The following is a 56,388-nucleotide window of genomic DNA, read 5'->3' as shown; positions in this document are numbered from 1 at the left end:
AACACCGCTCGTGGTGGCATTGTCGACGAACAGCAGTTGGCTATCTTCATGAGGCGCTTTCCCGAGCATATCAAGGCGGTCGCCATCGATACTTTTGCTCTGGAAAAGGACCGTTTCAGTTCGCCGTTGACGGGCATAGCCAATGCTCAACTGACGCCGCATATCGCCGGCAATACTACGAAGGCAATCAGGATGGCCTCACGGCAAATCGTAGATAAAATTTCCGCATTCAGACTTGATCGAGAAATTCACGGTTTTGAGCAGTAGCCACCAATCGGCTGTAGCCGTTTAGAAATCACTTTGATGCCCTTCCATCCACGAAGGGCTCATTGCCGTCCAGTCCGGCCGGCGGCTGTAGTCTTGCGAAAGAGAGCAAATCATAACGCAATCAGTTGTACGACATCGCAAGAGACACATGATAGTATTTCTAATGCAGCGGACGTTCGATTCGCTGCACCGGTGGCAAGGACGTCCGCTCGAGAAACGCGCAAACCCTGTGCGCGTTTAAAACTCAAGTTAATCAAGGATCTGATTACTCATGACAAAACCCTCAACTTTCACCGCCTGCAAACTGGCCAGTGCCGTATTCGGCGCCCTGCTGTTTTCCAGCGTTCCCGCACATGCGGCGGATATTTGGCTGGACGTCGCCACGACCGGCTGGGCCACGCAGAATGGCGGGACCAAGGGCGGCTCCCGGGCTGCCGCGAACGACATCTACACCGTTAAAAACGCAGCCGAACTGAAAAAAGCCCTCAGTGCTTCGGCAGGCAGCAACGGTCGCATCATCAAGATCACCGGCATTATCGACGTCAGCGAAGGCAAGGTTTACACCAAAACGGCTGACATGAAAGTTCGCGGCCGCCTGGACATTCCCGGCAAGACCACAATCGTGGGCATCGGCAGCAATGCGGAGATCCGCGAAGGTTTCTTTTACGCGAAAGAAAATGACGTAATCATCCGCAACATCACCGTCGAAAATCCCTGGGACCCCGAGCCAATCTTTGATAAGGACGATGGTGCCGACGGCAACTGGAACTCCGAGTACGACGGCCTGACCGTCGAAGGCGCCAACAACGTGTGGGTCGATCACGTGACCTTCACCGACGGCCGCCGTACCGATGACCAGAACGGCACCGAACACGAGCGTCCCAAGCAACATCACGACGGCGCGCTGGACGTCAAGAACGGCGCCAACTTCGTAACCATCTCTTACTCGGTGTTCAAGTCCCACGAAAAAAACAACCTGATCGGTTCCAGCGACTCGCGCACCACCGACGATGGCAAGCTCAAGGTCACCATCCACAACACCCTGTTCGAGAACATCTCCGCCCGTGCGCCCCGCGTGCGCTACGGCCAAGTGCATCTGTACAACAACTACCACGTGGGCAGCACCAGCCATAAGGTGTACCCGTTCTCATATGCCCATGGCGTGGGCAAGAACTCGAAGATCTTCTCCGAACGTAACGTTTTCGAGATCGCCGGTATCAGCGGTTGCGACAAGATCGCCGGCGATTACGGCGGCAGCGTCTACCGTGACACCGGCTCGACACTCAATGGCAGCGCACTGAGCTGCTCGTGGAGTTCGAGCATCGGCTGGACCCCACCCTACAGCTACACGCCGCTGGCTGCCGACAAGGTCGCTGCGGACGTCAAAGCCAAGGCCGGAGCCGGTAAGCTCTAAGCGATAGTGCAACGTCAGTGATATAAAAAAGCCCTCGGTGACGAGGGCTTTTTCGTGCCTGTGCCTACTGCACCAACTGGTTGATCTCGATGATCGGCAACAGTACTGCCAGCACGATCAGCAGCACCACCGCGCCCATCACCACGATCATCAAGGGCTCAAGCAGTGCCGTCATGCCCATCGCCCGGCGTTCGATATCGCGGGACAGCGTTTGCGCCGCACGATCGAGCATGGGCGGCAACGAGCCAGTCTTTTCACCGCTGGCGATCAGGTGAATCAGCAGCGGCGGGAATACTTTCTCCACCGCCAAGGCCGCGGCCAGGCTGACCCCTTCACGTACCTTCGCAGTGGTGTCACTCACGCTTTGGCTCAAGCAATCGTTGGACAAGGTCTGGCGCGCCGCTTCCAGTGCGCGCAGCAGCGGCACCCCGGCAGCGCCGAGGATCGCCAGGGTCGACGCGAACCGCGCAGTGTTGAGCCCGAGCACAAACCGCCCGATCAGCGGCAAGCGCAACACGCGCCGATGCCAGCTCAAGCGGGCCACAGGGTTGCGCAGGTAAACACGCCAGCCCCAGAAACACGCCACCAGGGCACTCAAACACAGCCACCCCCAACCGCGAATAAAATCACTGGCGTTGAGCATGGCCAGGGTCAGCCCCGGCAAATCCTGGCGTGCCTGGGAAAACGCGCTCACCACTTGCGGCACCACGTAGCTGAGCAAGAAGATCACGATAGCAATCGACACCAGCCCTACGACCCCAGGATAAATAAACGCGGTGAGGATTTTGCTGCGCAGGTTATTGCGTTCTTCGATGTAATCGGCGAGCCGCTCCATCACCTGGGCCAGATCGCCGGACTCCTCTCCTGCCGCAATCAGTGCACGGTAAATCTGCGGAAAGTCCCGTGGTCGCGCGGCCAGAGCGTCCGCCAGGCGCATGCCACTGCGCACATCGGCACGCACCGCACTGAGAGCCTGGACGATGTGTTTGCGCTCGGCCTGCTCCACCGTGGCGCTCAACGCCGCCTCCAGCGGCAGGCTCGCGCTGAGCAGGCTGGCCAGTTGTCGCGTAGTCCAGGCCAGGTCGTTGTCTGACAGTTTTGCGGCGAAGATCCCTGCGCTCGCGGCCCCCGTACCGCGCTCAAGTTGTACCGACAATGCGGTCAAGCCGCGCCGGTGCAAGAGGCTGTAGGCTTCACGCTGGCTGTCAGCATCCAGATGCCCGGTCTCGATCTTGCCCGTGACGTTGGCGGCTTCAAAACGATAGCGATTCATCAGGCGTCCCGTGTCACGCGAAGCACTTCTTCGGGCGCGGTCACGCCACTGTTAACCCAGCGTTCGCCGTCCTCACGCATGCTGAACATACCCGCACGGCGTGCTGCGGCTTTGAGCGCCTGTTCACCGGCCCCCTGATGGATCAGCGTGCGAATGTCATCGTCAATGCAGAACAGCTCATGAATGCCGGTGCGGCCGCTGTAGCCCGTGTGGTTGCATGCCGGGCATCCAGGCGCACGCCAAGTCCCCGGACTGGCCTGATCTTCTTCCTTGCAGTGCAGGCAAAGCCGGCGTACCAGGCGCTGAGCCAGAACGCCGAGCATCGACGACGCCAGCAAGAACGGCTCGACCCCCATGTCCAGCAAGCGGTTGACGGCTGAAACTGCGTCGTTGGTGTGCAACGTCGCCAACACCAAGTGCCCGGTGAGTGAGGCCTGCACCGCAATCTGCGCGGTCTCCAGGTCGCGGATTTCACCGATCATGATGACATCCGGGTCCTGACGCAGAATCGCGCGCAGGGCCAGTGCGAAGGTCATGTCGATCTTGGCGTTGACCTGGATCTGGCTGATACCCGGCAGGTCATATTCCACCGGGTCTTCTACGGTGAGAATATTGCTGGTGCTTGCATCCAGCCGTGCGAGGGCGGCGTACAAACTGGTGGTCTTACCACTGCCGGTGGGCCCGGTGACCAGCACAATGCCGTGGGGCTGGCGAATCAGGCTGTCGAGCCTGGTCAGCACCGAGGGCGCCATGCCGAGGGTTTCCAGTTGCAGGCGACCCGCTTGCTTGTCCAACAGACGCATCACCACCCGCTCGCCATGCCCGGTAGGCACCGTCGACACCCGGATATCAATAGGCCGCCCGGCCACACGCAACGTGATGCGACCGTCCTGGGGCAAGCGTTTTTCAGCGATATCCAATTGCGCCATGATCTTGATCCGCGAGATCAGTGCACCGTGCAAGGCCTTGCGTGGCGACACCACATCGCGCAGCGTGCCGTCGACCCGATAACGCACCACCGAATGACTTTCGTAGGGCTCGATGTGGATGTCGCTCGCCTCGTCCCGCGCCGCCTGGGTGAGTAAGGCGTTGATCATGCGGATCACCGGTGCGCCGTCCTGGGTGTCGAGCAGGTCGGTGATCTCGGGGATGTCCTGCATCAGTCGATCCAGGTCTACTTCATTTTCCGCGGCGCCGACCACGGCGGCGGCACTGCCTGTGTCGGCATAAGCGCGGGCAAGCAGGCCGTCGATCTCGGCATCACCTACCCGCTCCAGGCGCAGGGGGCCGAACTGACGGCGGGCTTCAGCGATCGCCCAGCTCGCGGTGGACGGGCACACCGTCAGCATCGCGCCCTCCTCGCTCTCACGCAGCAGAATACGGTGTGCCTTGGCCCAGGCGTAAGGCAGCGCACTCATACTCAATACACCTCTCGCCCCGCTGGCGCGGCAGCCTGCGGCACCGCACGGTGCGTCGTGCGTGGTTGGGCCGCCCCTATCGGCACGGCCTGGGCCGCCTCGGGTAATTGAGGCGCCTGCATGTCGGGTAATGCCCAGTTATGTTCCGGCTGCGAACGCCCCTGAGCGCGGCGCATGTAGTCGTACCGGTTCAGGGTGATTGCGCGCCCGGCGCCACTGTCGCGGATGATATACGGGCGCAAAAACACCATCAGGTTGGTCTTGGCGATGGCCCGCCGCTCGTTGCGAAACAGCGCCCCCAGTCCCGGAATGCTCGACAGCCACGGTACGGCTTCATTGCTCTGGCTATAGCCATCCTGGAGCAGGCCGCCCAGGACCATGATCTGTCCGTCATCGAGCAAAATACTGGTGTCGATCGCGCGCTTGTTGGTGACGATGCCGGCCGACGTCGCGCTGCTGGAGGCGCGCTCGTCGATGCTGCTGACCTCCTGGTAGATATCGAGCTTGACCGTGCCACCTTCGGAGATCTGCGGGCGCACATTCAGTTTCAAGCCGACCTCTTCGCGGGTGACGGTCTGGAACGGGTTGTTGCTGGTACCGCCGCCGCCCGTGACGTAACTGCCGCTGACAAACGGAATGGTCTGCCCCACGAAAATGCTCGCGGCTTCGTTATCCAGGGTCAGCAGGTTCGGCGTCGACAGGACGTTGCTGCCGCCTTTGCTTTTCAGTGCGCGGGCCAACACTTTGAGGTCCATGACCTTGCCAATGCCGGGCACATCCACGGTGCCGTTGATAAAGCCCAGGCTGAGGCCGCCGGGCAGCACGTCAACGCTGGTCTTGCCATTGAGGTTAAAGCCCGTACCGCCCAGGTTGGCTCCGCCGATCACGCCTTTACCGGCCAGGTTGCCGCTTTGCCACTGCACACCGAACTCGTTGGCATCGTCCTCGTTGACTTCAACGATCAAGCTTTCAATGACGACCTGGGCGCGGCGTTGGTCAAGCATGTCGATGACTTCCCGCAGGTTGCGGTACAGCGGTTCAGGGGCGGAAATCAGTAAGGTGTTGGTGGTCGAGTCCGCTTGAAGGGTCACCCCGCCGGCACTGAAGGCAACGTTCTGCTCGCTCTGCTGCTCGCCGGGTTGGCCGGTCGAGCTGCTTGCCATCAATGCCGACTCATCATTGCCGTTGTTGACAGTGCCTTGGGCACTGCTCTGCCCGGCCAGGCTGCCCGTGGTAGTGGCGCCCATCGTACTGAGCACCGAGCGCGCATTGTCGCCCCCTCCCTTGTCGCTTTCACCCGTGAGCAAACCACGCAGCGACTGTGCCAGTTTCGTCGCCTGGGCATTGCGCAGGTACACCACGTGCAAGTTACTAGGGTTGGCTTGGGCGTTATCGAGCTTGTAAATCAAATTACGCGCCAATTCGGTTCGCTCCGGGCTGCCGGCACGAATCACGATGGCATTGGAGCGTGGATCGCCCACCACGGTGATTTTCTGCGTCACATCACTGCCCGGCTGTTCCAGCAGTTGCGCAACCATCTCGGCGATATCCACGGCGATACCGTTCTGAACCTGCACCACGTCGGTGTCAATGGCGCTAGGGGTATCGATGCCTGCAATCAACTGCGCCACCCGTGTGAGGTTCTCGGCGTAGTCGGTGACAACAATGGTGTTGTTGCCCGGATAGGCGTTGATCGGGTTGTTGGGCGAAACGATCGGGCGCAATACCGGGATAAGGTTCACTGCGTTTTCGTATTGCAGGCGAAACGTACGGGTGAGCATGCCGTTACTGCCGACGCTGTCTGCACTGTCGACCGGCCCGCCCAGCAGCTTGGCATCAGCCTCGGGCACCACCTGTGCGATGCCGCCCACATCCACGACGCTGAACCCTTGCATACGTAACGTCGCCAGCAGCATGTCATAGGCCTGATGCGCCGGCACCTGCCCTTCGGAGACCAGAGTGAGCGTGCCCTTGACGCGGGGGTCGACCAAAAATTGCTGACCGGTGGCGCGGGATAACGCTCGCACTACCGCTTGAATATCGGCCTCGACGAAATTCAACGTAATGGGTTGATCACCCAGAGGCTTTCTCGGTGCTGTTTGCGTCCGACCGACAGAGCCGTTGCGCCCGCTGCTGGTGACTTTGTGCAACGGCCGCGGCGGTCGTTCGATCTGCACTTGCGCGCGCTGCCTGTCGACCAACGCATCGCCGCTGCGCTGGGTGGTGGCCAGGGGCAGTCCGAGCTCACTGTCCGGCGGCGACTGCGCTGAAGGGAGTGAGCTGCATGCGCCCAGCGCCAGCAACAGAAACGGCGCGGCCGTGCGTACATAATTGGAACCTGACCACTTCATGATGCTTCCTTAGCGCCTTGCATCTGATCCATACGGACGGTTCCTGAGAGAGTGCCAGCCGTGTTATCGGCCGTGACTTCACCCGCACGTCGCAGGCGAGCCTCGACCACTTCCAGTGAAAATTGATTGGGGTAATTCAATAGCCAGGCGATCACCACATCGGCGGGCGCCTGTGCGAATGTCAGTTGCCAGGATGCGTCCCTGGCCTGCAATCGGTAGCGTCCGGCCAACCCAGCAGTGTCCAGTGATTGCTGCAATGATTGTTCAATGCTCGGCCCAGCGAGTGTCGTGACCTCGCCAAGCAATAGCTCCAGCGCCTGGTTCTGGGCGCGCAATTTCGGGGTTTCGGTTTGCCAATACTCGATGTCCTTGAGCGGCGGCCGGATCAGTAACGACCACACCAACAAGCTCGCGAGGAACACCGCCACGCCAATCAGCATGCGCTGTTCGCGCGGGGCCAACGCCTTCCAACGTCCTCGAAACATGACCCGCATCTGATTATTCATCGTCGCTTTCCAAGGAGGCATCACGTTCACGCGACACGGTTTCCTCCAGCCTCTTCAACGTCCAGGTGCGCTCATCGCGGTTGGCGGAGAGCCCGGCCTGGTGCAATGTCAGTTGCGCAGCCGCGTCGGCAACGGGAGGCGCCTCGTCCGTCATCCGCACTTGCAACTGACGCTGGCCGAATGTCATTTGCTCGACGCTGCCCGCCATGAACGGCAGCGCAAGCGCGGCTTGCCGCACCAGAAACGCAAAATCATGATTAGCCTGCATTGCCCCGCCCCCTTGCCGAATCGCCAGTTGCTGACGGGCCTGTTGCAAGGGATTGAGAATCACCGGCAGCTCCGGAAATGCTTGCTTTACGCGTTGACTCATTCGTTGTTTGAGCTGCTGCCCTTGCGCCACTTCGCGGGCTGCGTAAAGGTTCAGCCCGATCACCCAAATGCCAACAGCCAGTGCGCAACAGCCCAATGCCCGCCCCCAGCCAGCAGCTTGGGCGATGCGCTTACCTACCCCGCCGTGCAGCCCCCAGCCAGGGGCTGCGCCGCTCCAGCGCTGGTGATCGACTGACCACAACAGCGTTTCGCCAGTGGCTGCAAGCGCCTGCAGAGTGTCCTCAACCAACGGTTCCACCGTCCCATGCTCAAGGGCGAAACGCAGCAACAACTGGCCGTCCACCACACACGCATTGATCTGCCCCGCCGGTGGTACGGCTAAGCGGTAAGGTGCCGGGTAAAGGCCGCGCAGCTTGAGTCGATGCCGGTCCAACAGTTGACCAAGACGATCCAGGCCAAACGTTGGCAGCCAGCTCAAATGCACCTGCCCGTCCGCGTGCCGGGCACTGTGCGCTATATGCATCTGTTCGCTGCGCCCCAGGATCAGCGCCTGCGCGGCGCAGGTGACAGCCGCACCGATACGGGCCGATGATAGAGGCGGCAGCGCTATGCGTGTGAGTACCGTATCCAACGGGTGAAGGAAACACTCTACGGCCTGAAACTTGTCGGGTCGGCCCAGCTTCTCAAGGGTGCTGATGCCGGCCTGGCTGACCTGCCCCTTGCGGTCCAGTTGTGCGAACTCAAGCTCGGTCTGCGCCGTCAAGGTATCCAGCGCAGGCAGGGCAATGCGCAGGCCGGTCATACGCCCATCCTCGACCAGATGACCTTCGGCATTGCATCTTCGGGGCGATGCAACAGCGCATCCATGTGTACACGGCGTTGATTGCGATGGGCCTGGCCATGAAGCATGAACCACTCACTGGTAACCCCCACGCGCAGTTCATCCACGCTCAGGTTGGGCAATTGCACGCGATTGACGAAGTCACCTCGATTGACAAACCACTGGCCGCGGTCACGTTCAGCGACCAACGCGCCGGCTTGCGACAGTGACAAGCCGGGCACTACCGCCGCCAGGACCTCGGCGCTGGCGGTGTTGCTGTTGACCCATGTGTTGACCGGAATAATGCTCACGTAACGCGCCAACCGTGCCAACAGTCGCTCACTGAGACCATCGATACCGCGTAGTTGGTCAAGTGTGCGCAGCATCGGCTGGGTGGCGGGTAACAGCGGCCCAGGCTGTCCCGAGGCTGATGCAACCGGCATGCGCGGGTAAGCCGCAATGACCCGCTGGCTGATGCGCTGTGCCAGGTGGGCCTCGATACCAATCATGTCGCACAGCCGTTCAAAGCTGCGCACCTGGCCAAGATCAACGTGCTCGCGGGCGACTAAATTACGGAGATTGAACTTGCCTTGCTGATCTTCAAGATGACCTTCAAATTGGCCGCCCTGCGCCGTACTGATCGGCCGCGCCCAAGGCTGGTCGAGCCGGGTCAGCGCATCATGCTCGCGGACGTCCCTGAGCAATTGCCTGCTGACTTCCAACCCGCCCAGCAACAATGCGCTGCCCTGCACACGCGCCTGCTCAGCCTCAAGTGAACGGGTAAAAATGCTTTGGCGAGTGAGCATGCCGGCGGCGATCACTGCGACCACCGTGACGATCAGCAAGGCGCTGATAATCGCCGTACCGCGCTGTTTCGCCACTGTCGGCGACTGCGATTTCATGACGGCGCTTAAAGCTGCCAGGATCCGATATCGGCATTCACGCCGTCACCATCCGGCTGGCCGTCGGCACCGAGAGAGAAGATGTCGACCTCGCCGTTCGCGCCGGGATTCAGGTAATGGTAAGGACGGCCCCAGGGGTCGTTGGGCAGGCGTTCCAGATAAGAACGCCACTGGGTATTTTTTGCATCCGCCGGGCGCTCGACCAACACCTTGAGGCCCTGGTTCATGCTGGGGTAGGTGCCGTGGTCGAGGCGATAAAGCTTGAGCGCCTGCATCAGGCCGGCGACGTCTTGCTTCGCCGCAATCGCCCTGGCCTGATCCGGGCGATCAAGCACTTTGGGTACGACAATCGCGGCCAGGATGCCAAGGATGACCACCACCACCATGATCTCGATCAGGGTGAAACCGTGCTGAGCGTGACGGCCGCCAGGCCCATATTTGATGCGCGCGAAATCCATATCCACCATCCTTGGTTTGATCCTAATTCGGCGCGCAGTGTAACAAAACTAACTAGCCGGATAGCAAAATTAATTGGCCGCTGCCTGCGGCTCTGCGAGTGCTATCCTGCGACGTGTTTTTTACACCAAGAGTGGCCCATGGAGCTGTCGCGCAAGGAGCAAGGTTTTACGCTGATCGAGGTGCTCGTGGCCTTGGCGATCATTGCCGTCGCGATGTCGGCCGCCGTCCGCGTTGCAGGCCTGATGACCCAGAGCAACGGCTTACTGCGCGATCGCTCAATTGCGTTGCTGTCGGCTCAAAGCCGGCTCGCCGAACTGCGCCTGGACGGGCGGCTACCGCCGGGGCACAAAGGGTTTGATTGTGATCAGGGGCAATTACAGTTGCGCTGCGAACAAACCATTGCACCCGCTGCCGATGGACGTTTATTGCGTGTCACGGTTGAGGTGTCGGAGCGCAAGCGCGAGGCGCCGCCCTTGGCGCGGCTGGAAACCCTGCTGAATCCGCCAACGGAAACGCGCCAATGAGCGTACTCAGGGCTGGGTCAATCGGGGCAGCACCACGGCGTCCGGCAGCGTGCTGACGGTGATGCGGGTGTTCTGCGAACCGCGCTCAATGACCACGCCATCCGCCTCGATCGCCGCCAGGCGAACGCCCTGGGCCAACGATTCGCCCACCAGAAAGCTGCGCGGCGGGCCCTCGTTCAAGCTCAGGATCGCCACCGCTCCCCGCGCACCGGCCATCACGCCAGAGACCTTGATATCCACCGCGGCCGGCTGGTTGGAAAACCACTGCAGCGCCGTTGTATCGGGGCGAGCGGCCAAAACGCGGGGCTCAACCTGCGGCGCCTGGGACTCGGCCGACGTCAGCAGGACAGAAGACCAGACCAGCACACCCACGAGCGCCGTGGCCAACGCGACGGTCTGCAACAGCCGCGGTACCGTTAAACGAAAATTAGAGACCAAGACAAAACCTCCCTGTTGTCCTGCCGGGCAGTCTACAGGAGAGATCCACGACGAAGGAGCGTTGTGTCATGAACAAAGACAACCAGCGGGGCTTCACCCTGATCGAGTTGATGGTGGTGTTGGTGATCATCGGTATCGCCAGTGCAGCCATCAGCCTGAGTATCAAACCCGACCCGTTGCAGTTACTGCGCAAGGACGCCAACCAAGTGGCCCAGAGGCTGCAAGTCGCCCAGGCCGAAGCCCGTGCCGACGGCCGCCCAATCACCTGGCAGGCAGACAATAAAGGGTTCCGCTTCAGTCGTCGCAACGAATCAGGCCACGGCTGGGATCACTTTGTGAACGACCCGCAACTGCGTCCTCGGGCCTGGGAAACTCCGTCAATGAGCGTGCGCGTAACCCCCAGGCAACGAGTGGTAGTGAATGCCGAATGGTTCGCCTCCCCTCTCCAGTTGCGGCTCTCGGATGGCCAGCACCACCTCACAGTTCAACTCACCGCGACCGGGCAAGTTCGCGTGGCGAACGAACCATGAAAACAGACCAGCACGGTTTTACGCTTATAGAGGTCATGGTGGCGATCATGCTGATGGCCATTGTCAGCCTTATCGCCTGGCGCGGCCTCGACAGCGTGAGCCGGGCCGACAGCCATCTGCAGAGCAGCACGGAACAGACCCAGGCGTTATTGCGCACATTGAACCAGTTGGAACGCGACCTGGCCCTGCGCGCCAGTATCGAACTGCGCACCCCAGGCCTGACCGAGGATGAGCAGCCCGACGACCTCCCGGCAGTCAGCGTTCGCAGCTCCGACAATCATGATTTTCAACTGGACATCATCCGTAGCGCAGCACCTCCAGAGATCGGTTTGCAACGCGTGCGCTGGTGGCTGGACGGTGACACCTTGTATCGCGCCACATCAGCGGCCAGTGACCGATACCCCTTACCTGCTCCCAAAAAAACAGTGGCGGTATTGTCCAGCGTCAGTGATCTGCAGGTACGCTTCTGGGAGGCCGGCAAAGGCTGGCGTCAGCTCGCCGGCAACCGCAAGAACGACCCTCTCGGCCTGGAGATCAAGCTGACCCGCCAGACGCCGCAAGGGGAAGAGCGTTATCGGCAAGTGGTGGGGCCCCTTCAATAAATCGAAGTGATCGCAGAGATACGCTTAATCAATGCCAGCATAGGAAACAGTGGACGATTTCAGAATAAGTTCGAACCCCGATTGATCAACGACAGTCTCTTTGAGCGCCCATGCGATGTAGCAACTACCTTCAAGTACACTCAAAATGGCTCTGGCGATTTCTTTAGGGTTGATTTCCGCTTTGACAGTATTGACCCGCTGGCCAGTCGACAGGTTGTCTTCCAACCAGGCGAGATGAATCTCAAAAAACGTTTTGGTCAACGCCTTAAGGCGATCTGGCAGCACCGCTAATTCAGCAGCCAACGCACCACAAAGAGGCAGCATTCCCGTTTTTGCACTCTCGGCAAAAAAGGCCGAAAAAGCCTTTAAGCGTGCAGTGACATCAGCATGATCCTCGTTGATCTGCGCCAAGCTTTTATCGAATCTGAATAGGTAACTTTCGACCAGTGCAACACTCAATCCTTCCTTGGTAGGAAAGTGATGATGAATGCTGGCCTTTTTTACACCCACTTCGTGTGCTAGGTCCGCATAACTGAATGCGGCGTAACCTTTGGTACGTAGCAATAACTCGGCAGTAACTAAAAGTTTGGATCGCGTACTCATGAAGCGTACCTGTTTCTTAAAGCTATCGTTAAGCAAGTCGCCTATTTCCAATAAAGAGAGGACGAGGTAATCGACCTCTCTTGGTCACCGCACTAAACGCCTATACGACTCGCAAGAGGCTCAAGTTTGCCTGCATCTTGCGTTTTTGAACGAACGGCCTTCCACCACCCCATGGCCAACGCAGCCGCCACCAGTGGAATTGAAAGCACCGTGTAAGTGCCGTTTGGATAGTCTAACCCGACTAATACCAATACCACGGCAAGAAATAAGAGGGTGAGCCACGCGGTAATGGGAGCACCTGGCATCTTAAATGAAACCATTACCGCCTCACCCCGTTTCACCGCACGCCGATAACTGATCTGGGACAAGACGATAAAAGCCCATGTCGAAAGAATCCCAAGGGTAACCAGATTCAGCAACAACTCGAAGAGTTGAGCCGGAATCAGAAAATTCAACACAACCCCAATGATATTAATGCCCATGGTCACCAATATTCCCATATAGGGAACGCCCTGCTTACTCATTCGTTTAAATAAAGCTGGCGCAGAGCCACCCATGGCAAGCGACCGCAGAACGCGCCCCGTGGCGTACAAACCGGAATTAAGACTTGAGAGCGCGGCGGTCATGACGACAATGTTCATCACCGAACCAATTCCTGGAATCCCGAGCGCCTCGAAAAAAGTTACGAATGGGCTGACATTCGCGCTATAGGCCGTCCAAGGTAAAACCGTCACCAGCAAAAACACGGAGCCCACGTAAAATAGCCCTATCCTCCAGATCACGCCATTGATGGCCTTGGGAATCACGCTTTTGGCATCGGCCGTCTCACCAGCGGCCGTGCCCACCAACTCTATGCTTGCGTAAGCAAAGATCACTCCCTGCACGATGATAATGGCCGGCAGCAGCCCGTGTGGGAATAGCCCGCCGTTATCTGAAATCAGATGCAGACCCGGAACACTGCCGGCCACCGCATGCCCGGTAGCGAAAAAGAACGATCCGACCACTAAAAACACAGTGATGGCGCACACTTTTATGACCGCGAACCAGAACTCCATTTCGCCGAACCATTTAACGCTGACCATGTTCATCACGGTGACTACACCCAGCGCACTCAGGGCAAATACCCACTGCGGGATATCCGAGAAGACGCTCCAGTACTTCATGTAGATCGCGATCGCTGTTATGTCCACGACGCCGGTTAACGCCCACACCAAAAAATACATCCAACCGGCAACAAATGAAGCTCCCTCCCCCATAAACTCCCGGGTGTAAGACACAAAACTGCCGCTGCTCGGACGGTGCATCACCAGCTCACCCAACGCCCGCAAGATAAAGAAAGCAAACACCCCACAGACCAAATACACAATGGCCAATGACGGCCCCGCAATTTGCAACCTCGCGCCGGCCCCTAGAAACAATCCCGTTCCTATTGCTCCGCCCAATGCCATCATCTGCACGTGGCGTTTTTTTAGATGCTTCGCATAGCCGGTCTCATGGGAATCGAGCCAGTTCGATCGCGTTACTGATTCGTCATGTCCTGCCAGGGCATTATTCTTTTTCATATTCCACCCACGCTATTGATGTGCAGTTTGTGTTTTTTTCGTGTTATCTAAGATGCCCGTCCACTTCTAGTGCGCAATCCCACACAGTGCTTTATAACTTATCGCTGATACGTCGCGATGCACCTTTTTGAAGCGCCTCCGGCGCATTGTTATTTTTTTACCGGACACCTCAAACACTAAAAAACCTACCATCCACATGAATGCCGTTCAACGAGTATTTTATAAAAGCCAACACCTTATTGATTTTTCTAGACTTTTAAAAAACACCATCCTGATGGTAGACAATTAATTATTTTGATAGCTTAATCCAAGACAGCGTCAGAGACGCGCAGTCAGCCCCTCAGGACATTCTTGGAAGGTCGCATGAAAAAATATAAAAGCGTAAAAACCCTGCTCGCTCATGCGTCGATCGAGCCCGAGCAGCATCATGGCTTTGTCAATACCCCGGTCTATCGCGGTTCGACAGTGGTATTCCCCACCTGTGAATCCATGCGCGAAGGTCGCCAGAAATACATATATGGCCGCTGGAATAACCCTTCGACTGAAGCACTCACCCAGGCTCTGCAGCAACTGGAGGGCGCCCAAGGCACGGTACTTTGCCCATCGGGGCTTTCAGCGTGTACGACCGCCATCCTCAGTGTGGTAGGTGCTGGCGACCACCTGCTGATTGCCGACAACGTCTATTCACCCATCAGAGCATTTGTTGAACACGTCGGTAACCGACTGGGTATTGAAGTTACGTTTTACGACCCGGCCATCGGTGCTGACATCGCAGGTTTTATCCAGCCGAATACAAAAGCCATTTACGCCGAGTCTCCTGGCTCGTTGACCCTGGAAATACCAGACATTCGCGCAATCACTAAGGTTGCCCACGAGCATGACATTCTGGTTATTGCGGACAATACATGGGGGACCCCGCTTTACTTTCCATCGCTGGAGCTTGGCGTGGACCTTTCGATCATGGCCGCAACCAAGTACATCGTCGGTCATTCCGACGCCATCCTGGGAACTGTCTCGGCCTCGGAGCGAGCCTGGGACAGCCTCAAAAAATATCACTTCAACACGGGATTGTTTGCTAGCCCGGATGACGTCTCACTGGCCCTGCGAGGCATGCGCACGCTGGAAGTGAGACTAGAGCGTCATTTCAAAAACGCGACCCTGGTGGCTAAGTGGCTGGAAACCCGGGACGAAGTTGAGGCCGTTTATTATCCAGCGCTGGCCTCTCATCCGCAGCATCACTTGTGGAAAAGAGACTTCAAGGGGGCCTCAGGCCTGCTTTCGTTCCTGACTAAACCTTCCCCGCAGGCGGCGGCGGATGCACTCCTGGATAATTTATCGCTGTTCTCGATTGGTTACTCATGGGGAGGTTTTGAAAGCCTGGCGATGATTGCAGACCCAACACCCGTCAGGAGTGCTACGACCTGGGCAGCCGACGGGCACCTAGTCCGCCTTCATATTGGTCTTGAAGATCCGGATGACCTGATTGCGGATCTGGAGCGCGGGTTCGAGAGGTTCAACCGTTTGCTCGGGTGATACGGTTTTCAGAGGGGGCAGTTCGTTAATATGACACGCCGAATCGAATGCCTACCAACCGGATGGGAGTGTGTTTTAAGATTAACGGCCTCCCTCCACCTACGTTAACCGCTATCGAACAGCAGATAATTCGCGCTGCTGGCCTGCCAAGGAAATTGAAATGACCTACGATTTTGACCTTTACGTAATCGGTGCCGGTTCCGGTGGCGTCCGAGCGGCGCGTTTTGCCGCTGGATTTGGTGCAAGAGTAGCCGTGGCCGAGAGTCGCTATTTGGGCGGTACCTGCGTAAACGTGGGCTGCGTCCCGAAGAAACTGCTGGTGTACGGCGCGCATTTCGCAGACGAATTTGAGCTGTCAGCCGGTTTCGGCTGGAGCTTGGGTGAAGCGAGGTTTGATTGGGCAACTCTGATCGCCAACAAGGATCGCGAAATCACCCGCCTGAACGATATTTATCGCAATCTATTGTCCAACAGCGGCGCCACGTTACACGAAGGGCATGCAAAAATCGTCGGCCCCCATACCGTCGAGATAAACGGTGAACGCTTTACCAGCAAACACATCCTGATCGCCACAGGTGGCTGGCCGCAAGCTCCGGATATTCCAGGCCATGAGCATGCAATCAACTCCAATCAGGCGTTCTTTCTCAAGACATTGCCCAAGCGTGTGCTGGTGGTGGGTGGCGGTTATATCGCGGTCGAATTCGCCGGTATTTTCCATGGCCTGGGCGCCAAGACTTCGCTGCTGTATCGCGGTGACCTGTTCTTGCGTGGCTTTGACGGTGCGGTGCGCAAGCACCTGCGGGAAGAGCTGACCAAACGCGGCCTGGACCTGCAATTCAATGCCGACATCGAGCGCATCGACAAGCAGGCCGACGGTAGCCTCAAGGCCACCCTCAAAGACGGTCGCGTACTGGAAGCCGATTGTGTGTTCTACGCCACCGGTCGCCGCCCGATGCTGGACAACCTGGGGCTGAACAATACCCGCGTTGAGTTGGATGACCGAGGTTTTATCAAGGTCGATGAGTACTATCAGACCCGCGAACCATCCGTTCTTGCGCTCGGCGACGTGATTGGCCGTGTGCAACTGACACCGGTGGCACTGGCCGAAGGCATGGCCGTGGCGAGACGTTTGTTCAAGCCTGAGCAGTATCACCCGGTGGATTACAACTTGATCCCGACGGCGGTGTTCAGCGCACCCAACATTGGCACCGTGGGCCTCACCGAGGAAGCCGCACGCAAAACCGGCCACGATGTGGTGATCTTCGAAAGCCGTTTCCGGCCCATGAAGCTATCGCTCACAGAATGCCAGGAACGCACCTTGATGAAGCTGGTAGTGGACGCCAAGACCGACAAGGTATTGGGCTGTCATATGGTCGGGCCGGATGCGGGTGAAATAATTCAAGGCTTGGCGATCGCATTAAAAGCAGGCGCGACCAAACGCCTCTTCGATGAGACTATCGCCGTGCATCCGACCTCTGCGGAAGAGTTCGTCACCCTGCGCACACCAGTGGCGGGTTAACTGTGATGCCTTCCTCCGAAGTGTCGACTAATCCAACAACCCACCAAGTAGTACTGCTCACCGGGCTGGCGATGCTGGCGTTTGCTGCCAATTCGGTTCTTTGCCGACTTGCACTTCGCTACACCGAAATTGATCCAGCAACGTTCACGCTGATTCGCTTATTCAGCGGAGCGATGATGCTCTGGCTGATCATGGTGATCAAAAACCGTACTGAACGCCCTGCCGGCACATGGCTGGGAGGCTTTACGCTGTTTATCTACGCCTTTGCCTTTTCATACGCTTACCTGCACCTGGAGACAGGCTCCGGCGCACTACTGCTGTTTGGCGCAGTCCAACTCACCATGCTGGGCTTCGGGTACTGGCGTGGAGAGCGGATGCAGGGCGTTGCGATTGCAGGACTTGCCCTCGCAATTGGCGGGCTCATTGCATTGTTATTGCCTGGTGCAAGCGCACCCGCACCGGGCAGTGCGGCGATCATGCTGCTGTCTGGTGTCGCATGGGCGGCATACTCGCTCATTGGCAAGCGCGCCCATGACCCATTAGCCTCTACAACCGGCAATTTTCTGAGGGCCGTGCCCATGATGCTGGGCGCGGCGATTGTGTTCATCGCCGACGCATCGATCGATATCCAAGGCGTGCTATGCGCGATTGCCTCTGGGACCCTTGCCTCGGGTGTCGGTTATGCCATTTGGTATACAGCCTTGCGCTCATTGTCATCGTTTCGAGCGGCAACCCTGCAGTTGAGCGTCCCCATACTAGCGTCGTTGGCCGGCGTATTTATTTTGAATGAACCGCTCACCGCTCGCTTGATCCTGACATCGTTGGCCGTACTGAGCGGGATTGGACTGGTGCTCAGCGCCGGCCCCTCAGCGCGTGCCTAGAGGTTCACGGTAAGCCTGCCGCGCTGATAAAGAGCAATCGCTGCCCCCATCAAAGCCAAACCGTCGCCAATCTGCGCGAAAAATTTCAGTGATAGTAGGTATTAACAAAACAACATTGTATGCCTACCAACTGGATGGTAGCCTTGTTTTCAGTTTAAATCCCACGCACACAGTGAGAATCGCCATGCAAGACTGGAAGCAAACCCGCAAAGACATCAACACTCGCTTGATGGAACTCAACGCACTCACCCCAGAAACCATGAAGGGCATGGCAGCGCTCGGTAGTGCCGGTACCAAGACCAACCATCTGGATGCCAAGACCCGTGAGTTGATTTCCCTTGCCGTTGCAGTGACCACCCGCTGCGATGGCTGCATAGCCTTCCATGCTGCCGAGGCCAAGAAAGTCGGCGTGACCAGCGAAGAAGTCGCTGAAGCACTAGGCGTGGCGATCAACATGAACGCCGGTGCCGCACTGGTCTACAGCACGCACGTGCTGGACGCGTTCGACAAGTCATAAGCCTGCACTCCCCTCTTACGACATCGAGATAACTCATGAATAAGCTGTTTGCTCCTTACGATCTAGCCGGCCTGGCATTGGCCAACCGCGTGGTGATGGCGCCGATGACCCGCACGCGCACTCCGGAAAACATTCCCGGCGATTTGACCGTGCTCTATTACGCACAGCGTGCTTCGGCCGGCTTGATCATCACCGAAGGTTTGCCGGTGTCGGAAGAAGCCCGTGGCTATCTGTATACCCCGGGCCTCTACACCGATGAGCAAACCGCAGGCTGGCGCAAAGTCACGGATGCGGTGCACGCTGAAGGTGGCAAGATTTTCGCCCAACTGTGGCACGTCGGCCGCCTGTCACATGTGTCGCTCCAACCGGGCAACGCGGCGCCCGTTTCGTCGGGCACCGTTCCCGCCACCACGACCATGGTTTACGCCTGGGTCGAACCTGGCAAAGAAGGCCCGGTGCTGCCAAGTGCACCGCGCGCCCTGACAACCGATGAAGTCCAGCGCGTTATCCAGGATTTTGTCGCATCTGCACGCAGGGCGATGGATGCAGGCTTCGATGGCGTCGAGGTGATGGCGGCCAATGCGTTCCTGTTCGATCAGTTCCTGAGTAGCAAACTGAACACGCGCACTGACCAATACGGTGGCTCCATCGCCAATCGCCAGCGCCTACTGTTGGAGACCGTCGATGCACTGGCCGCCGAAATCGGCGCAGAGAAAGTCGGTGTACGGGTTTCACCCTTCGGTCGGATCTACGACATGGAGGCCTTTGACGGCGAGGCCGAGGCCTGGATGAGCGTGGGGTCGGCGTTGAACGAACGCGATCTGGCGTACGTGCACCTTAACTACCAGACGACCATTTCCGCTGCCGGTACACCTGAAGGCTTCGGCGCAGCATTCCGCGAGACTTATCGCGGCACCCTCATCGGCGCCGGCGGCTTTACCCAGGACCTCGCCGACCAGGAGTTGGAAAAGGGCGAACTCGACCTGATCGCCTTCGGCACTGCCTTCATTTCCAACCCGGACCTGGTGGCACGTATGAAGAACGGCTGGCCGCTGGCCAAACCGGATCCCTCCACATTCTACGGCGTCATCGGCGCCAAAGGTTACACGGATTATCCGGAATACGCGCAAACCCAGGCTTGATCTCACTTCCAACCCCAAGGAGCACACCATGCCACTCGTTACCATCAAAGGCATTGAAGGCGTTTTTACCGATGAACAGAAAGCTGAGGTCATTCGCAAAGTGACCGACGCCATGGTCTCGGTGGAGGGTGAAAACATGCGCGCCCTCACCTGGGTCATCTTCGAAGAGGTCAAGAGCGGAGATTGGGGTATTGCCGGCAACCCCATCACGGCTCAGGAAGTCTTGAAGCTGCAAGCCGGTCAATAAGCGGTTTTAGTTTTAAACTCCACAACTCCCGGCCGCTGAGCACTCCCTATGCTCAGCGGCCGGGAGTTTTTCCGTTCTGAAGGAACAGCACATTTGTCGGAGTGTACCTCCATGATTCTGATTATTTTCGCCCACCCCTACCCCGATAAATCCAAGGTTAACCAACTGATGCTCAAGTTGGCCGCCAATAATTCGGATGTCACCATTCGCTCGCTGTACGACCTGTACCCCGATTTCAATATTGACGTCGAGGCTGAACAAAAGGCCGTAGAACAGGCACAACTGCTGGTGCTGCAACACCCTCTTTACTGGTACAGCTACCCTCCACTGTTGAAGCTGTGGATCGACAAGGTCCTCACCCAAGGCTGGGCCTATGGCAAAGGCGCTACCGGGCTAAAAGACAAAAGCATGCTCTGGGCCGTAACCACCGGCGGCGATCATGATCATTTCGACCTCGGTGATCACCCAGGCTTTGCCGTGCTGGCTCAGCCGCTGCATGCCACCGCGAGCTACTGCCAGATGCGTTGGTTGGCGCCGGTGGTAATACACGGCGCATACGGTGCCGACCAAAACGGCCTGCTCTCTCAAATACGCCGATACGGCGCCCGCCTGGCTTCTTGGAAGGAAGATTGATATGGAGACTCACAGCCTGATTGAAATGCTTATCTACCTGGGCTCCGCTGCGTTGATTGTGCCTATCGCCGTGCGATTGGGACTGGGCCCGGTGCTGGGTTATCTGCTGGCCGGCTGCCTGATCGGCCCTTGGGGCCTGAAGCTGGTCACGGATGTGCAATCCATCCTGCACTTCGCTGAAATCGGCGTGGTGCTGATGCTATTTATCATTGGTCTGGAGCTCGACCCCAAGCGCCTCTGGGCGATGCGTCGGATGGTCTTTGGGGGTGGCGCCTTGCAGATGCTGGTCTGTGGCGCGGCGATTGCCTTGTTTTGCGCAGCCCTGGGCTTGAACTGGAGCGCCGCTTTGTTGGTGGGGCTGACGCTGAGTCTGTCGTCCACTGCGATCGCCATGCAGGCCATGAACGAACGTAACATGACGCCCACCGCAGTGGGCCGCAGCAGCTTTGCCGTACTACTGTTTCAAGACATCGCGGCGATTCCGCTGGTGGCCATGATCCCGCTGCTGGCCGCCAATGGCGGCACACCTTCCGGTGCCGAGCTGCTGCTGTCCATCGCAAAGATCGTCGGGGCGATTGTGGCAGTGGTACTCCTGGGGCAATACGTCTCCCGCCCAGTGCTGCGTTTCGTCGCACGCTCGGGGTTGCGTGAAATCTTCAGTGCGGTGGCTTTGTTTCTGGTATTCGGATTCGGCTTGCTATTGGAAGAGGCCGGTCTGTCCATGGCCATGGGTGCCTTTCTGGCCGGCGTGCTGCTGGCCAGTTCAGAATACCGGCATGCCCTGGAAAGTGATATCGAACCCTTCAAGGGGCTATTGCTCGGGCTGTTCTTTATCGGCGTCGGCATGTCGATCGACTTCGGCACGCTGATCCATTCACCGCTGACCGTGATTACGCTGACCCTTGGTTTTATCGTCATCAAACTGCTGATGATTAAATTCCTGGGACGCTTTCTGAATGTCCCTGCAGAGCAACGATCCTGGCAGGCCGTGTTTCTCGGCCAGGGCAGTGAGTTCGCCTTCGTGGTTTTCGGCGCGGCTACCGTGGCGGGCGTCTTGGTCGACCCGTGGGGCAAAAGCCTGACCCTGGCGGTGGCGTTGTCCATGTGCGTCACACCGCTGCTGATCATTGTGCTCAACCGCCTGGAATCGGCGAACAAAGGCAACGATCAGCCGGCGGACACCATCGACCAGCACAATCCTCGCGTGATCATTGCGGGTTTTGGTCGCTTCGGCCAGGTCGCGGGGCGTCTCTTGATGTCGTGCGGGTTTGAAGTCGTCGTGCTCGATCACGATCCCGACCACATTGAAACGTTACGCAAATTTGGGGTCAAGGTGTTTTACGGGGACGCAACACGCCTCGATTTATTGCATGCCGCTGGAGCCGACCAGGCCTTGGTGCTGATCAACGCGATTGACGACACGGACGACAACCTGACGCTGACCCGGTTGGCCCAGGAGCATTTCCCGTCCTTGAAACTGGTGGTGCGCGCCCGCGACATGGGACACATAATTATGTTGCGCCGGATGGGTATCGGAGCGGTCGAGCGGGAAACCTTCGAGAGCGCGCTGGCGCTGGGACGCAGAGCGCTGGAACAACTGGGTGTGGGGCGTTACGAAGCCCGTGAGCGCGCGGATCGGTTTCGCCGCCTGAATCTGGCGATGCTTGAGGAAATGGCCGCGCAACCGCAAGAAGACACCGAGTACCAATATGATGCTTATAAACGCGCCAATGCGATGCTGACGGACATCTTCAATGAGGACCGCGCCCATCCTATCGATAACGGGCCTGGCAAGCCCCAATCGGCAACGCGAGCACACCAGGCGGACTAGACTCGATCAGCGAGCCTCTTCCAGCTCCGCCAGTACGGCTTTCTTCAGGGCGGCGACTGAACGTGAGCCAGGCATGACGCGCAGCAACCGTCCCTGGTGAAACACCGCCAGGGACGGTACGGCGCGAATGCCATACATCTGCGCGATGGTGGGCGAGACGGCGACGTCGACTTTCCCAAAGGCAGCCAGGGCGTGGAGCTTGTCTTCCAGCGCATGGAATACAGACTTCATCTCCTGGCACGGCTTGCACCAAGACGCCGAAAACAACACAACACTGCTGCCTTTGGCAACAAAGCGAGCGAACTGTGGGGCACTCAATTCAACGATACGGTTCATCAGCACCTCATTGAGCGCTACCTCTTGTGAGGCCGCGCCACGTTGCCAGTCAAATTTTGCAGCCGTCGATGCCGCAGACCTGGCCAATAAACGCGCCCTCATCGACCCGTGCCTTCTCCTGCATCTTGTTCAGCGCCTCAAGGAACGCCGCCTCAGGCTGAGCGCCGGCGACAGAGAACGCGCTATTAAAGACAAACAACGGCACGCCAGAGCCCAATTGCGCGGCGAAATGTTCGTCCTCTTCCATCTCTACGCGCAGTTCAGGCGACGACCACGCTTGTTCGATTGACTCATCCGATACACCCGCCGCTTTGGCAATGGCCGCCAGGCTGGTGCGATCGAACAATGACTTGCCGTACGTAGTGCTCTGTTCATACAGCTTCTCTACGAGCCGCTTTTTCACCACGGGGTCCTGTACCGACTTGACCAGAATGTGGGCGTCAGCGGTATCGCCGAACAACATGGTGCCAAAACGATATTCCAACCCGTCGGACCGTCCGTATTTGGTGACGGTATCCATCATCGCATCGGCGGAATGAGGATTGCCGAGCTTGCGCTTGAGCGCCGCGACCATGGGCTCCGGGGCCTGATTGGCGGCTAGACGATAAGCTCTGACATTGACTTGAACACTGTCCTTGTCGGAGAACTGCTCCAGCGCTTTTTCAAAACGGCGCTTGGCAATCCAGCACCAGGGGCAAACGAAGTCGGACCAGATATCGACGACGTACTTTTTCGTAGGGGTTTGCATAAGTCATCCTGCACAAATAAGTGAAGACCGCGTTGCAAGTGTTTCAAGTAAATGGTTGAAACCCGACAAGGGATCGTTTGATCCGCTCAATGCCCAATTAATGAGGCTGGCGCCCTCAAGCGCTCCCAGCAACATAGCGGCGTAGACCTCCAGAGGTTTATCCAGCACCCAGTGATGCTGGCGGGCGGCATCACTGAGCGTGCCTTGCAGCCAATGGAGTTGAGACTCGAAGAAGCACCGAGTGAGCCCCTGCAGAGACAGCGGCAATACCGCCATTTCCGCGGCCAATGCGCCGCACAGCGGCAAAAGCCCCTCGTTGGCGCTGATCACGAAAAGCTGAGAAAAACCACGCAGTCGCAACAGCGGATCGGCATGCATGGCCTCAATCGCGACCAGCGTCTCTTCAAAGCGCTGGATGTAGTCCTTGATCAGCTCTGCCCCCAGGCACTCCTTGGTGGGAAAGTGATGGTGAATACTGGCCTTGCGGATGCCGATCTGCGCCGCAAGATCGGCATAGCTGAACGCTGAATAGCCTTTGGAACGCATGTGTATCTGCGCGGCATTCAACAGCGCGGCTTTTGTCGTCACAGACATTCGAGCCTCCAGCGGCCAGCGTTCAGCCCTTGATCATCGGCTAAGGGGTATTCAGGCGCGCACGGCCATGACACCGGCGTCCACGTCCCAGATGGCACCGGTCACCCAAGAGGTTTTGTCCGACAGCAGGAACAGGATCGTGTTGGCCACGTCTTCCGGCACGCCGACGCGTCCCAGCGGGTGGAAGGCGTTAAGCGATTTCATTGCTTCCGGGATCGCGTCCTTGTCCATGAAGCCTTCGTAAATCGAGGTGTGTACGATGCCAGGGGAAACCGCATTGACACGAATACCCGAATGCGCCAATTCAATCGCCAAGTTACGTGTCAGCGCATGCAAACCGGCCTTGGCCATGGAGTAGGCAGAGGCCGGCGAGCCGGCCAGCGCAGCCTGAGCGCCGATGGAACCGACATTGACAATCGAACCTTCACGCTTGGCGGCGAGCATGTTCTTGACCACGGCCTGGGTGATGAAAAACGTCGAACGGTTGAGGGACATGTACATGTCATACTCGGCCGCATCATGCTCGGTGAACGGCTTGGGAACAAAGATCCCTGCTGAGTTGACCATCAGACTGATATCGCTGTGGTTGGAATTGATGTCCTCGAGAACGCTGTGCATGCCCTCTTCGGTCATCAGGTTAGCCACGATCACCGACACGTTACCCAGTGGGCTCAGTTCGTTACGCACCGCATCGGCCTTGTCTTGCTTGCTGCCGGTGAGCACGACACTGCCGCCCGCCTTCAGCACCATGCGGGCCGTTTCCAGGCCCATGCCGCTGGTGCCGCCGACGACCAACAATTTTTTGCCTTTAAAATAATCGTTCATTACAGACTCCGGATTTCAAAGTTAGTCAATGCTGCACCAGGGCAATCGTCTGCCGGTGCACGCCAAGTGTTTTTGGTTCGAAACAGGTGAATCAGCCTTCACGCACTTCCAGCGTCGGTACCATACGAATGGCTTTCGAGAAGTTGGCGTAGTTCACGGAGGTTTTCAGCACGACCTTATGCAGCTCTTCAACACGCTCACGGGAGGCATCGGTGTGCAGGCGAACCACTACGCTGACTTCGTCGTAGCCAGGGTTGACGCTTTCGTCGATACCGAGGAAACCACGCAGGTCGAGGGTGCCGTCGGTTTCAATTTCCAGGCTGTGGATCTTGATGCCCATCATCGCGGCATTGGCGGCATAACCGACCGACATGCACGCGTTCAGCGCAGCCATCAGCAGCTCTTGCGGGTTGGGCGCGCTGTTCTGACCCAACAGTTCGTTTGGCTCGTCGGCGGCAATTTCGAAGTCCCGCGAATAGGTTTCGCCAGCCAGGCTGTAGCGATTGACCTTCGCGACGGAACGCGTCTGCCCCTTCCATTGGGTTTTGACATTAAAACTGGCATGACGCTTGGTCGCATCCTCGGCAACGCCTTGGGCAAACTGCTGGAGTGCGGCAACATCGATACCGTTCAGGTTAGTGCTCATGTGTACATTCCTCTTCGGATGGACCGGGCGTTCGGCTCGGAATGGAACAAGCCTACCAACTAGTAGGTAATCAATCAAGCAATTTAACTTTCAGCCCTGTCCTTGCTGATTTTCAAACCAAAAAAAACCTCGAATAGTCGAGGTTTTTCAACGCATTAATTTGTCAGTGGGGTTTAGGCAGTGTGCGCATCGCCTCCAGAATAAAGTCAAATCCGGACGACTGCTCGTACTGATCGCTCATCGCCCACGCCACAAAGCTGCCGCCTTCCAGCGTGTTCAGGATCAGCCTGGCGACCTTGTTGACGTCCAACTGCGCCTTGAGCTCCCCGTTCGACTGCCCCAGCGCGATATTGGTCTGAAGCCACTCAAGATGTATCTCGAAAAAGTGCCGCGTCAGCTCCTGCAGGCTCTCCGGCAGTGCCATTAACTCGGCAGCCAGCGCGCCGCACAGCGGCAACAAGCCGTTTTGACTGCTCTGTGCAAACATCAGGACAAACGCGTTCAGGCGCGCGACGACATCCGTGTTCTCGTCATTGACCTGCTCCAACTGTTTCTTGAACCGGAACAGGTAGCTCTCGACGATAGCAATCGCAAGGCCTTCCTTGGTTGGGAAGTGGTGATGAATACTTGCCTTCTTGATACCTATTTCAGCGGCAAGGTCAGCGTAGCTGAAGGCTGCGTAGCCCTTGGTACGCAACAGAATTTCAGCGCTGCTTAGAAGGTCGGAACGTGTACTCATGATGCCGCATCCAGGTTTTATCAGTCGGCCATCATAAAACAGCCACACCGCAGTTGACAGTGCACAGTCCGGAAGCGGAACGCCCGATGCAGGCATCGGGCGTTCCGGGTCGACTTGTCAGCAACAGCGCGGCTGACCGTTACCACCGCCATAACGGGCTTGTTGGCGCTCGCGAAAGAACGCCTCATAGTCCATCAGTGGTTTGTCCGGGTGCTTGCTTTGCATGTGTTCAACATACGTATCGTAGTCAGGCATGCCGACCATCAGCCGTGCGGCCTGACCTAGGTATTTACCCAGACGGCTCAGATCATTGAACATGGCGCGCTCCCGTCAGGCATCCGGCACCGCCTGGTAAGGCGCTTCCTTGTCGGTGCGTTCCTGGGTGCCCCATGCAGCAATACCAACCTTTAGTGCAAAGAACAAAATACTGAACACCACCGCCAGGAACAGCGCCGTCAGCGTTGCGTTGGTGTAGGCGTTGTAGATCACGTGTTGCATCTGATCCAGGCTCTTGGCCGGTGCCAGTACCTGCCCATTGGCGACCGCATCGCTGTATTTTCTAGCCAGGGCCAGGAAGCCGATCGCGGGGTTGGCGTCGAACAGCTTGATGAAGCCCGCGGTGGTAGTGCAGATCAGCAGCCAGACCGCCGGCAGCATAGTCACCCAGATGTAGCGTTGGCGTTTCATTTTGATCAGCACAACGGTTGCCAGCATCAGCGCGATACCTGCCAGCATTTGGTTGGAGATACCGAACAGCGGCCACAAGGTGTTGATGCCGCCCAGTGGGTCGATCACGCCCTGGTACAGCAGATAACCCCACATCGCCACACAACCGGCAGTCGCGATCAGGTTGGCGGTCCAGGATTCGGTGCGTTTGAGCGCCGGCACGAAGGAACCCAGCAGGTCCTGCAGCATGAAGCGACCGGCACGGGTACCGGCATCGACCGCCGTCAGGATGAACAGCGCTTCGAACAGGATCGCAAAGTGGTACCAGAACGCCATGGTGTTTTCACCCGGCAGCAGTTGGTGCAGGATCTGCGCGATGCCTACCGCCAGCGTCGGCGCGCCGCCGGCTCTGGCCAGAATCGTGGTCTCACCGATGTCGTGGGCGACCGCGTGCAGAGCGTCCGGCGTGATCGCGAAGCCCCAGCTAGTGATAGTTTGCGCGACGGTTACCGCATCAGCGCCGACGACAGCGGCCGGACTGTTCATGGCGAAATACACGCCCGGCTCGATCACCGAGGCCGCAACCATCGCCATGATCGCCACGAATGATTCCATCAACATGCCGCCATAACCGATGTAACGGGCGTGCCCTTCGCTGGCCAACAGCTTGGGCGTGGTGCCCGAGGCAATCAGCGCATGGAAACCGGAGACCGCACCACAGGCGATGGTGATGAACAGGAACGGGAACAGGCCACCCTTCCACACAGGGCCGGTGCCGTCGGTAAACTGCGTCAACGCCGGCATTTTCAGGTCGGGCATGGTGATCAGGATGCCGATCGCCAACGCCACGATGGTGCCAATCTTGAGGAACGTCGACAGGTAGTCACGCGGTGCCAGGATCAGCCACACCGGCAGTACCGCCGCGACGAAGCCGTAACCGATCAGCATCCAGGTAATTTGAATGCCCGTGAAGGTAAAGGCCTTGGCCCAGACCGGATCAGCGGCAATTTGCCCGCCCAGCCAGATCGAACCCAGCAACAACACCACGCCGATGACCGAGATTTCACCGATGCGACCCGGGCGGATGTAGCGCATGTAGATGCCCATGAACATCGCGATCGGGATGGTCGCCATTACCGTGAAGATGCCCCATGGGCTCTCGGCCAGGGCCTTGACCACGATCAGCGCCAGCACCGCGAGGATGATGATCATGATCAGGAAACAGCCGAACAGCGCAATGGTGCCAGGAATGCGGCCCATTTCTTCACGCACCATGTCGCCCAGCGAGCGGCCGTTGCGCCGCGTGGACATGAACAGCACCATAAAGTCCTGCACCGCCCCGGCCAGCACCACGCCGGCGATCAGCCAGAGCGTGCCGGGCAGGTAGCCCATTTGCGCCGCCAGTACCGGGCCGACCAAAGGGCCCGCGCCGGCAATCGCTGCAAAGTGGTGGCCGAACAGTACGTGTTTATTGGTGGGGACGAAGTCCAGGCCATCGTTGTTCACCACCGCCGGCGTGGCGCGACCAGGATCGAGCTGCATCACCTTGTTGGCGATAAACAGGCTGTAGTAACGATAGGCAACCAGATAGATAGCGACTGCCGCGACAACGATCCACAGTGCGTTGATCGCTTCGCCACGGCGCAAGGCCACGACACTCAGCGCAAACGCACCCAGGACAGCCACGGCAAACCAGGCGAGGTGTTTAGCCATACGGTTCATTGCGTGTCTCCTGTCGACAGCTCTTGAGCTGCGACGATAATTTTTATAATTGTGTCCGCCAGGCGGCGGTGGCTAATATCCGCGCACACCGCTAACAAATACATCCGCACTACTACGCAGGCGTCTACGTAGTTTTACTGAGACGCACGGGAGTCGCGATGCAACTCAAACATAAAATCGTCGCACTCGGGATACTGCCGTTAGTGTTGGCCATCGCGGTTATTTGCGCGTTGGTCATCTCCTTGAATAGCCAGTTAGGTGACCAGCAAGCCCGTCTGATTGAAGACAGTATCCTGGCCAGCAAACGCGCAGAACTGAAAAACTACGTAGCCATGGCGCAAAGCCTGATCGCGCCGCTGTATAACGACGGCGCAGGCGACGAGCAGGCGCAGCGCCAAGTGCTTGAGGAACTGCGCAAGCTGAGCTTTGGCATCAACGGTTACTTCTTCGTTTACGACCACGCGGGTCGCAGCCTGATGCATGCGCGTCAGTCGGAATTGGTGGGGCAGTACCTGTGGGACATGAAAGACCCGCACGGGTTGCCCGTCATCCAGGCCCTGTTCAAAAGCGCCCGATCCGGTGAAGGTTTTCAGCGTTACGCCTGGAACAAACCCTCCTCCGGCCAGGTCACCGACAAGCTCGCTTATGTGATCATGCTGGACCGCTGGGGCTGGATGCTCGGCACCGGCATTTACCTGGAGGATGTCGAGCGCGCCACTCAGCAGGCCCGCGACGAAGTGGCCCAGGGCATCCGCAAAACGATGCTGGCCATTGCCGTCGTGGCGTTGGTGGCGGTGCTGCTGGTATTCGCCGGCGGCATGGCGCTCAACGTCAGTGAGCACCGCCTGGCCGACAAAAAACTGCAGCGCCTGAACCGGCGTATCGTCAGCCTGCAGGAAGAAGAACGCGCCCGCGTTTCCCGCGAGTTGCACGACGGTATCAGTCAGTTGCTGGTTTCGATCAAATTCCAGTTCGAACTGGCCGGGCATGTGCTTGAGGGGCCGGAGCCGAGCAAGGGCCTGGTAATTCTCAGGGAAGCCACGCAGCGGCTGGGGAGCGCGATTGGCGAAGTGCGCAGCATCTCCCACGACCTGCGCTCTTCACTGCTGGACACCCTGGGCCTGCCGGCCGCCATCGATCAGCTTGCCGGGGAGTTTGAACAACGCAGCGGCCTGGTAGTGAGCTGTGAATGTGAGGGCATCGATTACCCACTGCCGCAAGGGGTGGCAGACGCATTATTTCGGATCCTGCAGGAAGGCTTGATGAATATTGAGCGGCATGCCCACGCCACGCACGTCTCGATCACCCTGCTGGCGACGGACCTGGAGTTGAAGTTGACGATCATGGATGACGGCGTCGGGTTCAACGTGCTCCAGGTACTGCGCCGCCACAATGGCATTGGCCTGCGCAATATCCGCGAGCGCGCCGAGCATTTGGAGGGGCAGCTGCAGCTGACTTCAGCGCCAGGCAGAACCACACTGGACGTCCTGTTACCGATGAAAAAACCCGGCAACAATACCGTTTGATGACGTCACCAAACAGGAAAAACACATTGATGAAAGTGCCAGGTCGCATACGTATTGGATTGGTCGACGACCACTCGCTGGTTCGCGACGGCATCAAAGCGTTGCTCGCCATCGTGGACACCGTCGAGGTGATCGGCGAGGCCGAGAACGGTCACGAGGCGCTCAATCTGGTCGAACAGTGCCAACCGGACCTGTTGCTGGTGGATATCGGTTTGAAGGACATGAACGGCCTTGAACTGACTCGCCGGCTCAAACAACATTCGCCTGCGCTCAAGATTCTAATGCTCAGCATGTACGACAATTTCGAATACGTGAGCGAATCCATTCGCTGCGGTGCCAGTGGTTATGTGCTGAAAAACTCCCCTTCAAGGGAAATCATCGCGGCCATTGAAGCCATCGCCAGTGGCGGCACCTTTTACAGTGCAGACATCGCGCAAAAGCTCATCGCCGATAAAGACACCGACAAAGAACTGACCCCTCGCGAAAGCGAGGTTTTGTACAAGATGGTTCAAGGCATGAACAACAAAGAGATGGCCCGCGATCTGGACATCAGCGTGCGCACCGTTGAAACCCATCGGCTCAGTATTCGGCGCAAACTCAACATCGACAAACCAGCAGCGTTGGCGAAATACGCACTGGACCACGGGCTCGTCTCGCGCAGTCGAGAATGAACATCGCAGCCCCGAGCTACAGGCCCTGTGCCGATGCGCGCACGTCGCTGGGTGTGCGCCCATAGTGCGACTTGAAGGCCCTGGCGAAATGCGCCTGGCTGGTGAACCCGTGGCGGTAGGCAACTTCAGCAATATCCAGCCCGCAACCCTGCGACTGGCTTAGCAGACGGAACGCGCCCTGCAAGCGTTTTTCCAGAATAAACCGATGGGGCTGCGTATCTTCCAGGGCAAACAGCCTGGCCAGGTGTCGGGTGGAAACCCCGGTTTGAAGCGCCACCCGCTCGCAGCTCAAGGCAGGGTCGGCCAGTTGCTCAAGGATGCATTGCTTGGCGGCCAACAGGTAGGACGCACTGAGGGCGTTGATTCGGCGATTACCCATCTGGCCGGCGATGATAGTGCCCAACAGGTCGAGGGCATCCTCTTGATAGCTGTCGGCCCCTTGGCTGAGCGGCCGCTCGAAAAAACCGCCAGTGCGCTCACTCAACGTGCGCAGCAGTAACCGTTGGGTACCGGTGTGTGCGCTGATCTTCACTGCATTGTCAAAGCGGCGCAGACAGTGGGAGGCGAACACGTCTTGAGGAATATCGAAGATGAATTTGTGCATCGAGCCGGAGAAACCAAACAAGTAAGGTTTGTCGGTGCGATACACCATCATCTCGCCCGGTTCCAGCAGATGGCAGTTGCCGTTCTGAAAGAAAAACGACGCGCTGCCCATGACCAGCGATACGAAGACCGACTCCTTGGGCACCGTGCGAACCATTGAGCCGTCACGCTCGATGACGTGTTGGTTACCGACAATATGCGCCACCCGCAGACGGTCCAGGCTCAGGTTGTCCTCCCGCGCGCTGAATCCGGTTTCGCTGAAGGAAGAGCACTTCAGGCCGACCAGTGTCGAGGCGTTGTACTGCTCCCAGAATGCCACGCGCTGATCCTGAGGAAGGTCGTCGGTACTGGCACGCTGAGTATCGAGCAAGGGGGCGGATCGAGGCATTTTTATTATTCTCGTTTTTATTGACCGCTCGGCCCCGCGCAAGGCGGATTACGGGGCCCGCAGAGCCCCATTAACCGCCGACCCAGGCACGCTGTCAATCAATAGCCGATACAAAACCACAGCGACCGATGAACTGAAAACATCCGTCCGATACGGACAACAATCACGTCGGTTTCGATCAAATCGCCGCGTGTTTTTCCCCCTAGAGTGGGCCCTGTATTCCAACAATCAGAGGCCCAACATGCCCGAATTAGCCCGCAACGAATTTTGGAAAGACCTGCAGCCTATCGCGAACTGCTTCAAGCCCGACGCCAAGCCTGAGGTTTACCTGCCGAATGCCGCCAGTGATGATCTGCGGCTGTACGTGCCCTTCACCGAGACCGTTTCTTCGCGTCCCCTGTGGATCTCCCCCAGCGAAAACCGCTGGTGCGACATTTTGATGTCCAGCCGTGCAGGCCTGGTCAATCGCCACTACCACCCCCATGAAGTGTTCGCCTACACGCTGTCGGGCAAGTGGGGCTACCTGGAGCATGAGTGGACCGCCACGGCCGGCGACTTCGTCTATGAGACGCCCGGCGAAGGTCACACCCTGGTGGCCTATGAGCACGAGGAACCCATGCGCGTGTTTTTCATCGTCAAGGGGCCGCTGATCTGGCTCGACGATCAAGGCGAGTCCACCGGCTACTTCGACGTGCACTCCTACATTGCCCTGTGCCGTGAACATTACGAAAAGGTCGGCCTGGGGGCTGATGCAGTGGACCGTCTGTTCCGTTAAACCCCGTGCTACGGAGAACCACCATGGCTCACAACAATAATAAAGCCAGTTATGAGAATACCCTGCTCTGCGTGTTGTTCCTGACGTTCGGTTTTGTGTTTTTCGACCGCCTTGCCCTGTCCTTCCTGTTTCCGTTCATGGCTAAAGACCTGCAACTGAGTAACAGCCACCTCGGCATGTTGTCTTCGGTGCTCGCATTGGCTTGGGCCATTTCGGGCACATTGGTCGGTGCGTGGTCAGATCGCCGAGGGGTGCGTAAACCGCTGCTGATTGCGGCGGTTATTCTGTTTTCCCTGTGCTCGGCCCTCTCGGGGCTGGTCTCGGGATTTCTCAGTCTGTTGCTGTTTCGCGGCATCATGGGGTTGGCCGAGGGGCCGATCCTGCCGTTGTCCCAATCGATGATGGTGGAGGCGTCATCGCCGCATCGCCGGGGCCTGAACATGGGCTTGCTGCAAGGCTCGGCAGCGGGTCTGTTGGGCGCGGTGATCGGCCCGCCGGTGTTGATCGCCCTGGCCGAAGCCTATGGCTGGCGGCATGCGTTCATTGTATCGCTGCTGCCCGGGCTGCTGATTGCCTGGTTCATCTGGCGCTATGTGCGTCAGGATGAACCCCACCAGGCTCCGGCAACTAATGCCAAACCCACCGGGCACCGGCTGGCATTGCTCAAGAGCCGCAACATCGTGCTGTGCACATTGATCAGTTGCGTGTTTCTGACATGGTTCGTGATCCTGATCTCCTTTACCCCGACGTTTCTGGTCAGCGTCCGCGGTTACAGCGCGCCGAGCATGGGCACGATCATGAGCTGCCTGGGTGCGGCATGGGTTGTATGGGGATTTGTGGTGCCGAGCACTTCCGACCGTATCGGCCGCCGTCCGACGCTGGTGCTGTTCTCGCTGGTTGCTGCCTGCTGCCCGATAGCCCTGCTATTCGCGCCTTCGCCGATGATACTCGGCATGCTGATGGTGCTCACCTTCACCGGGCTTGGCTGCTTCACGCTGTTCATGTCCACCATTCCGGCTGAAACCGTCCCGCGTGAAGTCATGGCTACGGCGCTGGGCATGATCATGGGCGTTGGCGAACTGGTGGGAGGGTTCGTGGCGCCGACCATTGCCGGGTTCGCCGCCGATCAGTTCGGGTTGTCGATTGTGATGTGGATCTCCTGCGGCGGCGCCTTGTTGGCAGCAGGGCTGTCCCTGCTGCTCAAGGAAACCGCGCCTGGCGTGCTGCAACGCCGATCAATGCAAGCCTGCACACAGCGTGCGTGATCCGGGATCACCACGCTCCTGCATTTACTCATCACAACAACAATAAAATGAGTCTCAGACCATGCACCCTACTCTTCGTTTGTGCGCGTTTTTGTTCCTGGCGTTTACCTACCCCCCAGCTTGGGCACAGGACCGTGAAGGTCCACTGGCCGGCCTGGGCGAGCAATTGGCCGGCTACGGCATCCAGCCCCATGTGCAATTCACCAGCCTGTCGATGAAAAACCTCGACACCGGCCCGCGCCCCTACAGTTTCGGCAACAGTGGCGACCTCTATATCGGTGCCGACGTTAACCTCGCCACGCTCGGTGGCCTGGACGGCGCAGCCCTGCATGTCGAACAGACCGTCTTTATCCTCGATAACGGCACCGGCCAGCCTACCGCAAACAAATGGCAAGGTGCTGCCGGCAGCTATTTCGCAGGCGCGCCGCTGCACAACGACATCGCCAGCAACCAGCTAAGCCTGTTGACCTACGAACAGAAATGGCTCGATGGCCAGCTTGATATGCACATCGGCCGGACCAACGGCCGGCGCTACTTCTACATCTATAACTGCGAAACGGCGGTCACCTGCACCGACCCGATCCTGGACGCATCAAGCGGCATGCTGCCACCGCCCTTCGGTGCCTGGGGTGGCTACCTCAAGTATCAGGTGAGCCCAAGCGTTTACGTGCACGCCGGTGCATTCGAATCCAACCCGGTGGATTACCTGAAAAAGCGCAAAGGCTTGGATTTCAGCACCGACGACGCGAGTGGCACCAGCTTTCTGGTGGGTCTGGGCAGCAAGCCCGGCGATGACACTACCCAGTACGAATTGAATGCGTACTTCAACTCTTCCAGGCAGGTCGACCCGCTGACGGGCGCCAGCGACCACGGCACCGCCGGCGGCTTCTTCAAGTTTCGCCAGACCCTGTGGCGCGGCGGGCAACAAGGCCTGCAGGTATTCGGTTCACTGTCAGCAGCGGCCGATAATAAACAACCTTTCAGCCATTTCGCCGAAGCCGGTCTGACTTACCTGGCGCCCTTTGATCGAGCGCAGGACAAGCTCAATCTCAAAACCAGCTACCTGCAAGTCAATTCCCATCAATTGCAGTTCCAGCAACGCCTGCGCACGGCGGCCGGTGGCGATCCGGAATTGGGCGAGCGCAATGTGTACGCCGTGGAAGCCAACGGCCATTTTGCCCTGACTCGCAACCTGTCCATCGAACCGAGCATCCAATACATCATCAACCCGGACAATTTCTACAACCCAGGCGCGACGCAATTGAGCAACAACGGGTTCGTGGTGGGCCTGCAAGTGGCGCTGGATATCGGCTCGGTACTGGGCCTGTGAGCATGCGGTTTGAATAACACTTTTACTCAGTTCATGAGGTAACGATGACTATGTTCAGCAGCACTCTGTTTGAAGGCAAGGTCGCGCTCGTCAGCGGCGGCACCTCGGGAATCGGCCAGGCGACCGCCGAGTATTTGGCTCGGCATGGCGCCCGCGTCGTGGCTATCGGCTTGGGTGCCGATGCGACCGTGGTCGCCGATGGGGTTCGGCTCGATCTTCGCGAGGTTAACGTCACCGACGATGATGCGCTCAAAGGCGTCATTCAAAGCCTCGACCGCCTGGATATTCTGGTGCCCGCCGCCGGGGGCACGCTGGGCGAAAAGGAGATGGAGTGGGAGGCCTTCAACCAGGTGCTGTCGGTGCAACTCAACGCCGTCTACCGTCTGATCAATCTGGCGCACCCCCTGCTGGCCAGGCAAGGTGGTTCGATCATCAACATTGCGTCGATGTTCTCCTATTTCGGCGGCGGCAAACTCGTGGCCTACTCAGCTGCCAAGGGGGCAATCGTACAGATCACCAAATCGCTGGCCGAGGCGTACGCTCCGGATCACATTCGCGTCAACGCGGTGGCACCGGGCTGGATCACCACACCATTGCTGGCGAAAATCGATGATCAACCGAGGATTGACCGTCTACTGTCACGCACCCCTATGAAGCGATTTGGCAGTGCCGAAGAGGTCGCCAAGGTGATTGCGTTTTTAGCATCGGATGCAGCGTCGTTTGTAAATGGCGTGATTCTGCCCGTTGATGGGGGCTATCTCACCACAGCGATCTGAAGCTGACGACCAGTCAAAACGCGCCTACTCTGTCAGGCGCGTTTATTCTGTGCTTTAAAGATTAGACACGACCTTTCGCTCCCGAACTTCCGTTTTAAACATCATCCTACGCCCTACCCTCCTATCGATATCATCAACCAACTGAACGGTAGACTTTTTAACCTCCCCCCAAAGCTCAAGTATTCCTACCTATCGTCGATACTAACTTCACGGATGGACACTCTCAACTTAAGGACATCGTATGCTCCTGCGAAAACTGAACCTCGCGCCCCGCTCAGCTCTGTGTTTTGGCTTCTTCTGCCTGATCATCATCGCGATGGGATTACTCGCCTTAAGGCAAGCCGAGTTATTGAAGACTGCCGAAAAGTACGTTGAAACCAACGTCTTGCCCAGCGTAAAACTGCTGGGCCAACTAGACCGGGAATTCATAGGCATCAGAGGCAACAATGCTCGGGTGCGCAATCCGATCGAGCCTCAGGAGCGCAAAACCAAGGCGCTCAGCGACATCCAACAATCGCGGCAAGTCATCGATCAATACTTGCAGTCTTTAACAGCACTGATTGTCACGCCTCAAGGTCGCGAAGCGTTTGAACGCCTGCGTGAAACCAAGAGTGACTATTCAAAGGCGCAGGATCAGTATCTCGCCGCCGTGGCCGCGCAGCAATTGGAAACCGCCGTGTCTATCTCAAATGGGCTGATGAAAGATGCCGCCGATCGTGTCGAAGCATCACTGAACAATCTCATCAGCGTTAACGAAAACAAAGCCAAAAAAGCGGGCCGGGATGCTGATGATATTTATCAGCAAACCCAAATAATGGTAGGCGTTTTCTTGGTTGTTTCGGTGGCGGCTTCGTTACTCTTGGCTTGGCTTTACACCCGAAGCCTGACGGTGCCTATTAATGAATCATTGGTGATTGCCCGCCGTATTGCTGCGAATGATCTGAGCCAAGACTTCAATGCGACAGGTTCTGACGAGGCGGCACAACTGGTAAAAGCAATCGCCGCGATGCAGTCAAACTTACGTGATGCCCTGGCACTGATAGGGGATTCCTCCACCCAGTTGGCCGCGACCTCCGAAGAAATGCATGCCGTGACGGAGGGTGCTTCGCGGACCATTCAACGTCAAAATCATGAAATTGAAATGGCCGCCACCGCAGTCACTGAAATGAGCGCAGCCGTGGAAGAAGTCGCAGGCAATGCCGCGTCCACCTCCGTGCTGACCTCACAATCGAGCTCAGCCGCTATCGCAGGTCGTAACCAGGTTAACGAAACGGTCGCGGCCATCAACCTCATGGTCTCCAACGTCCAAAGCACCTCAGGTGAAGTGCAAGCCTTGGCAACCATGGCAACCGATATAAGCAAGGTGCTGGATGTCATCCGAGGGATTGCAGAGCAGACCAATTTATTGGCCTTGAACGCGGCCATTGAAGCTGCGCGTGCCGGCGAAGCCGGTCGTGGCTTTGCGGTCGTCGCTGATGAAGTCAGAGCCTTGGCCCATCGCACTCAAAAATCCACACAGGAAATTGAGCACATGGTCGATTCAATCCAGGCAGGCACAGGCAACGCGGTGACATCGATGAGTCAAACAAGCCTCCAAGCCAGGCAGACACTCGAAATGGCCAATAGCGCAGGTAAGGTGCTCGGCGAGATCACCGACTCGTTGAGTCAAATCAACGAGCGAAACCTGATGATTGCCACCGCGGCAGAGGAACAGGCCCAAGTCGCGCGCGAAGTGGATCGCAACCTCGTCAGTATTCGGGATTTGTCCAGCGAAGCATCGGAAGGATCAAGTCAGACGGCAATTGCCACCGCTGAACTGACGAAGCTGGCCAACGATCTCAGCCATCTAACCAAGCAGTTCAAGCTCTAGACACCCAGATGAGGAGTCCCATCGACGTGCGCTGCGGCGTCGACGGGACGCTCGCAGCACGTCAATGATTGTCGGGTTTAAACGGCCGATACAACCCTTTGCCGCTGCTCGCCAAGCCCATCAATCCACAGGTGGATTTCATCACCCGGTGACAGCCACTGCGGCAGCGGCTTCATGCCCATTCCCACACCCGGTGGCGTGCCCGTACAGATCACATCGCCCGGCTGCAATGTCATGTAGCGGCTGCAGTACGCCACGATTTGAGCCACGGTAAAAATCATGGTTTTCGAATTGCCGGTCTGACGTCGCTCACCGTTGATCTCCAGCCACATATCCAGGTTTTGCGGGTCGGGGACTTCGTCGCGGGTCACCAGCCAAGGCCCAACCGGGCCGAAGGTGTCACACCCCTTGCCTTTGTCCCATTGTGAACTTTGCATTTGGAATGCCCGCTCCGATACGTCGTTGACGACGCAGTAACCTGCAACACAGTTCAAGGCATCCGCTTCAGACACATAGCGGGCTTCACTGCCGATCACCACGCCCAACTCCAGCTCCCAATCCAGTTGGGTAGCGCCACGCGGCTGCTGGATTTCATCATCCGGGCCGTTCAGGCAACTGATGGCCTTATGAAAAATGATCGGCTCGCTCGGAATCGCCATTTGCGCCTCTTCGGCGTGGTCGCGGTAATTGAGCCCGATGGCGATGAATTTGCGCACATGCGCCACGGGCACACCGTAACGAATCCCGCGCTCGACCAGGGGCAAACTGGCGATATCCAACGTCGACAACTGCGCCAGCGATGACGGTGCCAGCACCGCGGCAGTGATATCGCCGACATGCGCGGAAAGATCGCGCACCCGCCCGTTGGCATCTATGACGCCCGGACGCTCTTTACCGCGCGGGCCAAAACGACACAGTTTCATGTGTACCTCGATTGTCTGTCTGTGGAGAAAATCCATCGCTCAAACGCGAGGGCGCTGCCCACTCTGGCGAAGCGAACCCGCCGAATTGAATAAATCCATCATAGAGACTAAAATATATTTTCTGCAACAAAATATATTTTTAGAGATTTGCCCTGTCATGAACGTTCAGCCCGCCAAAAGCCTCACGCAAGCGACCTACGAACGCTTGCGCCGTGATGTTCTATCCTGTGTTTTACGCCCAGGAGACCGCGTCAACGTAAAAGTCGTGGCCGAACGTTATGAGGCCAGTGCGGGAGCGGTAAGAGAGGCATTGTCGCGAATGGTCTCCGAGGGGTTGGTGATTGCCGAGCCCCAGAAAGGCTTTCGCATTTCTGCCGTTTCCCTGGCAGACCTCAACGACCTGACATTCGCCCGTATGGAGATAGAATCAAGTTGCCTTCGGCACGCCCTGGATAGCGGTACCCTTGAATGGGAAGCAAGCCTGATAGTCGCACATCACCGCCTCATAAGAGCTGATCAAAATGATACGGATGAATGGACGGGCGCTCATCATGCTTTTCATGAGGCGTTGGTCAGTGCCTGTCCCAACACCTGGCTATTACGTATTCGCTCGATGTTGTTCGAGCAAACCGCTCGCTATCGCGCGATGTCGATCGCCATGACCGCCACGCAGCGGGACATTAATGGCGAACATCAAGCATTGTTTGACGCAGCCATGGCCAGGGATACAACCCAGGCCTGTGAACTGTTGCAGCAGCATATCCAGACCACCTCCGTCATGCTGATTGAAGGCTTGCAAGCGCTTGCGCAGTTTGCAGAGCCTGTTTGATGACGCTCTCGACCGCTCTTGAAGCCTCATACGATCCTGGCATATTGACTGGATTGCGACGAAAATCGAGCGCTGGCAAACGGTCTTGTCCGACCAGACACGCCAGACTAGCCACTCCAAACCAAGAGGAGTCGGTATGAAAAACTCATATGTCGGCGCGGGCCTTTTTGCCCTTTCACTCATCGCAGCCACTGCATAAGCCCAGTCGTTCACGGTGCAAAGCAGCAGTGTCCAGGACGGACATTTTCAACAGCGTCAATTTGCCAATGTGTTCGGCTGCACCGGCAAGAACCTCTCCCCTGAAATTTCCTGGAGCGGTGCCCCGCCGGACACCCAGAGCTTCGTGGTGACCCTGTACGATCCAGACGCACCGACGGGCTCGGGCTGGTGGCATTGGGTGCTGGCTAACGTGCCTGCAACCGTCAATGAACTGAAGGAAGGCGCAGGTAGCGTCGGTGGTACATTGCCCGCCGGTACGCTGCAGATACGCGGTGACAACGGTATGCCCGGCTATCTGGGTGCCTGCCCACCCGAAGGGCAAACCCACAACTATGTGATCGCGGTATACGCCATGAAAACCGATAAATTGACGCTACCGCCGACGGTCACACCGGCAATGCTTGGCTTCATGGTGCCAGGTGGTTCGCTTGCCAAAGCCACGCTGACGGTACAGGGCGGCCGCTGATGCCATTCACGAACGCTTACGACGCTTTGCGCATCACCCAGCGGCCTGGGGTCGGGACCGCGGGCATCGTTCTTCAGCATGGAAACCTGGAGTTCAAGCGTTTGTATATCGAGAGCCCCATCTTGATCTATGTTGAGCGGGGCTCGAAAATCGTGCGCTGGTCAGGGGGTGAATACCTGATCAGCCCAGGCGAGGCGATTGCCGTGGCGGGTGGGCAATCCTTGGATATCATCAACCGGCTGGCCCAGGACGGCAGTTACCAGGCCCACTGGCTGGTGTGGGACAAAGCGTTGATCCAATCGAACGCTGAAGCCAATACGCACCTGGCGGCCATTCGATACGCTCAACCCATCACAGGCGAAGGTGGGCATTTTGCCGAGTCGTTCAGGCGCGCCATTGAAGCGGTAATAGACAGCACGGTGCCAGACCCTGTCGCTCGGCATCGCGTACAGGAATTGCTGACCTGGGTTGGCGTGACGGGTGGGCGGTTCGAACCGCCGCGCCTGCCGACGATGGCGATCAAAGTGCGGCAACTGATCGCCAGCGACCTGGCAAACGACTGGAGTGCGCTGGAAGTCGCCTCCACCTTTGCGCTCAGCGAAGCCACGCTGCGGCGCAGGCTCGCGGAAGAAGGCACCACGTTCAGTCGCTTATTGATCGATGCACGCATGACCCTTGCCCTGCAACTGTTGCAATCATCCGCGCAGACCGTCATGCAAATAGCGCTTTGCGTCGGCTACCAGACGCCGTCGCAATTTGCCGTGCGTTTTCGTGATCGGTTCGGCTTCCCACCCACGGCGGTCAGAGGGCATCGACGCTGATGTTGCAGACCACCAATTCAACGGGTCGGCGCCATAGCAGGCTTGAGTCCGCAAGGCACGCCGAACTCAGAATGCCATTGGCGGCGACCCACAACGAGAGCGTTGCCAAATCGCGTCTACAGGCCTTGTTTCGTGACAGGCGCCAAAGCGAATGGCCCTCATCAGTCCAGAATCTGATGCCCCGCCACGCGGAGCACAGCAAGCCCTTCGGCAAACTGATCGGCCTTGAGCAGCAGGAAGTCGCCGTCGAATGTCGACACCACAAAAACCCCAAATCCTGCTTCGCTGAGAGGGCGCACCACTGACAGCACGATACCGGTTTCGTCGAAGGCGAAAGGGCCGACAAATTGCACACAATTCCAGTCCCGGTCGATTTTGACACCTTCAGGCACTCGGCTCTGATGGCAGACAATCGACAGTTCATCGGCAGAGCGGGCAATGTTTACAAACCCGTCACCATCGGCCCAAGTCGGGATCGGGGCTTTACTGTCCAACCTGGAAATTGAGTAGCGTTCGGGTAGGACTTTAAGGCGGATGCTTTTGACCAGTTTCATAAAATCTCCAGTTAGATAAGGTTAACGCTATTTCAAGTGGGTAATGGCAGACAGGCCTCTGCCAGACGAACCCAATAGGTCGCGCCGATCGGCAGAATATCGTCGTTGAAATCAAAACTCGCATTGTGCAGCACACACGGCCCGGGACCATGGCCGACGTTGCGATGCCCGCCCTCACCGTTGCCGATGAATACATAGCAACCCGGTTTATGTTCGAGCATGTGGGCGAAGTCTTCGGCGGCCATGGTGGGCTTGCCATTGGTGAGGACTTGCTCTTCACCGACCAATTTGCGTAGAAGCTCGATACAGATGTTTGTTTCGCGTGGATGATTGATCAGCGGTGGATAGTCCGATTTGAACGAGGTTTCAACGCGGCAACCGAAAGCATCGGCAATGTTGTTGGCGATTTCCGTCATGCGCATTTCAATCAAGCTCATGGCTTCTCGGGAAAACGCCCTGAACGTGCCTCCCAAGCAGGCGTCATCTGGAATGACGGTGAGACTGACATCACTGCCTGCATGCATGTTTGTGACGGATATGACCGCCGGATCCTGAGTGTCCACATTGCGCGTGATGATGCTCTGAAACGCTTGGGCAATGTGCACCAATGGCTGCAAAGGATCAGTGCACTGATGCGGCAGGGCGGCATGCCCTCCCTTGCCGAACACGCGAATTCGAAACTCCGTGTCGGAGGCCATCATCGCCCCTGAATGCACAGCGAACTGCCCCGCCGCCAAACCGGGCCAATTATGCATGCCAAACACCGCATTCATGGGGAAAAGGTCGAATAGGCCGTCTTCGATCATGCGCCTGGCCCCGGCATCACATTCCTCGGCGGGCTGAAAAATAAAATACAGCGTGCCATCTAACTGGCGGGTATGCGCAAGCTCGAACGCCGCCGCCAACAGCATTGCACAGTGCCCATCATGACCACAGGCATGCATTTTCCCCACATGGGCGGAGGCATGCTCGAATTGATTGAGCTCCTGCACAGGCAGCGCGTCCATGTCGGCGCGCAAGCCGATAGACGCATCGCCTGTGCCACAGCGCAAAACTCCGACTACGCCGGTCCCCGCCAGCCCGCGGTGAACCGTCAAGCCCCATGACTCTAGCTGGCTCGCGATCAGGTTTGCGGTCCGGCGCTCTTCGAAGGCCAATTCCGGATGCCGGTGGATATCCCGTCTCAGGGCGTAAATGGCTTCGGGCACCTGGATCAAGGCAGCGTTTTTCATTGGCACTCTCCGCGAAAAAGATCGTTTGTCACTTGAGGTCCGATGCCAGAAACTGGCGTAACCGCTCGCTTTGCGGGTTGTCAAAGACCTGCTCGGGCCTGCCCTGCTCCTCAATCTTGCCACCGTGCAGAAACACTACCTGGGTAGAGGCATGACGCGCGAAACCCATCTCATGGGTAACGACAATCATCGTGCGTCCTTCCTGCGCGAGATCCTGCATGATCTTCAGCACCTCGCCGACCAGCTCCGGGTCGAGGGCGGAGGTCGGTTCGTCAAACAGCATCACCTGCGGTTCCACCGCAAGGGCTCGCGCTATGGCCACACGCTGTTGTTGCCCACCGGACAGATGGGCCGGGTAGCTGTCGTGGAAACGGGCATCGAGCCCGACTTTATCCAGGTACCTGATAGCGCTGGCACGCGCCTGTTCCTTGTTCATGTTGAGGGCATATACCGGCGCCATGCTGACATTTTCCAGCACGGTCATATGGGCCCAGAGATTGAAGTGCTGAAACACCATTGCTAAACGCGTACGCAGCGCCTGCAAGGTGCGGCGCTCGGGACGCAACGGTTTGCCGACGCCCAGGTCGATCGTCAGATGGTCCAGGCTGACGCGGCCACAGTCCGGCTGTTCGAGAAAGTTGATACAGCGCAAAAATGTACTTTTGCCCGAGCCGCTGGAACCGATGATGCTGATGACCTCACCGCGCTTGGCGCTCAAGGAAACCCCATGGAGGACTTTATGATTGCCATAGGATTTGTGGATGTTTTCAACGGTCAGGGCATTCATACCAGGCTGCCTTCTTTTATGGGGAGGACGGAGTGCTCAACGGCGGCTTTGGCCACACGCGGCTTGAGATGCCTCAGCCAACGTTTTTCAGCACGATTGAAGCCGGCGATGATGCAGAACGAGATCATCAGGTAGAGCAAGGACGCCAGGCCATAGGTAGTGAACGTCGCATAGGTTTCAGCATTGACGTCACGGGCAACCTTGAGGATGTCAGGCACCGTGGCGGTGAACGCAAGCGTGGTGCCGTGGAGCATGAAGATCACCTCGTTGCTGTAGGCAGGTAGCGCTCGACGCAACGCGCCGGGCAGAATCACCTTGAAGTTGAGCACCGTCGCGCTCAAACCGAAGGCCCTGCCCGCCTCGACTTCCCCACGACTGCTGGCACGAATCGAACCGACCAGGATCTCGGTCATGTAGGCGCACTCGTTGAGCACGAACGCAAACAGCGTGCAGCAATAGGCATCGCGAAAAAAACTGTTGAGTAGCGCCGTGTTCTGGATGAACGCGAGGCTGTACAAGCCGCTGTAGATAATCAACAGCTGTACGTAGAGCGGCGTTGTGCGGAACGTGTAGGTGTACAGCCAGATCATGCCACTCAGGGTACGCGAAGAAGATACGCGCCCCAGTGCCAGCGGGATCGACAGCACAAAACCGCCGAGTGTCGCGACGATAAGCAGCATTAACGTGACGACAACCCCGCTCCACTGCTGCCCATCGGTCCAGAGAAAACTCTGCCAATAGGTCTGGAAGAGATCGATCATAGCTGCGCCTCCCGGACCCAAGCGGCCGAACGATGCTTGAGCCAGTACAGCAACAGGCTGGAAAACCCCGACAGACAAAAATAAACCGCACCGGCCAGCACCATGAACATCAACGTGTTGTGGGTGCTGCGCCCCGCCTCCTGAGCCGCCATGACCAGATCGCTCAGGCCTATGATCGACACCAGCGCAGTGGCCTTGACCAGCACCTGCCAATTGTTACTGATGCCGGGCAACGCAAACCGGATCAGCTGCGGCAACACAACCTTATGGAAGGTTTGCCAGGCCGATAGGCCATAGGCGCTGGCAGCTTCGGCCTGGCCCGGGTCAATGGCCAGAAACGCACCGCGCAAGGTTTCGGCGAAATACGCGCCGTAGATAAAACCCAAGGTCATGACACCGGCTACAAAGGGATCAATCTCGAAACGCCCGAGCCCAAGTTTGTCGGTGATCTGGTTCACGCCGATCTGGATGGTGTAGAAAATCAGCAGCATCAACGCCAGATCCGGAATACCGCGAATCACGGTGGTGTAGCACTGGGCAGGCAGGATCAGCCAGGGCTTGCCCGACAGCTTCGCCAGTGCGGTCAGCAGCCCCAGGAACAGGGCCAGTACCAACGCCACCAACGCCAGTTCGACCGTGCTCAAGGCACCTTTGGCAATCAAGGGTAAATATTCAAGCCATTGCATGGCGCATCACTCGCAATAGGTGGACGTACAGAAGCCGCACGATATCGGCCATGACTGCAATACAGTCATGACCGGCACAGCACCCGCCATCAGCCGCCGTAGATGTCGAAGTCGAAATACTTGGCGGCGATCTTCTGATAGGTACCATCGGCCAGCATGGCGGCGATGGCAGCGTCGATGCGCAGCTTGAGTGCCTGATCTTCCTTGCGAACGCCTATCGCGGTGCCGCTGCCCAGCACTTTTTCGTCGACAATGATCGGTCCGGCAAACGCATAGCCTTTACCCTGATCGGTACGTAAAAAGGCATAGGTGGCCTGCACTTCATCCTGCAACGAAGCGTCAATACGTCCATTGAGCAGGTCGGCGTAGACCTGGTCCTGGCTCGCATAGGCCTGCAACTTGATGCCAGGGACTTTCCAGTAGGTACGCGCGTAAGACTCTTGGATAGTGCCTTGCTGATACCCCACGGTCTTGCCCTTGAGCCCCGCCGCTGTCGGCGTAATGCCGGAGCCGTCGCGCGCCACCAGGCGTGTAGAGGGGTTGGAAAGTTTGCTGCTGAAGTCAATCTGCTTCAGGCGTTGCTCGGTAATGGACAGGCTCGATAACACCCCGTCGAACTTGCGTGCAAGCAACCCTGGGATCAGCCCGTCGAAGCTGCTTTGAACGTACTCACATTTGACCGCCATGCGCTTGCAGATTTCATCACCCAGGTCGACATCGAAACCGATCATTTTGCCTTGCGGGTCGCGGTACTCAAGGGGTGGGTACGTCGGGTCAACACCCAAACGCAGCACGTCTTCGGCCTTTGCCCAAGTTGAACTCAGGAGCAACACTACGCAAGCTACAACGAGATTCTTGTTCATGACTATTTCTCTATGTGGTAGTTGGCAGATTTCAGGGATCAACGATCTGATTGTTATTATCCAGTGCCGGTCAGGCAGCAGCCGGCACTGGGTGGAGCACTTAGAACAGGCTGATCAGGTCCGGGCAGGCTTTGACCAGCTCACGACTACGGATCAACTCGGCCACACTGGCCATGTCCGGCGCGATAGGCCGGTCGACATTCATCGCCGGCACACAGTCGCGAATGCACTCGACTACTGGCGCCAGGCGCGCGCTGTATAACTTGCCGCCGCGCAGGTCCAGGCCCTGGGCCGCGCACAACGCCTCGATAGAGAGAATCCCGCGCAATGTGCAGGTCATTTCCAGCAAGCGGCGTGCGCCATGGGTGGCCATCGACACATGGTCCTCCTGGTTACCCGCCGTAGGGATGGTGTCGATGGAGGCCGGCGTTGCGCGCTGTTTATTTTCCGAAGCCATGGCAGCGGCCGAGATGTGCGCCGTCATGTAGCCCGAATGCAAACCGGCATCGACCGTCAACATGGGCGGTAGTCCGGAAAAGCCTGGGTCCAGCAGCAGGTTGCAACGACGCTCGGACAGGTTGCCGATCTCGGTAATGGCGATCGCCAACATGTCGGCGGCAAATGCGACCGGTTCAGCATGGAAATTACCGCCGGAGATGACTTCACCGGTCTCCACGAAGATCAGCGGGTTGTCGGAGGCTGCGTTGCTCTCGATCTCCAGGGTGACACTGGCGTTGCGAATCAGGTCCAGGCACGCGCCGAGCACCTGTGGCTGGCAACGAATGCTGTAGGGGTCCTGAACCTTGCCGGACGCTTGTGAAATGGCGCGCATCGGGCTGTCATCCAACAACCGCTTGAACGCAGCGCCCACCGCGATCTGGCCCGGGTGGCCACGCAGCGCCTGGATACGTGGATCGAACGGACTGGCAATACCCGCCAGCGCCTCGGTGGTCATGGTGCCGATTGCAATGGCTGCCATAAAGGCGTTTTCCAGGGCAAACAAGCCGGTCAGCGCAAGGGCCGTCGATACCTGAGTACCGTTCATTAACGCCAAGCCTTCCTTGGGTGCCAGCACAATAGGCGTCAGGCCGGCACGCGCCAGTGCTTCAGCGCCATCGAGCAACTCGCCCTCATACCACGCCTGACCCATGCCGATCATGACAGCGCTCATGTGCGCCAACGGTGCCAGATCGCCGCTGGCACCGACCGAGCCTTGGGCAGGAATGAAAGGGATGACGCCCCGTTCGCGCATGTCTTCCAGCAGCGCGACGGTGCCGTATTGCGCACCCGAAGCACCGCGCCCCAGGCTGGCGACTTTCAAGGCCATGACCAGGCGAACCACATCGGCATCCAGTGCCGGGCCGTAGCCAGTCATGTGCGACATCACCAGGTTTTTTTGCAGTTGGCACAGGTCGGCATCACTGATGCGTACATTCGCCAGCTTGCCGAATCCGGTATTCAGGCCGTACACCGCGCGACCGCTGTCGACCAGCGTATCAACCATCTTTGCCGCCGCCTCGATACCGGCCCGGGCGCTCTCGCACAGGCGCGCCGGCGCACCGTTGTAAATCGCACGCCAGGTGGCAATACGGGTTTCACCGGGAACGATTTTTTGTACTGTGCTCATGGTTTTTCTCTCTGTTCATAAAATGAGTTGAAGCAGGCCAAACCGGTCAGGCGCCGCGTCTGGATCGGTCGAACTGATTGATCGAATGGCGCAGACCCACCATTTGCGGATCAGCCAGGCAGTCGTTATAAGCCCCCACCAGATAGGGTCGCAGCGTATCGCTCGCATCCTGACCGCCTTGAATCCGCCCTTGCAGCGTGGGCATGCGCTCCATCAACTCAAGCATCAGCGCCTCTTCATCGATGCGCGTGATCCGGCCGTGATCCACCAGCTTGCGTCCGCCAACGTAGACATCACGCACAGCGCTGCCCTGTTCGCAAAAAACCAACTGCGTCAACGCATCATTGAGGGGTGTAAAGGCACTGGTCTTGAGGTCGATCAGGCAAAAATCCGCCTGTTTGCCGACCTCGATGGATCCGGTCTGCGCACCGCGCCCGATGGCCCTGGCGCCGCCGAGCGTGGCCATGTTGAACGCCTGCAGTGCCCCCACCGGGCAAACCTCGTCCTGATCGAGCAGCGCGTTGGAAAGCGCCGCCAGACGCATCGCGTCAAACATCGAGTTCAAGTCGTTGCCGTTGTTGTTGTCGGTACCCAGGCCGACGTTCACCTCACGGCGCAACATCTGCGCAATCGGCGCCACACCACTGCCCAACTTCAAATTGCAGGCGGGGTTGTGCACCACACTGGCGCCGCGTTCGGCAATCAGATCGAGTTCCGCCGCCGACAGCCAAACGCCATGTGCGAGCACGCTGCGGGGTGTTAACAGTCCCAAGTCGTCCATGTACGCGGCCATGGGTTTGCCATAAAACTTGGCCGCCGTGAGCGCTTGTATACGGGTTTCCAGCAAATGGATCAGTACCGGGCGGTCGTAATGTTCGGCGAGCGCCCAGGTTTTTTGCAGAAAGTCGGCACTGCAGCGTTGCGGGCCGGAGGGCGAGAAAACAAAGCGTACCCGGCCATTCCAACTGCGCGCCAGCTCCTGCCACTGCTCCAGCACACGCGCTGCGGCGTGGGCCGATACCGTGCCCTTGAGTGTATCGGGCAGCCGCTCGGCCAGGTAAGGAATCCCCTCCTGAAACGGTTTGTCGGACCACGCCACGCTGACGTCGGCGCGAATTCCCAGGTCGGAATAAGCCTGAAACGCCGCATGCACGACTTCAGGCTCAAAGAGGCCACCGAAGTGAATATCATCGACCACTGTGGTTATGCCATTGCGCAACATCTCGATGCCGTTGAGCAAGGTGCGCAGGTACACCTCACGCGCCGTCCAGCCACGGCGATAGGACGGTGGATTGTACAAGCCCATCCAGATCTCCAGAGGGATCCCGGAGAAACGTCCCTTGTCGAAACGGTCGTGAGAGTGATGATGGGCGTTGATTAGCCCCGGTATCAGCAGTTTGCCGCGCCCATCGGTACGCTCGTCGAGGTTGACCGTGGACAAATCGATTTTGGGTGCGAGACCGACGAAGCGATCACCGTCGATCAATACGTCCATGACTTGGGCGGTCGAGCCGCCCATGCCGACGACGCTGACCTGTTCGATCAAATGCAGAAGGGCCATGAGGCTTTCCTTACGCGCGGTACTGGGTGGCCTGAGGCGACCACCACAGCGGTATTTGAATCGCGTTGTCGGTCAACGGCCCCTCACCCATGGACACGGTCTTGGCCATCGGATAACCGGCTTGTGCGTGGCGCACCACACCAATCCCGGCGTCAGTGGTCAGGCATGCATCCAGGCGCAGGTCAGCCTCCTCCGAGCCGTCGGCGATCATCGTGACACCGGTGTGCGCCGAGATCCCCATGGTGCCGTTGGATTGAATCGCCACCAGGTCCGCCATCGCCGAAACGTTGAGCAATGCATTCAGGTAGGGCCAGTCGGAGATCGCGTCGGAGCCATCAAGCATGTTTTCGGTTTCAAACGCCGGGTTGGCGATCGAGCCGGTGTCCAGGTTGTCTCTGGAGAACGCCACCGGACCCGCCAGCTCACCCGAGCGCACCAACGCATTGACCGCGAGACCAAAGGCACGTCGCTGGCCAAAACCGAGGAAACAGATACGTGCCGGCAGGCCTTCCACGGGTAAACGGTGACGGGATGTAGTGATCCAACGAGTGACCAGGGTGTCATCCTTGAACATCTCCAGCGCCAGATCATCCAGGCGTGTCTGGTCTGAGACCTCACCGGACACGCAAGTCCAGCGAAACGGGCCTCGCCCCAGGAAAAACAGCGGCCGCACGTATTCGGCGATGCAGCCCGGATAGGCAAAGGCTTCCTCCTTGGACATCCCCGCGTCCACCGCCTCCTTGCGTACGAAGGTGCCATATTCGAATACGATCGAACCGGCTGCCTGCAAGCGCGTCATCGCCCGTACTATGCGGATCATTGATTGACGCGAAGCGGCCATGTAGGCGTCGCGGTCGGTCTCCAACAACGCTGCGGCCTGCTCCAGCGTCAGCCCGCAAGGAATCAGCGCGAACGGGTCATGGCACGGGCACATTTCAGTCACAATGTCCGGCTTCCAGCCGCAGTCGAGCGCCTGTTCCAGGGCATCGACCATATTGCCCTGCACCACGATCGAGAGTGCGCGCCCTTCCCGTTTGGCGCACTCAGCCATGTCAATCGCGTCTTGCAGGGACGCCGCCTGAACATCGGCATACCCGCTAGCCAGGCGGTCCACAATGCTTTGCTGGCGGACTTCCACGGTGACACTCACACCGCCGTGCATGCTCATCGCCAGGGGTTGCGAACGGCCCATGCCGCCGAGGCCGGCCGTGAAGAAAATACGGCCCTTCAATTTCCCATCGAAATGCCGATCGGCAACCAGCGCGAGCGTTTCAAACGTGCCTTCGATCACACCCTGGCTGCCAATGTACTGCCAAGGCCCGGCGGTGTAGGACGCAAACGCCGTCAGATTCTGCGCGCTCAGGTCATAGAACTTCGGCCAGTCGGCCTTGATCACGTTACTGTTGGCCATGACCACCCGGGGTGCCAGCCGGTGGGTTTTAAACACGGCAACCGGCATGCCCGACTGGATCGCCAGGGTTTCATTATTCTCCAGGTTCTTGAGCGACTCGACGATCGCGTCATAACTTTCCCAGTTACGCGCCGCCTTTCCGATGCCGCCATAGACGGTCAGGCGCGAGGCGTCCTCAGCGTTTTCAAGGTTGTTTTCCAGCATGCGCAGAATGGTTTCCTGCTTCCATCCTTTACACCGCAGGGTACTGCCACGCGCAGCCATGATTGGTTTGGCTTTTTGCTGAGTCATCTAAGGCCACTCTCGCTGAGGTTAACGCGAAAGCCTGTCGGAAGGCTTTCCCTGGTATGGCCCGAATTATTCGAATCTGCTGCACGCAGAACCATGCAAAAAACAGCAAGTGAAGTTGTCATTCGCTGCATGGATGGCGTGACACGCCCTGCTGATACTCACTGCCTGCGGATTGACCCGATGACGAGGCTGACAAATGAGTGATTTCGATCTGGTGGTGCGGGGACGTATCGTCGACAGTGAACAGACCCTTGAGAATGGCTGGCTCGGTATAAGTGAGGGGCGTATCGCCGCGCGAGGCACCGGTGAGCCGCCTGCCGCAAAAACCACACGCGACGAACGCGGGCATTGGATCTTGCCCGGCGTCATCGACGGTCAGGTCCACTCGGGAAGCCAGGCCAACCAGGAAGGACTGGGATGGGCCAGCCGTGCCGCCGCTGCGGGAGGCATCACCGTGATGGTGGACATGCCTTACGACGACCCGGAGCCGGTGGCCTGCGCCGAGCAACTGCTGCGCAAGGCCCAGGAGGTCGAAGACACGTGCCACGTTGATGTCGGATTGTTTGCAACCGTCAATGAAACTCACGGCCTGGCGGCGATTCCGGGGCTGATCGAGGCCGGCGCCTGTGCGTTCAAGTTTTCGACCTTTGAAGCAGCGCCGGGCCGCTTTCCACGCATCGAGGAGGACCTGCTGGCGGAACTGTTCGCCCTGATCAAACCGTCGGGCCTAGTCTGCAGTGTCCACAACCAGATGCAGGAACTGACGCGTAAAAATATCAACCGCTTGATCGAAGCCGATGATACCGGCTGGGATGCATTCCTGCGCGCCCATCCACCGCTGGTGGAGGACCTGGCAACTGCGTTGATTTATGAAATCGGCGCACAAACCGGCGCACGCGCCCATCCGGTTCACGTCTCGACCAGCCGTGGGTTTGAGCTGTGCGAAATGTATCGCCGGGCCGGGCACGACGTGAGCATCGAGACGTGCATTCAGTACCTGATGCTCAACCATGAAGACCACACACGGCGCTTTGGCGCCAAAACCAAGCATTACCCACCGATCAGGCCCAAAGCCGAATCCGACAAGCTCTGGGCGCACATCGTCCAGGAACGTTGCACCTTTGTGTCTTCCGACCACGTCAGTTGGGGGCTGGAGCGTAAAGGTAATCCCAACGTGTTCCGTAACGCTTCAGGCGGACCGGGCCTGGAGACGCTGCTGCCCGCGTTCTGGACCGGTGCCATGGCACGCGGACTGTCGCCCTCGCTGGTGGTTCGACAGCTGAGTCGCAACCCGGCCAGGCATTTTCTGCTCGATAACCGCAAAGGTGACTTCGTAATCGGTCTGGACGCTGACTTCGTGGTGCTGGCCGACGAGCACTATCGTTACGACCCCTCTACCAGCCTGAGCGCGGTGACATGGAGTTCATTCGAAGACATGCCCTTTACGGGCAGGGTCAAGACCACTTACTGCCGTGGCCAGTGTGTATTCGATCAAGGCAGGATTCTCAATGAGCCAGGTTACGGCCATTTTTTGCGCCCTCGCGCACTGACAACAGGTACGTATTGAAATGAGCGTCCCCTTGCTGCAACTGAACATTGAACGTCTGTGGAATCGAGTCAATACGCTGTCGAACTTTACGCTGCCGGACGTACCGTGGACCCGACGCGCCTTCTCACCCGAGTTTGAGCAGGCAAGGCTGTGGTTAAGGTCTGAATTCGAGTCTGCCGGGCTGAGCGTCACGCTGGATGCCGGCGGCAATCTGATCGGTCAGCTCAACGGCAGCGAACCTGACCTGAAACCGCTGATCAGCGGCTCACACTGCGATACGGTGGTCGGTGGAGGCCAGTTCGATGGCATTATCGGCGTGTTGGCGGCGCTGGAAGTCGCCCATGCCTTGAAGGACGCCGGCCGATGCTTGCGTCATTCACTTCAGGTGATCGACTTTCTCTCGGAAGAACCTAGTGATTACGGCATTTCCTGTGTCGGCAGTCGCGCATTCGCCGGGCAGCTGAGCGCCGACATGCTCGCCTCGCAAAACCGCGCCGGTGAAAGCCTGGCACAAGCGATGAAGCGTATTGGAGGTGCCCCGGAGCGCCTCGACCAGGCTCTACGGGAACCCGGCAGCATCGCAGCGTTTGTTGAGCTGCACATCGAGCAGGGCCCGGTTCTGGAGAGCCAGGGATTGCCCATCGGCTCCGTCACTAATATCGTCGGCATCCGCCGTGTCGGGATCACCGTGTGTGGTTTGCCCGACCATGCCGGCACGACCCCGATGGATCTGCGGCGTGATGCGCTGGTCGGCGCGGCAGAATTAATCCGCGAAGCACAGCGCATGGCCATCGACATGAGTGGTCGTCCTCATTATGTCGTCGCGACGGTGGGTCGGTTGGATGTGAGCCCTAACGTGCCCAACGCCGTACCTGGCAAAGTCGACATGGTGCTCGAAGTACGCAGCGACTCCAAACAGGTGCTGCTCGACTTCCCGGAACAGCTGCTGGCGCGCTGCAACGCGGCGCTGACAGACCTGAGGCTGACCGTCGACTCCGTACCGTTGACGTATGCTGACCCGACGGACTGTTCGCCCATTGTCATCGAGGCTGTCAGCAAAGTGGCGGAACAGTTGGGCTTGCCGCACATGACCCTACCCAGTGGTGCCGGGCATGACGCAGTCTACGTCGGGGCCACTGGGCCGATGGGTATGGTGTTCGTCCCCTGTCTCAACGGCCGCAGCCACTGCCCCGAAGAATGGCTGGAACCCCAACAGTTGCTCGACGGCACTCAAGTGCTGGCACAGACCCTGATTTATTTGGATGGCCAACTGCGTTGATCGACGAACTTGGTGTAAAACAATTCAACAGCCGAGCGCGTAAGATCAGACGGACTCATGCGCTTCACTCCCCGCACCTGGAGTACCCCATTGAACACAACATCTGTTCCCCCGTTACACGACATCGACTTGAAACACTGGCGACTATTCAAGGCCGTTGTCGAGTGCGGGGGGCTGTCGGCTGCCGAGGAGGCCACGGGTATGGGTATTTCGGCCATCAGTCGGCAATTGTCCGACCTGGAGAGTCGTTTCGGCAGCCAACTCTGCCATCGTGGGCGTAGTGGTTTCCAATTGACCGAGGAAGGCCAGGTCGCCTATTCGGCGCTACTGCGTCTGCTCGATTCGATCGATGAATTTCGCGACACCCTGGCCAGCTCCAAGGCAGAGGTCAAAGGCGAACTGAGCCTGTGGCTGATCGATCACTGTACCTTCACGCCCAGTAACCCCATCGCCAACGCACTGAAACATTTTCGTCGCGATTATCCATTGGTCAACCTCAGTGTCGGGGTCGCCCCGCCGGATGCAGTAGAGCGCGCTGTCGCCGAGAAAAAGGCAAGCGTAGGCTTAACCATTTGCAAGTCGGACCTGCCCGACCTCAACTATCAAGTGATCGGCTCCGAGGCCTCGGCCTTGTATTGCGGACGAGACCACGAAGCATTCGGCAAAAGCGAAGAAGAAGCGCGCCGGATTGTCGAACAAACCGCCCACTATGTGCGTCGTGGCTATTTGGTGCAGGACACTGCACCGGCGACTTTTCTACAAAACGCCAGCACCCTCGCCCATCACGTTGAAGGTACGATTCAATTGCTGCTCAGCGGCGGCTATGTCGGCATTGTGCCTGACCATATCGCTCATCCCTGGGTGGAGCATGGCGCCTTGTTTCGATTACCGTTGCCGGAGTTCATTGCGCAGCGACCGGTGTTTGTGGTTTCACGGGAATCGCAAGGCGCCAATCGAACGGCCAGTTTGATGCTTGAGGCGATTATCAGGTCGTTTCAGGAGGCGGCGTCCTGACCTTGCATACAGAAGCAGGAACGCACGACAACTGCGTTCCGCGATCTCTGCGAATCAGGCATCCAGCCAGACCTGTTCGGCGAACATGAAGCCCATGAAACCGCCCAACGGATTGCTGCCATAACCTTTGACGCGTTGGTCAATGCCATCGATGTTGCTGATGAACACAGGAATGCCTATACCGCTGTGTTCATGCACCAGGGTCTGCATGTCCGCGTACATTTTGCCGCGCTTTGCATCGTCGGTTTCACCCCGGGCAAGCAGCAGTAGCTGATCGAACTGCTCGTTCTTCCAGCCTGACTCGTTCCAGGGCGCGCTCGACTGAAAGAACTGAGAGAACATCACGTCGGCGCTTGGCCTTGGATTGATGTTGCCGAAACTCAGCGGGTGCTTCATCCAGTGATTCGACCAGTAGCCGTCACTGGGTAAGCGGCTAACGTCAAGTTTTAGCCCGACTTGGCGCGCCGACTGCTGCAGGAGCACCGCCATGTCCACCGACCCGGTGGCGGCCGGCGATGCAATCAGCGGCATAGTGATGCTCTCCATGCCGGCTTTTTTCAACAGAAATTTGGCTTTTTCGGGATCGTATACCGTTTGCGGCAAGTCGGTATTGTAGTAACGCGCACCTGGGGAAATCGGATGATCGTTACCGACGACTGCGAAGCCACGAAACACGGCGGATTTGATTTGCTCACGGTCCAACAGGTACTTCATCGCCTGAGTGAATTCCGGGCTTTTACCCGGCATTTGATCCTGACGGATGATCAAATCCGAGTAATTGCCCGACGGTGCAGAGATCACTTGGTGCTTACCGCTGGCCTTGATGCGGACCGTTGAGCGCGGATCCACTTCATTAGTGATCTGCACATCGCCCGAGAGTAGCGCGTTGATCCTTGACGGTTCGTCGGCAATGCCGATGAACTCGATCTCGTCCAGATAAGGCAAGCCTGGTTTCCAGTAATTCGTATTGCGCACGGCGAGTGAGCGTACGCCGGGTTTGAACTCCTTGACCTTGAATGGCCCGGTCCCTACTCCCTGATTAAAGTCGGTGGTACCTTCAGGGACGATCAGGAAATGCGAGACAGCGAGAATCGACGGCAGCTCGGCATTCGGGCCGGTGAGGCGGATTTGCACTTCGTTGGGGCCGGTCGCCTTGATCTCGCTGAACTGCTGCGCCAATGGCTGGACTTTGGAACCGGTGATGGGATCCTTGTGACGCGAAAGCGAAAACACCACATCGGCGGCGGTCAGGGGCTTGCCGTTGTGAAAGGTCACCTCTTTACGCAAGGTGATTACCCAGAGCGTTGCATCAGCGGAATCGAAGCGCTCGGCCAACTCCAGTTGCGGCACCATATGGCTGTCAAAGCGGGTCAGCCCGTTATAAAACATGTATTGGCGCGTGTAATCGGTAGAACCCGACCCCTTGGCGGGATCGAGGGTGTCGGCGGTGGAGCTGTTCATCCCGGCCACGCGGATCCGCCCGCCCGGCTTACCTTTGCCGGGAGCGGTGGGCTCGTCGGCAAGCAGTTTTCCGGCAGCACCGAACAGGCTTCCCGTACCCGCAGCGACGACGCCGGCGACCCCCAGCATTTGCAAGGCGCTACGACGGGAGACACCGCGATTGAGGCTTTCAAAGATGCTCAGGCTTTCCCGGCCGCTGATTAATTGGGCATCGACTTTTGTGTCAGTCATGTCAGTTATACCTGTCGAGAATCAAAAGTATGGAGTGCCCC

General features: G+C 58.3%; 56 protein-coding genes (1 of these 56 cut by a window edge). 26 read left to right on the top strand and 30 right to left on the bottom strand.

The features are described 5' to 3' along the window. Nucleotides 1–267: the 3' portion of a D-isomer specific 2-hydroxyacid dehydrogenase family protein gene (locus tag PSH66_RS11855; protein ID WP_205489321.1), read on the top strand. It extends 801 nt beyond the left edge of the window; 267 of the gene's 1,068 nt are visible here — the last part of the coding sequence; its start codon lies beyond the left edge, outside the window; it ends in the stop codon at nucleotides 265–267. Nucleotides 268–538: 271 nt separating this feature from the next. After that, nucleotides 539–1,681: a polysaccharide lyase family 1 protein gene (locus tag PSH66_RS11850; RefSeq protein ID WP_205489322.1), complete on the top strand. Its 1,143-nt coding sequence runs from the start codon at nucleotides 539–541 to the stop codon at nucleotides 1,679–1,681. Between the two features lie 64 nt (nucleotides 1,682–1,745). On the opposite strand, the gene gspF is transcribed toward PSH66_RS11850, so the two are convergent. The 7 genes from gspF to gspG are packed head-to-tail and all read right to left on the bottom strand — an operon-like array spanning nucleotide 1,746 to nucleotide 9,739. Next, nucleotides 1,746–2,954, bottom strand: a complete 1,209-nt coding sequence (gene gspF / locus PSH66_RS11845) for a type II secretion system inner membrane protein GspF (protein ID WP_205489323.1) — start codon at nucleotides 2,952–2,954, stop codon at nucleotides 1,746–1,748. Next, nucleotides 2,954–4,372: a type II secretion system ATPase GspE gene (gspE, locus tag PSH66_RS11840; protein WP_205489324.1), complete on the bottom strand. Its 1,419-nt coding sequence runs from the start codon at nucleotides 4,370–4,372 to the stop codon at nucleotides 2,954–2,956. Before gspE ends, gspF begins: the two co-directional genes overlap by 1 nt. 2 nt (nucleotides 4,373–4,374) lie before the next feature. Continuing rightward, nucleotides 4,375–6,723 carry a type II secretion system secretin GspD gene (gene gspD / locus PSH66_RS11835; RefSeq protein ID WP_205489325.1) on the bottom strand — a complete coding sequence of 783 codons (2,349 nt, stop codon included), beginning with the start codon at nucleotides 6,721–6,723 and terminating at the stop codon, nucleotides 4,375–4,377. Continuing rightward, nucleotides 6,720–7,229, bottom strand: a complete 510-nt coding sequence (gene gspM, locus PSH66_RS11830; protein ID WP_205489326.1) for a type II secretion system protein GspM — start codon at nucleotides 7,227–7,229, stop codon at nucleotides 6,720–6,722. Before gspM ends, gspD begins: the two co-directional genes overlap by 4 nt. Beyond that, complete coding sequence (gene gspL, locus PSH66_RS11825) at nucleotides 7,222–8,361, bottom strand: type II secretion system protein GspL (RefSeq protein WP_205489327.1); 1,140 nt, start codon at nucleotides 8,359–8,361, stop codon at nucleotides 7,222–7,224. Before gspL ends, gspM begins: the two co-directional genes overlap by 8 nt. Then, nucleotides 8,358–9,281 (bottom strand): type II secretion system minor pseudopilin GspK, encoded by a 924-nt coding sequence (gene gspK, locus PSH66_RS11820; protein WP_205489328.1) that lies wholly within the window; start codon nucleotides 9,279–9,281, stop codon nucleotides 8,358–8,360. Before gspK ends, gspL begins: the two co-directional genes overlap by 4 nt. Before the next feature lie 8 nt (nucleotides 9,282–9,289). After that, the gene (gene gspG / locus PSH66_RS11815; protein WP_205489329.1) at nucleotides 9,290–9,739 is read right to left on the bottom strand and encodes a type II secretion system major pseudopilin GspG; all 450 of its coding nucleotides are present in this window, start codon (nucleotides 9,737–9,739) and stop codon (nucleotides 9,290–9,292) included. A gap of 138 nt (nucleotides 9,740–9,877) precedes the next feature. Between gspG and gspI the strand changes: the two genes are divergently transcribed. After that, complete coding sequence (gene gspI, locus PSH66_RS11810) at nucleotides 9,878–10,264, top strand: type II secretion system minor pseudopilin GspI (RefSeq protein ID WP_205489330.1); 387 nt, start codon at nucleotides 9,878–9,880, stop codon at nucleotides 10,262–10,264. A 6-nt stretch (nucleotides 10,265–10,270) separates the two neighbouring features. Here the strand turns inward: gspI and PSH66_RS11805 are convergent, their stop codons facing one another. Continuing rightward, complete coding sequence (locus PSH66_RS11805; protein WP_124423160.1) at nucleotides 10,271–10,702, bottom strand: type II secretion system protein N; 432 nt, start codon at nucleotides 10,700–10,702, stop codon at nucleotides 10,271–10,273. A gap of 68 nt (nucleotides 10,703–10,770) precedes the next feature. Between PSH66_RS11805 and gspH the strand changes: the two genes are divergently transcribed. Then, entirely contained in the window at nucleotides 10,771–11,232 is a 462-nt protein-coding gene (gene gspH, locus PSH66_RS11800; RefSeq protein ID WP_205489331.1) for a type II secretion system minor pseudopilin GspH, read from the top strand. After that, the gene (gspJ, locus tag PSH66_RS11795; RefSeq protein ID WP_205489332.1) at nucleotides 11,229–11,834 is read left to right on the top strand and encodes a type II secretion system minor pseudopilin GspJ; all 606 of its coding nucleotides are present in this window, start codon (nucleotides 11,229–11,231) and stop codon (nucleotides 11,832–11,834) included. Before gspH ends, gspJ begins: the two co-directional genes overlap by 4 nt. A gap of 24 nt (nucleotides 11,835–11,858) precedes the next feature. On the opposite strand, the gene PSH66_RS11790 is transcribed toward gspJ, so the two are convergent. After that, nucleotides 11,859–12,437, bottom strand: a complete 579-nt coding sequence (locus PSH66_RS11790) for a TetR/AcrR family transcriptional regulator (protein ID WP_205489333.1) — start codon at nucleotides 12,435–12,437, stop codon at nucleotides 11,859–11,861. Between the two features lie 92 nt (nucleotides 12,438–12,529). Then, entirely contained in the window at nucleotides 12,530–13,999 is a 1,470-nt protein-coding gene (locus PSH66_RS11785) for an amino acid permease (protein ID WP_205489334.1), read from the bottom strand. A gap of 363 nt (nucleotides 14,000–14,362) precedes the next feature. Between PSH66_RS11785 and metC the strand changes: the two genes are divergently transcribed. The 8 genes from metC (at nucleotide 14,363) to kefC (ending at nucleotide 22,302) form a co-directional block, all read left to right on the top strand. Continuing rightward, nucleotides 14,363–15,532, top strand: a complete 1,170-nt coding sequence (metC, locus tag PSH66_RS11780; protein WP_205489335.1) for a cystathionine beta-lyase — start codon at nucleotides 14,363–14,365, stop codon at nucleotides 15,530–15,532. Between the two features lie 160 nt (nucleotides 15,533–15,692). Next, nucleotides 15,693–17,051 carry a glutathione-disulfide reductase gene (gorA, locus tag PSH66_RS11775; RefSeq protein ID WP_205489336.1) on the top strand — a complete coding sequence of 453 codons (1,359 nt, stop codon included), beginning with the start codon at nucleotides 15,693–15,695 and terminating at the stop codon, nucleotides 17,049–17,051. Nucleotides 17,052–17,056: 5 nt separating this feature from the next. Further along, nucleotides 17,057–17,932, top strand: a complete 876-nt coding sequence (locus PSH66_RS11770) for a DMT family transporter (protein ID WP_370694832.1) — start codon at nucleotides 17,057–17,059, stop codon at nucleotides 17,930–17,932. Nucleotides 17,933–18,116: 184 nt separating this feature from the next. Further along, the gene (locus tag PSH66_RS11765; protein WP_078732562.1) at nucleotides 18,117–18,449 is read left to right on the top strand and encodes a carboxymuconolactone decarboxylase family protein; all 333 of its coding nucleotides are present in this window, start codon (nucleotides 18,117–18,119) and stop codon (nucleotides 18,447–18,449) included. A 35-nt stretch (nucleotides 18,450–18,484) separates the two neighbouring features. Continuing rightward, on the top strand, nucleotides 18,485–19,591 hold the full coding sequence (locus PSH66_RS11760) for an alkene reductase (protein WP_305429134.1): 1,107 nt from the start codon (nucleotides 18,485–18,487) through the stop codon (nucleotides 19,589–19,591). Nucleotides 19,592–19,619: 28 nt separating this feature from the next. Next, entirely contained in the window at nucleotides 19,620–19,838 is a 219-nt protein-coding gene (locus PSH66_RS11755; protein WP_078732560.1) for a 4-oxalocrotonate tautomerase family protein, read from the top strand. A 111-nt stretch (nucleotides 19,839–19,949) separates the two neighbouring features. Beyond that, nucleotides 19,950–20,471: a glutathione-regulated potassium-efflux system oxidoreductase KefF gene (kefF, locus tag PSH66_RS11750; protein ID WP_305429133.1), complete on the top strand. Its 522-nt coding sequence runs from the start codon at nucleotides 19,950–19,952 to the stop codon at nucleotides 20,469–20,471. A gap of 1 nt (nucleotide 20,472) precedes the next feature. Further along, the gene (gene kefC / locus PSH66_RS11745; protein ID WP_205489339.1) at nucleotides 20,473–22,302 is read left to right on the top strand and encodes a glutathione-regulated potassium-efflux system protein KefC; all 1,830 of its coding nucleotides are present in this window, start codon (nucleotides 20,473–20,475) and stop codon (nucleotides 22,300–22,302) included. Nucleotides 22,303–22,308: 6 nt separating this feature from the next. Here the strand turns inward: kefC and PSH66_RS11740 are convergent, their stop codons facing one another. From PSH66_RS11740 to PSH66_RS11705, 8 genes are all read right to left on the bottom strand, one after another. After that, a complete protein-coding gene (locus PSH66_RS11740; protein ID WP_205489340.1) occupies nucleotides 22,309–22,638 on the bottom strand; it encodes a co-chaperone YbbN in 330 nt (109 codons plus the stop codon). Between the two features lie 49 nt (nucleotides 22,639–22,687). After that, nucleotides 22,688–23,386, bottom strand: a complete 699-nt coding sequence (locus PSH66_RS11735) for a DsbA family oxidoreductase (protein ID WP_305429131.1) — start codon at nucleotides 23,384–23,386, stop codon at nucleotides 22,688–22,690. A 3-nt stretch (nucleotides 23,387–23,389) separates the two neighbouring features. Next, nucleotides 23,390–23,980 (bottom strand): TetR/AcrR family transcriptional regulator, encoded by a 591-nt coding sequence (locus tag PSH66_RS11730; protein ID WP_078732555.1) that lies wholly within the window; start codon nucleotides 23,978–23,980, stop codon nucleotides 23,390–23,392. A gap of 51 nt (nucleotides 23,981–24,031) precedes the next feature. Then, nucleotides 24,032–24,805 (bottom strand): SDR family NAD(P)-dependent oxidoreductase, encoded by a 774-nt coding sequence (locus PSH66_RS11725; RefSeq protein WP_205489341.1) that lies wholly within the window; start codon nucleotides 24,803–24,805, stop codon nucleotides 24,032–24,034. A 91-nt stretch (nucleotides 24,806–24,896) separates the two neighbouring features. Next, nucleotides 24,897–25,451, bottom strand: coding sequence for an OsmC family protein (locus tag PSH66_RS11720; protein WP_078732553.1), 555 nt, complete (start codon nucleotides 25,449–25,451; stop codon nucleotides 24,897–24,899). Between the two features lie 163 nt (nucleotides 25,452–25,614). Further along, nucleotides 25,615–26,190 carry a TetR/AcrR family transcriptional regulator gene (locus PSH66_RS11715; RefSeq protein ID WP_205519892.1) on the bottom strand — a complete coding sequence of 192 codons (576 nt, stop codon included), beginning with the start codon at nucleotides 26,188–26,190 and terminating at the stop codon, nucleotides 25,615–25,617. A gap of 117 nt (nucleotides 26,191–26,307) precedes the next feature. Next, nucleotides 26,308–26,508: a YbdD/YjiX family protein gene (locus tag PSH66_RS11710; protein ID WP_078732551.1), complete on the bottom strand. Its 201-nt coding sequence runs from the start codon at nucleotides 26,506–26,508 to the stop codon at nucleotides 26,308–26,310. A gap of 12 nt (nucleotides 26,509–26,520) precedes the next feature. Beyond that, entirely contained in the window at nucleotides 26,521–28,578 is a 2,058-nt protein-coding gene (locus PSH66_RS11705; RefSeq protein ID WP_205489342.1) for a carbon starvation CstA family protein, read from the bottom strand. A 158-nt stretch (nucleotides 28,579–28,736) separates the two neighbouring features. On the opposite strand from PSH66_RS11705, the gene PSH66_RS11700 reads away from it, so the two are divergent. After that, nucleotides 28,737–30,104, top strand: a complete 1,368-nt coding sequence (locus tag PSH66_RS11700) for a cache domain-containing protein (RefSeq protein ID WP_205489343.1) — start codon at nucleotides 28,737–28,739, stop codon at nucleotides 30,102–30,104. 29 nt (nucleotides 30,105–30,133) lie between these two features. Then, a complete protein-coding gene (locus PSH66_RS11695) occupies nucleotides 30,134–30,775 on the top strand; it encodes a response regulator transcription factor (RefSeq protein ID WP_069787410.1) in 642 nt (213 codons plus the stop codon). Nucleotides 30,776–30,791: 16 nt separating this feature from the next. Here PSH66_RS11695 and PSH66_RS11690 read toward each other — a convergent pair whose 3' ends face one another. Then, a complete protein-coding gene (locus tag PSH66_RS11690) occupies nucleotides 30,792–31,766 on the bottom strand; it encodes a helix-turn-helix domain-containing protein (protein ID WP_205489344.1) in 975 nt (324 codons plus the stop codon). 241 nt (nucleotides 31,767–32,007) lie between these two features. Between PSH66_RS11690 and PSH66_RS11685 the strand changes: the two genes are divergently transcribed. From PSH66_RS11685 to PSH66_RS11665, 5 genes are all read left to right on the top strand, one after another. Further along, entirely contained in the window at nucleotides 32,008–32,541 is a 534-nt protein-coding gene (locus tag PSH66_RS11685) for a 2,4'-dihydroxyacetophenone dioxygenase family protein (protein ID WP_053121222.1), read from the top strand. Nucleotides 32,542–32,564: 23 nt separating this feature from the next. Then, entirely contained in the window at nucleotides 32,565–33,806 is a 1,242-nt protein-coding gene (locus PSH66_RS11680) for an MFS transporter (protein ID WP_305429128.1), read from the top strand. Between the two features lie 61 nt (nucleotides 33,807–33,867). Continuing rightward, nucleotides 33,868–35,136, top strand: coding sequence for a carbohydrate porin (locus PSH66_RS11675; protein ID WP_205489346.1), 1,269 nt, complete (start codon nucleotides 33,868–33,870; stop codon nucleotides 35,134–35,136). Nucleotides 35,137–35,180: 44 nt separating this feature from the next. Then, nucleotides 35,181–35,912, top strand: a complete 732-nt coding sequence (locus tag PSH66_RS11670; protein ID WP_078732545.1) for an SDR family NAD(P)-dependent oxidoreductase — start codon at nucleotides 35,181–35,183, stop codon at nucleotides 35,910–35,912. Nucleotides 35,913–36,153: 241 nt separating this feature from the next. Then, the gene (locus tag PSH66_RS11665) at nucleotides 36,154–37,782 is read left to right on the top strand and encodes a methyl-accepting chemotaxis protein (protein WP_205489348.1); all 1,629 of its coding nucleotides are present in this window, start codon (nucleotides 36,154–36,156) and stop codon (nucleotides 37,780–37,782) included. A gap of 77 nt (nucleotides 37,783–37,859) precedes the next feature. Here PSH66_RS11665 and PSH66_RS11660 read toward each other — a convergent pair whose 3' ends face one another. Then, nucleotides 37,860–38,705, bottom strand: coding sequence for a fumarylacetoacetate hydrolase family protein (locus tag PSH66_RS11660; RefSeq protein WP_305429127.1), 846 nt, complete (start codon nucleotides 38,703–38,705; stop codon nucleotides 37,860–37,862). Between the two features lie 85 nt (nucleotides 38,706–38,790). Between PSH66_RS11660 and PSH66_RS11655 the strand changes: the two genes are divergently transcribed. The 3 genes from PSH66_RS11655 (at nucleotide 38,791) to PSH66_RS11645 (ending at nucleotide 41,040) form a co-directional block, all read left to right on the top strand. Continuing rightward, nucleotides 38,791–39,534, top strand: coding sequence for a GntR family transcriptional regulator (locus PSH66_RS11655; protein ID WP_225908546.1), 744 nt, complete (start codon nucleotides 38,791–38,793; stop codon nucleotides 39,532–39,534). A gap of 214 nt (nucleotides 39,535–39,748) precedes the next feature. Next, entirely contained in the window at nucleotides 39,749–40,219 is a 471-nt protein-coding gene (locus PSH66_RS11650) for a YbhB/YbcL family Raf kinase inhibitor-like protein (protein ID WP_305429126.1), read from the top strand. Beyond that, nucleotides 40,219–41,040, top strand: coding sequence for an AraC family transcriptional regulator (locus tag PSH66_RS11645; RefSeq protein ID WP_305429125.1), 822 nt, complete (start codon nucleotides 40,219–40,221; stop codon nucleotides 41,038–41,040). Before PSH66_RS11650 ends, PSH66_RS11645 begins: the two co-directional genes overlap by 1 nt. Nucleotides 41,041–41,201: 161 nt before the next feature. On the opposite strand, the gene PSH66_RS11640 is transcribed toward PSH66_RS11645, so the two are convergent. The 9 genes from PSH66_RS11640 to PSH66_RS11600 form a co-directional block, all read right to left on the bottom strand. Continuing rightward, complete coding sequence (locus tag PSH66_RS11640; RefSeq protein ID WP_069787399.1) at nucleotides 41,202–41,594, bottom strand: ACT domain-containing protein; 393 nt, start codon at nucleotides 41,592–41,594, stop codon at nucleotides 41,202–41,204. A 32-nt stretch (nucleotides 41,595–41,626) separates the two neighbouring features. Then, entirely contained in the window at nucleotides 41,627–42,826 is a 1,200-nt protein-coding gene (locus tag PSH66_RS11635) for a M20 aminoacylase family protein (RefSeq protein WP_205489408.1), read from the bottom strand. A 28-nt stretch (nucleotides 42,827–42,854) separates the two neighbouring features. Next, nucleotides 42,855–43,613, bottom strand: a complete 759-nt coding sequence (locus PSH66_RS11630) for an ATP-binding cassette domain-containing protein (protein WP_305429124.1) — start codon at nucleotides 43,611–43,613, stop codon at nucleotides 42,855–42,857. Continuing rightward, on the bottom strand, nucleotides 43,610–44,374 hold the full coding sequence (gene hisM / locus PSH66_RS11625) for a histidine ABC transporter permease HisM (RefSeq protein ID WP_205489410.1): 765 nt from the start codon (nucleotides 44,372–44,374) through the stop codon (nucleotides 43,610–43,612). The genes PSH66_RS11630 and hisM overlap by 4 nt, the downstream gene beginning before the upstream one ends. Then, nucleotides 44,371–45,060: an ABC transporter permease gene (locus PSH66_RS11620; RefSeq protein WP_124432297.1), complete on the bottom strand. Its 690-nt coding sequence runs from the start codon at nucleotides 45,058–45,060 to the stop codon at nucleotides 44,371–44,373. The genes hisM and PSH66_RS11620 overlap by 4 nt, the downstream gene beginning before the upstream one ends. An 89-nt stretch (nucleotides 45,061–45,149) precedes the next feature. Next, nucleotides 45,150–45,923, bottom strand: coding sequence for an ABC transporter substrate-binding protein (locus PSH66_RS11615; RefSeq protein ID WP_205489412.1), 774 nt, complete (start codon nucleotides 45,921–45,923; stop codon nucleotides 45,150–45,152). 100 nt (nucleotides 45,924–46,023) lie between these two features. Then, nucleotides 46,024–47,550 (bottom strand): histidine ammonia-lyase, encoded by a 1,527-nt coding sequence (hutH, locus tag PSH66_RS11610; protein WP_205489413.1) that lies wholly within the window; start codon nucleotides 47,548–47,550, stop codon nucleotides 46,024–46,026. Nucleotides 47,551–47,596: 46 nt separating this feature from the next. Continuing rightward, entirely contained in the window at nucleotides 47,597–49,111 is a 1,515-nt protein-coding gene (locus tag PSH66_RS11605) for an amidohydrolase family protein (RefSeq protein WP_205489414.1), read from the bottom strand. Nucleotides 49,112–49,121: 10 nt separating this feature from the next. After that, nucleotides 49,122–50,813, bottom strand: coding sequence for a urocanate hydratase (locus tag PSH66_RS11600; protein WP_205489415.1), 1,692 nt, complete (start codon nucleotides 50,811–50,813; stop codon nucleotides 49,122–49,124). Nucleotides 50,814–51,009: 196 nt separating this feature from the next. Between PSH66_RS11600 and PSH66_RS11595 the strand changes: the two genes are divergently transcribed. The 3 genes from PSH66_RS11595 to PSH66_RS11585 are packed head-to-tail and all read left to right on the top strand — an operon-like array spanning nucleotide 51,010 to nucleotide 54,655. Next, a complete protein-coding gene (locus tag PSH66_RS11595; protein ID WP_305429120.1) occupies nucleotides 51,010–52,380 on the top strand; it encodes a dihydroorotase family protein in 1,371 nt (456 codons plus the stop codon). A 1-nt stretch (nucleotide 52,381) separates the two neighbouring features. Beyond that, a complete protein-coding gene (locus PSH66_RS11590; RefSeq protein ID WP_305429119.1) occupies nucleotides 52,382–53,641 on the top strand; it encodes a Zn-dependent hydrolase in 1,260 nt (419 codons plus the stop codon). Nucleotides 53,642–53,698: 57 nt separating this feature from the next. After that, entirely contained in the window at nucleotides 53,699–54,655 is a 957-nt protein-coding gene (locus tag PSH66_RS11585) for a LysR family transcriptional regulator (protein ID WP_225908574.1), read from the top strand. Nucleotides 54,656–54,709: 54 nt separating this feature from the next. Here the strand turns inward: PSH66_RS11585 and PSH66_RS11580 are convergent, their stop codons facing one another. Continuing rightward, nucleotides 54,710–56,347 carry an ABC transporter substrate-binding protein gene (locus tag PSH66_RS11580; protein ID WP_205489419.1) on the bottom strand — a complete coding sequence of 546 codons (1,638 nt, stop codon included), beginning with the start codon at nucleotides 56,345–56,347 and terminating at the stop codon, nucleotides 54,710–54,712. Between the last annotated feature and the right edge of the window lie 41 nt (nucleotides 56,348–56,388).

This window comes from Pseudomonas sp. FP597, from assembly GCF_030687435.1.
In the GTDB taxonomy this organism is placed as follows: domain Bacteria; phylum Pseudomonadota; class Gammaproteobacteria; order Pseudomonadales; family Pseudomonadaceae; genus Aquipseudomonas; species Aquipseudomonas lactucae.
The sequence above is the reverse complement of the archived record's forward strand: the minus strand, read 5'-3'. Positions and strand labels throughout refer to the sequence as shown.

Excerpts from the sequence above, each read along its gene's own strand:
- PSH66_RS11850 (WP_205489322.1), top strand. The coding sequence starts at position 539 with ATGACAAAACCCTCAACTTTCACCGCCTGCAAACTGGCCAGTGCCGTA.
- gspF (WP_205489323.1), bottom strand. The coding sequence starts at position 2,954 with ATGAATCGCTATCGTTTTGAAGCCGCCAACGTCACGGGCAAGATCGAG.
- gspE (WP_205489324.1), bottom strand. The coding sequence starts at position 4,372 with ATGAGTGCGCTGCCTTACGCCTGGGCCAAGGCACACCGTATTCTGCTG.
- gspD (WP_205489325.1), bottom strand. The coding sequence starts at position 6,723 with ATGAAGTGGTCAGGTTCCAATTATGTACGCACGGCCGCGCCGTTTCTG.
- gspM (WP_205489326.1), bottom strand. The coding sequence starts at position 7,229 with ATGAATAATCAGATGCGGGTCATGTTTCGAGGACGTTGGAAGGCGTTG.
- gspL (WP_205489327.1), bottom strand. The coding sequence starts at position 8,361 with ATGACCGGCCTGCGCATTGCCCTGCCTGCGCTGGATACCTTGACGGCG.
- gspK (WP_205489328.1), bottom strand. The coding sequence starts at position 9,281 with ATGAAATCGCAGTCGCCGACAGTGGCGAAACAGCGCGGTACGGCGATT.
- gspG (WP_205489329.1), bottom strand. The coding sequence starts at position 9,739 with ATGGATTTCGCGCGCATCAAATATGGGCCTGGCGGCCGTCACGCTCAG.
- gspI (WP_205489330.1), top strand. The coding sequence starts at position 9,878 with ATGGAGCTGTCGCGCAAGGAGCAAGGTTTTACGCTGATCGAGGTGCTC.
- gspH (WP_205489331.1), top strand. The coding sequence starts at position 10,771 with ATGAACAAAGACAACCAGCGGGGCTTCACCCTGATCGAGTTGATGGTG.
- gspJ (WP_205489332.1), top strand. The coding sequence starts at position 11,229 with ATGAAAACAGACCAGCACGGTTTTACGCTTATAGAGGTCATGGTGGCG.
- PSH66_RS11790 (WP_205489333.1), bottom strand. The coding sequence starts at position 12,437 with ATGAGTACGCGATCCAAACTTTTAGTTACTGCCGAGTTATTGCTACGT.
- PSH66_RS11785 (WP_205489334.1), bottom strand. The coding sequence starts at position 13,999 with ATGAAAAAGAATAATGCCCTGGCAGGACATGACGAATCAGTAACGCGA.
- metC (WP_205489335.1), top strand. The coding sequence starts at position 14,363 with ATGAAAAAATATAAAAGCGTAAAAACCCTGCTCGCTCATGCGTCGATC.
- gorA (WP_205489336.1), top strand. The coding sequence starts at position 15,693 with ATGACCTACGATTTTGACCTTTACGTAATCGGTGCCGGTTCCGGTGGC.
- PSH66_RS11770 (WP_370694832.1), top strand. The coding sequence starts at position 17,057 with ATGCCTTCCTCCGAAGTGTCGACTAATCCAACAACCCACCAAGTAGTA.
- PSH66_RS11765 (WP_078732562.1), top strand. The coding sequence starts at position 18,117 with ATGCAAGACTGGAAGCAAACCCGCAAAGACATCAACACTCGCTTGATG.
- PSH66_RS11760 (WP_305429134.1), top strand. The coding sequence starts at position 18,485 with ATGAATAAGCTGTTTGCTCCTTACGATCTAGCCGGCCTGGCATTGGCC.
- PSH66_RS11755 (WP_078732560.1), top strand. The coding sequence starts at position 19,620 with ATGCCACTCGTTACCATCAAAGGCATTGAAGGCGTTTTTACCGATGAA.
- kefF (WP_305429133.1), top strand. The coding sequence starts at position 19,950 with ATGATTCTGATTATTTTCGCCCACCCCTACCCCGATAAATCCAAGGTT.
- kefC (WP_205489339.1), top strand. The coding sequence starts at position 20,473 with ATGGAGACTCACAGCCTGATTGAAATGCTTATCTACCTGGGCTCCGCT.
- PSH66_RS11740 (WP_205489340.1), bottom strand. The coding sequence starts at position 22,638 with ATGAACCGTATCGTTGAATTGAGTGCCCCACAGTTCGCTCGCTTTGTT.
- PSH66_RS11735 (WP_305429131.1), bottom strand. The coding sequence starts at position 23,386 with ATGCAAACCCCTACGAAAAAGTACGTCGTCGATATCTGGTCCGACTTC.
- PSH66_RS11730 (WP_078732555.1), bottom strand. The coding sequence starts at position 23,980 with ATGTCTGTGACGACAAAAGCCGCGCTGTTGAATGCCGCGCAGATACAC.
- PSH66_RS11725 (WP_205489341.1), bottom strand. The coding sequence starts at position 24,805 with ATGAACGATTATTTTAAAGGCAAAAAATTGTTGGTCGTCGGCGGCACC.
- PSH66_RS11720 (WP_078732553.1), bottom strand. The coding sequence starts at position 25,451 with ATGAGCACTAACCTGAACGGTATCGATGTTGCCGCACTCCAGCAGTTT.
- PSH66_RS11715 (WP_205519892.1), bottom strand. The coding sequence starts at position 26,190 with ATGAGTACACGTTCCGACCTTCTAAGCAGCGCTGAAATTCTGTTGCGT.
- PSH66_RS11710 (WP_078732551.1), bottom strand. The coding sequence starts at position 26,508 with ATGTTCAATGATCTGAGCCGTCTGGGTAAATACCTAGGTCAGGCCGCA.
- PSH66_RS11705 (WP_205489342.1), bottom strand. The coding sequence starts at position 28,578 with ATGAACCGTATGGCTAAACACCTCGCCTGGTTTGCCGTGGCTGTCCTG.
- PSH66_RS11700 (WP_205489343.1), top strand. The coding sequence starts at position 28,737 with ATGCAACTCAAACATAAAATCGTCGCACTCGGGATACTGCCGTTAGTG.
- PSH66_RS11695 (WP_069787410.1), top strand. The coding sequence starts at position 30,134 with ATGAAAGTGCCAGGTCGCATACGTATTGGATTGGTCGACGACCACTCG.
- PSH66_RS11690 (WP_205489344.1), bottom strand. The coding sequence starts at position 31,766 with ATGCCTCGATCCGCCCCCTTGCTCGATACTCAGCGTGCCAGTACCGAC.
- PSH66_RS11685 (WP_053121222.1), top strand. The coding sequence starts at position 32,008 with ATGCCCGAATTAGCCCGCAACGAATTTTGGAAAGACCTGCAGCCTATC.
- PSH66_RS11680 (WP_305429128.1), top strand. The coding sequence starts at position 32,565 with ATGGCTCACAACAATAATAAAGCCAGTTATGAGAATACCCTGCTCTGC.
- PSH66_RS11675 (WP_205489346.1), top strand. The coding sequence starts at position 33,868 with ATGCACCCTACTCTTCGTTTGTGCGCGTTTTTGTTCCTGGCGTTTACC.
- PSH66_RS11670 (WP_078732545.1), top strand. The coding sequence starts at position 35,181 with ATGACTATGTTCAGCAGCACTCTGTTTGAAGGCAAGGTCGCGCTCGTC.
- PSH66_RS11665 (WP_205489348.1), top strand. The coding sequence starts at position 36,154 with ATGCTCCTGCGAAAACTGAACCTCGCGCCCCGCTCAGCTCTGTGTTTT.
- PSH66_RS11660 (WP_305429127.1), bottom strand. The coding sequence starts at position 38,705 with ATGAAACTGTGTCGTTTTGGCCCGCGCGGTAAAGAGCGTCCGGGCGTC.
- PSH66_RS11645 (WP_305429125.1), top strand. The coding sequence starts at position 40,219 with ATGCCATTCACGAACGCTTACGACGCTTTGCGCATCACCCAGCGGCCT.
- PSH66_RS11640 (WP_069787399.1), bottom strand. The coding sequence starts at position 41,594 with ATGAAACTGGTCAAAAGCATCCGCCTTAAAGTCCTACCCGAACGCTAC.
- PSH66_RS11635 (WP_205489408.1), bottom strand. The coding sequence starts at position 42,826 with ATGAAAAACGCTGCCTTGATCCAGGTGCCCGAAGCCATTTACGCCCTG.
- PSH66_RS11630 (WP_305429124.1), bottom strand. The coding sequence starts at position 43,613 with ATGAATGCCCTGACCGTTGAAAACATCCACAAATCCTATGGCAATCAT.
- hisM (WP_205489410.1), bottom strand. The coding sequence starts at position 44,374 with ATGATCGATCTCTTCCAGACCTATTGGCAGAGTTTTCTCTGGACCGAT.
- PSH66_RS11620 (WP_124432297.1), bottom strand. The coding sequence starts at position 45,060 with ATGCAATGGCTTGAATATTTACCCTTGATTGCCAAAGGTGCCTTGAGC.
- PSH66_RS11615 (WP_205489412.1), bottom strand. The coding sequence starts at position 45,923 with ATGAACAAGAATCTCGTTGTAGCTTGCGTAGTGTTGCTCCTGAGTTCA.
- hutH (WP_205489413.1), bottom strand. The coding sequence starts at position 47,550 with ATGAGCACAGTACAAAAAATCGTTCCCGGTGAAACCCGTATTGCCACC.
- PSH66_RS11605 (WP_205489414.1), bottom strand. The coding sequence starts at position 49,111 with ATGGCCCTTCTGCATTTGATCGAACAGGTCAGCGTCGTCGGCATGGGC.
- PSH66_RS11600 (WP_205489415.1), bottom strand. The coding sequence starts at position 50,813 with ATGACTCAGCAAAAAGCCAAACCAATCATGGCTGCGCGTGGCAGTACC.
- PSH66_RS11595 (WP_305429120.1), top strand. The coding sequence starts at position 51,010 with ATGAGTGATTTCGATCTGGTGGTGCGGGGACGTATCGTCGACAGTGAA.
- PSH66_RS11590 (WP_305429119.1), top strand. The coding sequence starts at position 52,382 with ATGAGCGTCCCCTTGCTGCAACTGAACATTGAACGTCTGTGGAATCGA.
- PSH66_RS11585 (WP_225908574.1), top strand. The coding sequence starts at position 53,699 with ATGCGCTTCACTCCCCGCACCTGGAGTACCCCATTGAACACAACATCT.
- PSH66_RS11580 (WP_205489419.1), bottom strand. The coding sequence starts at position 56,347 with ATGACTGACACAAAAGTCGATGCCCAATTAATCAGCGGCCGGGAAAGC.